We start from the raw sequence: 55,112 nt of genomic DNA on the forward strand, positions 1-55,112 counted from the left end.
GCCGCCGGTCGAGATCGACGGCAAATGGTATTGGGACGGCGGCCTCGTCTCGAACACGCCGCTCACGCATGTGCTCGATCATCAGGAAGCACCGACACTGGTGTTCCAGGTCGATCTGTTTTCGGCCACCGCCGATCGCCCGCGCACGCTGATGGACGTGATGAGCCGCGAGAAGGAAATCCGCTATTCGAGCCGGACGCGGCAGGTATCGCGCGAGCGGCTGCGGCTGCGGCAGGAGCGCGAGGCGATACGCCGCGTGCTCGCCAAGCTGCCGCCCGATCTGGCCGACGATCCCGACGTGCTGGCGCTGAAGGGGCAGGCCGCCGAGCTGCCCGTCAGCCTCGTCCACCTCATCCACCGCGCCAATGCGTGGGAAGGCGGCAGCCGCGACTTCGAATTCTCCGAACGTACGATGCGCGACCATTGGGCCGCCGGGCGCGAGGCCATCGCCGAGACGATGGCACAGTCGCAGGTGCTGGCGCAGAATATCGCCGACGGGCGCACCGCCGCCTTCGACCTGACACGCCGCGCGCAGCCGCGCCGCTGACACGAAAGGATATCGCATGTTCCTGAAAGGCAAGTCCGCGCTCGTCACCGGTTCCACCTCGGGTATCGGCCTCGCCTATGCGCGCGTGCTTGCCGGCGCGGGTGCGCATATGATGCTCAACGGCTTCGGCGATGCCGACGCGATCGAGACGATCCGCGCCGAGCTGGCCGAGGCGAGCGGCGGCGAGGCGCTGTACGACGCCGTCGACATGAGCAAGCCCGACCAGATCGCCGCGATGGTCGCGCGCGCGCATGCGGCGTGGGGCGGCCCCGACATCGTCATCAACAATGCCGGCATCCAGCATGTTTGCCCGATCGAGGAGTTCCCGCCCGAGAAGTGGGACGCGATCATCGCGATCAACCTCAGTTCGGCGTTCCACGTGATGCGGGCGGCGGTGCCGCACATGAAGGCGCGCGGCTGGGGGCGCATCATCTCGACCGCGTCGGCGCACAGCCTCGTCGCCAGCCCCAACAAATCGGCCTATGTCGCGGCCAAGCACGGCATTGCCGGGCTGACCAAGACCGTGGCGCTCGAGACGGCGACGCACGGCATCACCGTCAACGCCATCTCGCCCGGCTATGTATGGACGCCGCTGGTCGAGAACCAGATTCCCGACACGATGAAGGCGCGCAACCTGACGCGCGAGCAGGTGATCGAGGATGTGCTGCTGCACGCGCAGCCCACCAAGGAATTCGTGACGCCCGAGCAGGTCGCGGCGCTGGCCTTGTTCCTGTGCCGCGACGAGGCGGCGTCGATCACCGGCGCGAACCTGTCGATGGACGGCGGCTGGACGGCCTGAGCGCCCGCTCGCACGAAAGGCGATCGTAGCGCTTCCCTTCGCGCGCCGAGGCGCTAGGCTCGCGCGATGGGTCGTATCAACAGGTTGCGGGGCACGATCCCGCTGATGTCGTTTCTGATGCTCGGTAGCGCGGTTGCAGGGTGCTCGGGCACGCGCACGGCCGCGCCCGATGCGAGCCCGGCGCCCGCCGCGCTCGACTGGCGGCGCGTCGCGACGGTGGCCGATCGCGATCGGCTGCGGCGCTGGCGCGACGCCTGGACGACGACGCTGCCGGCCGCGCGCGCGGCCGATCCGGCCGGCGTCGCCGCGGCAGGCGATCTGCTCGCGATCGATCGCGCGCTGCCCGGCGCCACGCCGCCGCCCGGCCGCTATCGCTGCCGCGTGCTCAAGCTCGGTGCCGCCGGCACCGGCGCGCGCGCGTTCACCGCCTATCCCTGGTTCGACTGCCATATCGACGATCAGGGCGAAGTGCTGGGCTTCTACAAGGATACCGGATCGCAGCGCCCGGTGGGGCTGATCTTCCGCGACGCGCCCTCGCGCGCGATATTCCTCGGCACGCTGGTGCTGGGCGACGAAGGCGCGCCGCTGCAATATGGGCAGGACGGCGACCGCGACATGGTGGGCGTGGTCGAGCGCGTCGGCGAGCGGCGCTGGCGGCTGGTGCTGCCCTGGCCGCGCTTCGAATCGCAGCTCGACGTGATCGAGCTGGTGCCCGCCTGATGAAGGAGACGAAGATGCTGCGCCTGTTGCTGCTCGCCGGTGCCGCGCTGGCCACCACCCCCGCCGCCGCGCAGGACGACGCCGTGCGCACCGCCACCGCGCGCGCGATGCCGCAGCTGATGACGCTCTATCGCGACCTGCACGCCAGCCCCGAGCTAAGCACCCGCGAGGTACAGACCGCCGCCAAGCTGGCGAAGCTGGCGCGCGCCGAGGGCTTCGCCGTCACCGAGAAGGTGGGCGGCACCGGCGTGGTCGCGGTGCTCGAAAACGGCCCCGGCCCCGTGCTGCTGCTGCGCGCCGACATGGACGGCCTGCCCGTCACCGAAGCGACGGGCCTGCCCTTCGCCTCGAAGGTACGCGCGACGACCGACGAGGGGCGCGAGAGCGGCGTGATGCACGCCTGCGGGCACGATACGCACATGGCCGCCTGGGTGGGCACGATGCGCAACCTGAAGGCGATGCGCGGCCAATGGTCGGGCACGCTGGTGATGATCGCGCAGCCCGCCGAGGAAAAGGGGCTGGGTGCCAAGGCGATGCTCGACGACGGGCTCTACACGCGCTTCCCCAAGCCGCAGCATGTGCTCGCGTTCCACGACAGCGCCAGCCTGAAGGCGGGGCAACTCGGCGTGCGGCGCGGATACACGATGGCCAATGTCGACAGCGTCGACGTGCTGGTGAAGGGCGTGGGCGGGCATGGCGCGGCGCCCGCCTCGACCAAGGACCCGATCGTGCTCGGCGCGCGCATCGTCGGCGCGCTGCAGACGCTGCTGAGCCGCGAGATCGATCCGCAGAACCCTGCGGTGGTGACGGTGGGCAGCTTTGCCGGCGGCACCTCGCACAACGTCATCGGCGACGAGGCGACGCTGCTCATCACCGTGCGCAGCTATGCGCCCGAGGTCCGCAAGCACCTGCTCGACGGCATCGCGCGGATCGCGCGCGGCGAGGCGATCGCCGCCGGGATGCCCGAGGACCGGATGCCCGTGGTGACGATCCGCGACGGCTTCACGCCCGCCGTCTTCAACACCGATGCGATGGCCGACCGCGTCGAGCGCGTGTTCACCAGCCGGTTCGGCAAGGATCGTGTCGAAGCCGTGCCGCCGGGCATGGTGGGCGAGGATTTCTCGCGCTTCTGGCTCGCCGACGAGACGATCGAGAGCGCGTTGTTCTGGGTGGGCGGCGTGCCGGCGGCGAAATGGGATGCGGCGAAGGCGGGCGGTGCCGCCCTCCCCTCGCTCCACAGTGCGACCTGGGCGCCTGATGCCGAGGCAGTGGTATCGACCGCGACCGAGGCGATGACGGCGGCGGCGCTCGACGTGCTGAAGAAGGGCTGATCGCCCCTATATGGCGGCGCCCCGGCTCGTCATCTTCGATTTCGACGGCACGCTTGCGGACAGCGGGCGCTGGTTCCTCGGCATCGTCGATCATCTGGCCGAACGCTACGCGTTCCGGCCCGTCGAGCCGCACGAGGTCGAGGCGCTGCGCGACCGCACGACGCGCGAGGTGATCCGCCATCTGGGCATTCCGGCGTGGAAGCTGCCCTTCATCGCACGCTATGTGCGCAGCCTGTTCGCGCTGCACACGCACGAGGTGTCGCTGTTCGACGGCGTGGGCGCGATGCTCGAGGCGATCGAAGCGGCGGGGGTGCCGATCGCGCTGGTGACGTCGAACGCCGAGATCAACGCGCGGCGTATCCTTGGCGAGCACGCGGCGCGCATCGCGGTGTGGGAATGCGCGGTCTCGCTTTACGGCAAGGCGCCGCGGCTCAGGCGCGTGCTGCGCCGCACGGGCATCGCCGCTGCCGACACGCTCGCGATCGGCGACGAGACGCGCGACATCGAGGCGGCGCGCAAGGTGGGGATGCAGGCCGCCGGCGTGCTGTGGGGCTATGCGAGCGAAGCGTCGCTCATGCGCTGCGGACCCGACCGGCTGTTCGGGTCGCCGGAGGAGGTGGCGGGGCTGTTTGGGGAGAAGGTGGCGGCGAACTAGCTCCCCTCCCTGGAAGGGAGGGGCCGGGGGTGGGTGGAAGCCCGCGTAACGGCATCGTCGATCACCGCCATTACGCCTGGCAGGTTGTAAAATACCTTGCTGTTCCAGAAGCGCAGGACCGTCCAGCCATGGCTTGCGAGATACGCAGTGCGCGCATTGTCGGCGACCGACTGCGATCCATGATGCCCTCCATCCAGTTCGATCGCGATGCGGGCCGATCGGCACGCCAGATCGAGGATGAAATGACCGAATACGAGTTGGCGCGTGAAACGCGGCCGATGCCCGCGCAGCACGTTCCACAGCGCGCGTTCGGCCGGCGTGGCGGCGTTGCGAAGCGCACGGGCATTGTTCGTTAGTTCGGGCGGGATGCGCTGCACGGCTTCGCAGGATAGCGAAGGCCGTGCGGGCGTCCACCCACCCCCGGCCCCTCCCTTCCAGGGAGGGGAGCATCTGGGCTATTGCCGCGCGAACTCGACCATGTTCTTGGCGACCTCGTTGTCGCGCAGGACGAGCTTTTCGCCCGACCAGTCGCGCACGAAGGCGGTTTCGTGTTCGAAGTCGGGGACGGTCCAGGCGCGGTTGGCTTCGATCGCGAGGCCGCCCGAGCGGTTTTCCGCACCTTCGGGCGCGACCGTTATCATCGAGGTCCAGTTGTCCTTGCCCGTCCCCTGCACAAAGCTGTTGAGCGCGATGCGGCCGGTAGCGCCGTTCGACAGGTCGATCATGTAGTTGGTCGCCTGCCCCTTGCTGTCATCGAAGCTGTTGTCGACGATCTCGACGCGGGGGGCGCGGTTCTTAATGTAATGGCCGCCGGTGCCCTGCTCGAAGCGCGAGCGCGTGACCTTGAGGCTGCCATATTCGCCGATGTAGAGCGCGTGCGCGCCCGATCCGTCGGGATGCTTGCCCAGCCGCGCGAAGGTCGACTTGTCGATGGCGATGCTGGCGTTCGGATCGGCGGCTGAGAGAATGCCGCACTGGCCATCGACGAACATCGAGTTGCTGACGGTGAGGTCACCCTGCTCGATGCGGATACCGGCGCCATTGCCGTCGGGCACGAAAGTGCGCGTGAACACGATGCCGTCGACCGCCGCGGCGCGTCCGCGCAACACGAAGGTGGCCTTGTCCTCGCAGATCGCGCCATCGAACACCACCGCGCCCGGCGTTTCGGACACGTAGCTGATCGCGCCGGCTTCCTGCACCACGCATTCGCGGTAGCGGCCGGGCGCTATGCGGATGGTGGCGGTGCTGTTGCCGATCGCCTGCACGGCATCATAGAGGCTGGCGAACACCTGCCCGCTTTCGACGATGGTGAACGGCCCGCCCGATTGCGGGAGCGCGGGGCTTGCGAGCAGGCCGGCGGCAGCGAGGGCGAGAATGGGGCGCATGGCGGGCCTCATGTAAACCGGGCGAGCCGGGGGGAAGGACGGTGCTTCGACAGGCTCAGCACGAACGGAGAAGGATCGGCGCATGATGCGCTTCGCCGCGTTACCATCCGGTTGACGTGGCGCGTCGCACGGCGGCGACCTACATCGCACAGGATGCGTATCCGTAGCTTTGCCGCCCTGCCCGCGCTAGCGCTCGTCGCCTGCGCGCCCGCCAGCTCCGAACCCGAGCGCGAGGCCGCTTCAAGCGTAGAGCCGGCGCGTACCACGGGCCTTGATCGGGCGCTGATGGCGCAGACGGTGGCGGCGGCGCAGCGGCTGCCGCGCCTGCGGTCGCTGCTGGTGCTGCGCGACGGCCAGACGCTCGCCGAGCATCGCTTCAACGGCGGGCCGCCGCTCGACCGGCCGGTGAACATCAAGTCGGCGTCGAAGACGATCCTCGCGACGCTGGCGGGCATCGCGATCGACAAGCGCGTGCTGACGGGCGCCGACCAGCGCGTGGCGCCGCTGCTCGCCGCCGATGCGCCGACCAATCCCGATCCGCGCCTCGCGCGACTGACGGTCGATCATCTCCTGTCGATGCGCGCGGGACTCGAGCGCACCTCGGGCGGCAATTACGGCGCCTGGGTCGCGAGCCCCAACTGGGTGCGCTACGCACTGTCGCGCCCCTTCGTCGAGGAGCCGGGCGGCGCGATGCTCTATTCGACGGGCAGTTCGCACCTGATGTCGGCAGTGCTGACGCGCGCCTCGGGTCGCTCGACGCATGCGCTGGCGAACGAATGGCTTGCCGAGCCGCTGGGCATCCGCATTCCCGAATGGCCGCGCGACCCCCAGGGCATCTATTTCGGCGGCAACGACATGCTGATGTCGCCCAAGGCGCTGGCGCGGTTCGGCGAGATGATTCGCGGCGGCGGGACGATCAACGGGCGGCGCGTGGTGTCGAAGCAGTGGATCGACGCGTCGTGGCAGGCGCGCGCGCGCAGTCCGTGGAGCGGCAACGGCTATGGCTATGGCTGGTTTGTCGAGGATGTGCGCGGCCACCCCTTGCGCTTCGCCTGGGGCTATGGCGGGCAGATGCTCTATCTCGTCCCCGATCTCGGGCTGACGGTGGTGATGACGAGCGACCCCAGCCCGCATCCGCGCAGCGAGAGCCATATCGCCGATCTGCACCGGCTGCTCGCCGACGGCATCGTGCCGGCGGCCGAGCGCGGGGGGTGATGCGCGCCGATTCGGGAAAGGCGCGCGCCCTTTTCCCGTTCGCACTGAGCTTGTCGAAGTGCCGTTTTTCGACAAGAAAAGAAAAGCGGTGCTTCGACAGGCTCAGCACGAACGGTGGTTGGTGACTGTATCTATCAGCCGGGCAATGCCCTACCCTGCGAAGCGCAGGCTGAAGCAGGTGCCGCTGGGCGGCGTGTCGCTGCCGAAGGTGCCGCGCAGGCTGCGTGCCATCGCCTGCACCACGCGCATGCCGAGACCCGTGCCCTCGCTCGCGCCGTCGGGGGGAAGGCCGCAGCCCTCGTCGGACACGCGAACGAGGATGCCGCCATCGGCCTCGCGCGCGAGGCTGACGCAAACCGGCCCCGGATCGCGCTCGCGATAGGCGTATTTAACGGCATTACTGACGAGTTCGGTGACGATGATGCCGATCGACACCGCGCGATCGGCGGCGACGGTCACGGGTTCGGCATCGAGCGTCACGCCGGTCACGCGGCGTTCGGCACCATAGCTCTGCCCGAGCCCCTCGACGAGCGTCGCCAGATAGCCGTCGAGCGCCACGCTGTCGGCACTGTCGGCGGTGTAGAGCGCGCGATGGACCGCGGCGACCGCCTCGATGCGGTGCTGGGTGTCGGCGAGCGCGCGGCGCGCGCCTTCGTCGGCCGTGGCCATCGCCTGCATGTTGACGAAGGCCGAGACGAGTTGGAGGCTGTTGGCGACGCGGTGATCGACCTCGCGCAACAGCGTCTCGAGCCGGGCATTGGCCTCGCGAAGTTCGCGCTCGATCGCGGCGTTGGCGGCGGCGAGGCGGACTTTCTCGAGCGCGGCGTCGAAGCTCTGCGCGAGCAGGTCGAAGAAATCATCGCCCACCGCCTTCACGACATAATCGACAGCGCCCGATTTGAGCGCGGCGATGGCGACGGGCGCCTCGTCGGACCCGGTGACATATACCACGGGCGGCGGATCGGGCAGCGCCTGCACCTGTGCCAGCGTCTCGAGACCGTCCAAGCCAGGCATGTAGTGGTCGATCGCGATCAGGTCGAACCGCCGCTCGCGCGCCATCGCTACGCCCGAGGCGCCGTCACCCGCGGTCGCGACCTCGTAGCCGCGGCGCGCCATCGCGCGCGCGACCAGGCGACGAAGCCCCTCGTCGTCGTCGATATAGAGGATATGGACGGCGCTGCCGCTCAATCGCCGTCACCCGCCTCGGGCACCTGCATCACCGACAGGAACAGCCCCAGTTGCCGGATCGCGTCGGCGAAGCTTTCATAATTCACCGGCTTGGTGATGTAGACGTTGCAGCCAAGATCGTAGCAGCGCTGGATCTCGACCTTGTCGTCGGTGGTGGTCAGCACGACGACGGGCGTGCGCTTCAACCGCTCATGCCCCTTGATGCGGCCGAGAATGTCGATGCCGCTCATGTCGGGCAGGTTGAGATCGAGCAACACCAGCGCCGGACCGTTGATCGCCGGTCCCTCGGGCGCGTGGAACAGATAGTCGAGCGCGGTGGTGCCGTCGGTGAAGTGCCTGATGGTGTTCGAGATGCCCGCGCGGCGGATGTTCTTCTCGATCAGCCGGGCATGGCCCTCGTCGTCCTCGACCATCACGATATTGACGGGCTGCTGGTTGGTCATCGCGATCATTCCGTCTGCGTAAGTGTGTGGGGAAGCGAAAGCCTGAAGGTCGAGCCCTCGTCAAGTGTCGACGTTACCTCGATAAGTCCGCCAAGCCGGTAGGCGAGCGCGCGCACATGCGCTAGGCCGATCCCCTCGCCCGGCCGGTCCTGGGCACCCGATCGGCGAAACAGCTCGAAGATGCGTTCGTGATCGCGCGGCTCGATCCCGCGGCCATTGTCGATGACGTCATAGGCGATGCGCGTGCCGATGCGCCGCCCCTCGACGCGAACGATGGTGGGGCGGCCGGGCTTGCCGTACTTGATCGCGTTCTCGACGAGGTTCGATAGAATCTGCTCGATCGCCACGCGGTCGCTGACGATATCGGGCATGTCGCCCACCTCGATCGTGGCGCCGGCATCGGCGGCGCGCTGGTGCAGCGTGGCGGCAATGTCCCCAACCAGCGCGCGCATCGCCAGCGGCTCGGGCGTCAGGCGCCGCCGCCCCTCGCGCGACAGCCGCAGGATGGCGTTGATGAGCCGGTCCATCTTCTGCGTCGAAGTGCGGATGAAGCCGATCGCCTCGGGCAGATCCTCCTCGACCGCGAGCATCACCTCGGGCGAGCGACTGTCGGGATCGCGCTCGAACTCTTTGGCGAGATGATCGGCGATGGTCTTGCGCGCGGCATCGAGCTCGGCGGTGAAGCCCATGACGTTGACGAGCGGCGAACGCAGATCGTGGCTGACGATATAGGCGAAACGCTGGATCTCGGCATTGGCGCGCTGAAGCTCGGCAGTGCGCTCGCTCACCACGCCTTCGAGATCGCTGTTGAGCCGCGCGAGCTGGCGCCCCGTCGCGGAGAGCGCGCGCGTGTAGCGCAGCAGGATCATCGCGACGCCGGCGACGACGGCGAGCAGCAGCACGGCGACCAGCGCGAACACCGCGTTGAGCACCCACAGGCTGCGCTGCTGCTCGGCATTGCGCGCGGCGAGCAGGCGGCGCTCCTCGGCGAGCATTTCGGCGGCGATCGCGCGTGTGCGGAAAGTGGCGTCGGTCGCCGGATCGCTGGCGAAACCCGTCATCGCCACGGCGCGCTGGCCGCTGCGGACCAGCGCCACGGTACGCACGAGATCGGCAGTGCGCACATCGTCGAGCTGTCGCAGCGCTGCGACACGGCGACGCTGCGCCGGATTGTCGCGCGTCAGCGTCTCGAGCCGTGCGAGCGCGGCGGGCAGCACCGTGGCCGATCGATCGAATACCGCCAGGAAGCGCGGCTCGGCGCTCAGCAGATAGCCGCGCCGCGCGGTCTCGACGCGCTCGCTGTAGGTGGCGACGCGCTGGATCAGCTCCTGCACCGCGAGCGTATGCTCGACGCGCGCGCCGTTCTGCGCGGCACGCTGCTGCGCCCAGATCGCCACGCCGACGGCACTTGCGAGTGCGAGCAGCCCGAGCGCGAGCAGCCCGACCAGGATATGCATGCGCAGGCCCGTCGCGGGGCGTGCGGTGTCGGTCGGCTCGCTAGTCATGCAGCGCGCTCGCCACGATGCGCGAGCGCGGTCAAGCGGTTATTTGCCGAACTCGCCGCGGCGATACAAAAGGGTGATCGCGACACGGCGGTTGCGCGGATCGGCGGGGTTGTCGGCGATCATCGGCTCACGATCGGCGACCCCCTCGATCCGCTCGAACCGCGCCTCGGCGACGCCGCCGGCGGCCAGCCGCCGCCGCGTCGCTTCCGAGCGGCCCGACGAGAGCATCCAGTTGTTCATGTCGAGCGGGTTGCCATAGCCGAGCGCATCGGTGTGGCCGCGGATCATGATCGGATTTTCCATGTCGCGGATCGAAGTCGCAATCAGACCGATCAGGTCGTCGGCGTCGGATACGAGCGCGGTGGTGCCGAGGTCGAACATCGAATATTTGGCGTCGTCGACAAGGTCGATGCGCATGCCGTCGCGCGTCTGGACGAAGCGGACGTGGCGCGCGAGCTTGGCGAGCTTGCCGTCGCTCTGCATCTTGGCCTGCAAGGTGGCGCGCATGCGGCTGAAATTCTTGCGGTCCTCGGCGGCCAGCGCCGCCTTGTTCTTGAGCGATCCCTTCTCGCCGGTGCCCACCGACTTGCCGCCCTCGGCGCCCGCCGGCACGGTGAGCGAGCGCGTGCCCGTCTGGCCGGCACGATGGGGGTAATTGTCGGGGTCGGTAAGGCTCGATCCGCCGAACAGGCCGTTCGAGCCGGCGCTGTTCTGCTTGAACTCGACGAGGGTGGGCGCGAAATAATCGGCAAGCGCTTTGCGCTGCTTCTCGTTGGTCGCGCCCAGCAGCCACATCAGCAGGAAGAATGCCATCATCGCGGTGACGAAATCGGCGTACGCGACTTTCCACGCGCCGCCGTGATGGCCGCCATGCCCTTCGACATAGACCTTCTTGACGATGATCTTCGGTGGCTGGTTGTTGCCGTGCGGCGCGCGTGCGGGACCGGGCATCTATCGGGCGCCTCCGGCGCAGCGGCACCGGCCCGCTCCCCCACCCGGCCACCCACAAGAGTAGCCTGGCTGGGTGGCCGGGCGGGGGAGCGGGCCGGCGCCGATTTCAAAGGACTCAGCCACTTACCTTCCCCGCAATCCGTCGAACACCTCGGCGAAGCCGGGCTGGTTGTGGTGGGCGATGCCCGAGCGTGCGGCCTCGATCACCAGCGGCTGCGGATGGCCGTGGAGCGAGGCGATGATGATCTGCTTGATCGTGTGATAGATCGCGGCGTCGGCGTCGATCACCTGTTGCAGTCGCGTCGCGAGCGGGCCGACGATGCCATAGGCGAGCAGCACGCCGAGGAACGTGCCGACCAGCGCCGAGCCGATCATGCCGCCGAGGATCGCGGGCGGTTTGTCGATCGACCCCATCGTCTTGACCACGCCGAGCACCGCGGCGACGATGCCGAGCGCGGGCAGCGCATCGGCGAGGCCCTGGAGTGTCGTCTGCGGCCCCTGCACTTCGTGGTGGTGCGTCTTGATGGCGTTGTCCATCACCTCCTCGACCGCGTGCACGTCGAGCGTGCCCGACGACACCACGACAAGGCGCAGCGTATCAGCGATGAGGTTGGTGAGCGAGTGGTCGGCGAGCAGGCGCGGGAACTCGGCGAAAATCTCCGACGATTTGGGATCCTCGACATGCGGTTCGAGCGCGATCGGCCCTTCGACGCGCAGCATCTTCATCAGCTTCGAGACGAGGAAGATCGCGTCGAGATAATCCTGCTTCTTGTATTTGGGGCCTTTGACGGCCTTCATGAAGCCGCCGCCCAGCGCCTTCAGCTCGAGCATCGAATTGCCGATGATGAGCGCGCCCACCGCGGCACCGCCGATGATGAGCATCTCGTGCGGAAGCGCGTGCATGACTGGGCCGAGCGCACCGCCGGTGATGGCGAAGCCGCCGAACACCATCGCGATCAGCACGACGAATCCGATCAGGACGAACATGGACCCCCCAACATCGACACTGCGATCCTCCCGAAAGGTTGAACGACCGCCAACCACGATCCTTGACGGCGATGGGTCGAGAAATGGTTACCGGGGTGCAGAAAAATGCCGGATCGTCGCCCCAGCGATAGCTGGGGCCTCATGCCGAAAGTGCGCCCGACCGCACGAGCCCCCAGCCTTCGCTGGGGCGACGCAAGTGAAGATCAGCGCGCGTCAGCGCAGCTGGTCGAACAGCGACAGGCTGGAAAGGCGGGTGAAGGTGGACTGGGTGGCCTGCAGGATGGTGAGCGTCTTCTGCAGCTCGGTGATCGCGGCGCTGATGTCGACATCCTCGAGGCTCGATCGCGCTTCCTCGCGCGCGAGCCCGACATCGCCCAGCCGCTCCATCTCCATGTCGAGACGGAAGGCGCGCGCGCCCACGCTGCTGCGCGTCGTCGAGACCTGATCGAGTGCTGCGTCGATGCCGCCGATCGCATCGGCCATCGCATCCTTGACGTTGCCGCCTTCGTGCAGCGCCGCCGCCATCGCCTGAAGCGTAGAGAACATGGCGCCGAGCGTGGCGTCGCCGGCTTCGGACACCTGCATCGCGGTGCCGTCGCCGATGGGGATGGTCGCTCCCGCCGCGCCGCCTACATAGGCGATCGCGCCATCGGCGCCGCGCGCGAAGGCGGCATCGGCGCCGCCGCCGAAGATCGGCTGGCCGCGCAGGTCGCGCGTGTTGGCGAGCGCCATCAGATCGGCGAGCATCCCGTCGATCGCGCCGGCGATGCCCGCGCGGTCGCCGTCGTTGAGCGTGTCGCTGCCGGCCTGGATCGCGAGCTCGCTCGCACGCTGCAAATGCTGCTCGATCGCGGCGAGCGTGGTGTCGGTTTGGCCGAGAATACCCTGCGCCAGCGTGATGTTGGTCTTGGCGGCGGCATCGTCGGCGGTGCCGCGCGCGAGCGTCGCCAGCCGCTGGTGCGCGCCGGCATCGTCCGATGGCCGCTCGATGCGCTTGCCCGTGGCGATCTGCGTCTGGAGCGTGTCGGCACTGCCCGAGAGCTGCGCCATCTGGAGCGTCGATCGGGCGAAAAACTGGTTGGTCGAAACGCGCATCGGATGCCCCTTCAGCGGATGTCGAGGATCGACTGGATCGCTTCGCTGGCGATCTGGATCACGCGGCTCGATGCCTGATAGGCCTGCTGGAAGCGCATCAGATCGACGGCTTCCTCATCGAGATTGACGCCGCTCAGCGCGCCGCGCGCGGCAAGGGCCGAGGTGCGGATCGCATCCTGCGCCTGCGCGACCACGCGCCGCCCGTCGATCGCGGCGGCGTTGACGCCGACCTGCTCGACCAGCCGGTCTTCAAAGCCTCCGCTATCGCGCAATGCGGCGAGCGCGGCTATGTTGCCATTGTCGCGCGCGCCGGCCCCCGCGCTCGCGGCGGCGATGCCGCGTGGATCGCCGAGCACCATCTGCATCTGCGAGGCGCGCTCGCCGGCGAACCAATCGCCGCCCGGTGCGCCGGCCATGTCCTCGCCGCCCGCCTGCACGGCGTTGACCGAAACGACGAAATCGGCGGCCAGCGTATCGACCGCGGCGAGCGCATCGACGACGCGCGCGACGCCATCGACGAGGCCGGCAAGCTTGCCGCCATTGGCCGGCGCCACGGCGGTCTGTCCCGCACGCTGTACCGAGATGCTTGCCGCCCCCTCGGCATTGCGCGCAAAGGTCACGTTTCCGGCCTGGTCGCCCGCGACGAGCAGCGGCCCGCCGGCGCTGCCGGCACGGACGCTGGCGCGGCCGGCGGTGTCGTACTGCACGTCGAGGTCGATGAGCGCGCTCATCTCGCCGAGCAGCCGGTCGCGCTCGTCGAGCAAAGATGCCTGGCCGGCGCTCCCCGCGCTCGTGCGGCTGAGCCCGGCATTGACGCGCGCGATGCCGGCCGCGAGCGAAGTAAGCGACTGCGCCGCAAGCCCCGCTTCGGCATCGAGATCGGCAAGCGCCGCCTCGAGCGACGAGCCCGTCGAGCGGAAGCTCGCGGCAAGCGCGGAGGCCTGTTCGAGCATCACCGCACGCGGCGCGGTGGCCGAAGGATCGGCAGCGACGGCCTGGCCGGCGTTGAAGAAGGCCGCGAGCCGATCGTCGAGCGCGCTCATCGTTAGCGCACCCTCGATCCGGTCGAGCCAGACGAGGCCGGTGTCGGTGCGCGCGGCATCGGCCTCGGCGGTGCGCACCGCGGCTTCGCGGAACATGTCGGCCGCGCGCGCGACGCCGGTGATGGCGACGCCGCTGCCGGCGATCGCATTGCCCGTGAGCAGCCCCGCGCCCGCGCCGGTTACTTCGCGCTGCTGCGCGGTCCGGCGGACATAGCCGGCAGTGCCGGCGTTGACGATATTCTCCGACGTGGTGGTGAGCGCGCCCTGATAGGCACGCACGCCGCTCGCGCCGATCGCCAGCATGTTGCTCATGGCGCGGCGCCTTCGGCGAGCGGGCTGGCGGGATCGGCCAGCGTCGGCTGGTTGCGCGACAGGAACTCGGTCATCGCCTTGCCGATGCCGATGGGGGCATGGACCGCCATCGCCTTGGAAAGCTGCTGGTCCTGCATGTCGCGGAATTGATCGATCGCATTTGAACTGAATAACGGCTCGGCGAGCGAAGCCTTGCGCATCGATTGCAGCATCATGCCGATGAACAGGCTTTCGAACTGCGCTCCCGCCTGATCCAGGTTCTCGCGCGTCGCCAGCCGCGCGGTATCGGTCGATACCGTCGGCTGGTGGACTGCGGGGAGCGTGGGGATCGTCACAGGATGACGAGCTCGGCCTTGAGCGCGCCGGCTTCCTTGAGCGCTTCGAGGATGGCGACGAGGTCGGCGGGCGACGCGCCGATGGCGTTCACCGCCTTCACCACATCGGCGAGCCTGGGGCCGGGATCGAGCAGGAACATCGGCTTCACTTCCTCCTCGATACCGACCGAACTTTGCTGCTCGATCACCGTCTGCCCGTCGCTGAACGGGGCGGGCTGGCTCACGCGCTGCGCTTCATCAATACGAACGGTAAGTTTACCATGCGTTACCGCAGCCGGGCTGACGCGCACCGCCGAGTTGATGACCACGGTACCGGTGCGCGCGTTGACGATGACGCGCGCGGCGGCTTCGGCCGCGTCGACGGTCAGGTTCTCGATCTCGCCCATCAGCCGCGTGCGCAGCTCGGCACCGGCGGGGGCTGCGACCGTCACCGACACTGCATCGACCGCCTGTGCGACGCCGCCGCCGTAGCGCGCGTTGATCGCGGTCGCCACGCGCTGCGCGGTGGTGAAGTCGGCGCGTGCGAGGTTCCACGTCAGATAGGGGCTGCTGGCGAAGCCGGTATCGACCGCGCGCTCGACGGTGGCACCATCGGGGATGCGGCCGGAGGAAGGCACGTTTACGACGATCTTCGAGCCATCGGCGCCCTCGGCCCCCAGCCCGCCGACCGCGAGGTTGCCCTGCGCCATCGCATAGATCTGACCATCGGCGCCGATCAGCGGCGTGAGCACCAGCGATCCGCCGCGCAGCGACTTGGCGCGCCCCATCGAGGCGACGACGATATCGATCCGCTGGCCGGGCTTGGCGAAGGCAGGCAGCTCGGCGGTAATCATCACCACCGCCGAGTTCTTGAGCGCGGGATTGATGTTGGGCGGCAGCTGGAAGCCGAAGCGGCTGGTGACGCCCTTCATCGACTGGATGGTATATTCGAGATTGTCATCGCCGGTGCCCGGCAGGCCGACGACGATGCCGTAGCCGGTGAGCTGGTTCGAGCGGATGCCCTGGAAGCGGCCGAGATCCTTGACGCGCTCGGCCAGGGCGGGCGTAGCGGTGAGGAAGGCAAAAGCCACGATCAGTGCGAGCGAATACAGCCGAAACATGATGGGGCTCCACATCGAGAATATTAAAGGCCGTTCGCCCTGAGGTTGTCGAAGGGCGGCCTGCACGTCTCCCGCACGCCACCGTCGGGCGAACGTGGGCCGCCCTTCGACAGGCTCAGGGCGAACGGGAACGGGCTGGACGCAAACCATCAGAACGGGCTGATGACCTGGAAGAAGCGGCTGAGCCACCCCTGGCGCGCGGCGCGGGCGACGTCGCCCTTGCCGGTATAGCTGATGCGGGCATCGGCCACGCGCGTGGAGGCGATGCGGTTGAAGGCATCGACGTCGATCGGGCGGACGATCCCGCGAATCTGGACGAACTCGTCGCCGCGGTTGAGCGTGAGCTGCTTCTGCCCCTGCACCACCATGTTGCCGTTGGGCAGCACCTCGGCGATCGTCACGCTGACTTCGCCCGACAGCGCATTGGCCTGGTCGGCGACGCCGGTGCCTTGGAAGCCGCGATTGCCGCTGGCGCGCGCGTCGGTAGGCGCGAACAGCGAAAGCGGGCCGGTCGACGGGCCAACAAGGCCGAAGCCGCCCTTGCTGTCGAGATTGGTGCCCGCCGATTTCGACGCGGCGGTGCGCTCGACGAGCACGATCGTCACCAGATCGCCGACGCGGCGCGCGCGCTGGCCTTCGTGCAGCGCGGCATAGCCATCGGCGACCTGGAAGATCGATCCGTTGGCGGGCGGCGGCGCGGCGACGGGCTGCGCGATGGTGGGCGCATAGACGATCTCGGGCTTCTTGCGCCCGAAGATCTGCGCGTTGGCGGGCGCGGCACCGAGCGCGATCAGCGCCAGCGCGGCGCTGCCCATCGCGAGGCCGGCGGCGAACTCGATCATGCCCGAGCGGCTGGGGCGCACGACGCGGATCACGCGCGCGTCAGAGGTTCTGGTTGACATATTTCAGCATCTCGTCGGTGGCCGAGATCATCTTGGAATTGACCTCATAGGCGCGTTGCGTCTCGATCATGTCGACGAGTTCCTCGACGACGTTGACGTTCGATCCCTCGAGCATCCCCTGCCGCACCTGGCCGCGGCCATCGAGGCCGGCGATGCCGATGTTGACGGGGCCGCTGGCGGCGGTCTCGGTGAGATAATTGTCGCCGGTGGCCTGCAAGCCCGCCGGGTTGGCGAAGGTCGCGACCTGGAGCTGGCCGATCTGCGCGGCTTCGGCCTGTCCCGCGACCGTCGCCGATACGGTGCCGTCGGCGCCCACGGTGATCGCGGTCGCGCCTTGCGGAATGGTGATGCCGGGCATCACCTGATAGCCCTCACTCGTCACCAGCAGCCCTTCGGGCGAGCGCGCGAAATTGCCTGCGCGCGTATAGCCGAGCACGCCGCCGGGTAGCTGCACCTGGAAATATCCGTCGCCGTCCAGCGCCATGTCGAGCGAATTGCCCGTCGTCTGTAGCGCGCCCTGCGTCTCGATGCGCGCGGTGCCCTGCACGCGGACGCCGGTGCCGAGGTTGAGGCCGGTGGCATAGCGCGTCTCGGCGGTGCTCGCGGCACCGGCGGCGGTGACCACCTGATAGGCGAGCGTCTCGAACGCCGCGCGATCGCGCTTGAAGCCCGTGGTGTTCACGTTGGCGAGGTTGTTCGAGATAACGCGCATGCGCGTATCCTGGGCGTCGAGCCCGGTACGCGCGATGTGCATGGCGGAACTGCCCATGATCTAATTCCTTATCCCTGGACGCGCATCAGGCTGGCCGAGCTTTCGTCCATGCGCTTGGCTTCCTTCAGAAGATTGGCCTGCACTTCGTAGCCGCGCTGGTTCTCGATCATGTCGACCAGCGCCTGCGTGAGGTCGACGTTCGACTGTTCGAGCGCGCCGCTCGCGAGCTTCGCGTCCAGATTGCCCGGAAGCACGCCGCCGCCGCGGACATGCAGCAGATTGTCGAGGCCCTTCACCGTGTCCGAACCTTCGGTGCTGGCAAGCTTGATGCGGTCGATCACCTGCGGCTCGGTGCCCGGCGCCGATCCGCGCGGCACGATCGAGATGCTGCCGTCGTCGGCGATCGTCAGGCGATCGTGCGGGGGGATGGTGATGGGGCCCCCCGACCCCATCACCGGGAAACCGTCACCGGTTTCCAGCACCCCGCTGGCGGCGACGCTGAGGTCGCCGCGCCGCGTATAGGCCTCGCTGCCGTCGGTCGCCTGCACAGCGATCCACGCATCGCCGGTCGCGGCGATATCGAGCGCGCGGCCGGTCTGCTGGAGCGCGCCCGAGCGGCGATCGGCGTCGCGCACCTCCTCGGCCGAGGGCGTGCGCGAGGTGAAGCTGCCATCGGCCGCCAGCACCAGCCGCTCGAAGCTGACGCGGTCCTGGCGAAAGCCGATGGTCGAGGCATTGGCGATGTTGTTGGCGATCGCCGCCTGCGCCGACATCTGGCTCTTGAGGCCCGACATCGCGGTATAGACGAGACGATCCATCGCTCAGCCCCCCTGCCCGTGCATCAGCTGCGGATGTTGAAGATGGTCTGCGAAATCTGGCTCGACGTATCGAGCGCCTTCGCATTCGCCTGGAAGTTGCGCTGCGCCGCGATCAGCGCCACCAGCTCCTCGGTGATGTCGACGTTCGATCCTTCGATGATGCCCGACATGAGTCCGCCCATGCCGCTCTTGTTGGCCTCGCCCAGCACGACGTCGCCCGAAAGGCCCGTCGACGCCCAATAGCCGTTGCCCTGCTGGCGAAGGCCGGTGGGGTTGGCGAAATTGGCGAGCGCGACCTTGCCGAGCGCCAGCGAATCGCCGTTCGAGAAGCTGGCGCGCACGATGCCCTGCTCGTCGACCGCGACCGATTCGAGCTGGCCGACGGCGGCGCCGTCCTGGCTGCGGCTGTTGACGACGAAGGGCGTCGCCTTCTGCGTGGTGGCGGCGCCGAAATCGAGCGCGATCGTCTGTTCGGCGGTAGCACCGTTGGGCGTCACCGGATCGAACGTGGTCGCGGTGGTGGGCGAGGTGAGCGCGCCCGCGCCGTCGAAGGTGAGCGTGACCGCATCGGCACCGCCCGTCTGGAGCGGCTGGTCGCTCACGAAGCTGTAGACCTGCCACTCGCTCGTCGGCTCGGCGGCGCTCGGTAGCGAGGTGCGCACGAAATAGCTCGTCATCGTCTGCGGATTGCCGCCGGCATCATAGACGGTGGTCTGCGTCGACTGGTTGTAGCTCGTCGGATCGAAGCGATCGAAAGTGGCGGTGGCGGGGATCGCTGCGGTCGAATTGAGGTTGAGCGACAGCGCGACATTGCCCGTCGGCGTCGGCACGCCTGAAGTCTGCGGCAGGCGCAGGCTGACGAGGCTGTCGACGCCCGAGGCGACGACCGCGCCCGAGCCATCGACCGGGAACACCTGGAGATGGCCGCCCTGCCCGTCGACGACATAGCGCTCGGGATCGACGAGGAAGCCGCCGTTGCGCGTGAAGTTCATCTTGGCGCCATCGGCATCGGGCTTGGTAGCGAAGAAGCCGTCGCCCGAGATGGCGAGATCGAGCGTCGAGCCCGTCTGGATCAGGTTGCCTTGGCCGAACTGCTGGCGGATCGCCTTGGTGACGACGCCCGAGCCGACGAGGCTGGTGGGGTTGGACGACACGCTCGAGGCGATGACGTCGGCAAACTCGGTGCGGCTCTTCTTGAAGCCGTCGGTCGCGACGTTGGCCAGGTTGTGCGAGATGGTCGACATCTCCTTCTGGCTGGCCTGAAGGCCGCTCAGCGCAGTGTAGAACGACATTGGTTTCTCCTACGAACGATGGGTTCAGCCGACCGAGCGGACGGCGCTGGACTTGACCTGCCCGATGCCGGGCAGCGTGAGCACGGGTTCGCCGCCTTCGAGCGCGACGGCAGTGACCGGCGCCCAGACGAGTGGGCGCGCGGCGACCGCCTCGCCGGCGTTGCGGGCGGTGACGGCGACGCGGAACGGGCCGTTGCCCGCCGCCTCGCCGGCATCGGTGGTGCCGTCCCAGTCGAAACTGGCGGTGCCCGCGGTCTGCGGGCCGAGCGCGATGGTCTTGAGCACGGCGCCCTCGGCACTGGTGATCGTGACCGACACGTCGGTAGCGGCGGCATCGAGCACGACGCCGCCCTCGATGCCGCCCGAAGCGCGTGCGAAGGCGACGTCGCCCTCGGTCAGCACGGTGCGGCCGACCCAGCCGAGCGCCTGGTTCATATCGGGCGCGCCTAGCCGGTCGGCGATCGCCTTCAGCGTCGACGACATCTCGGTGATGCCCGCGAGCGACGAGAACTGCGCCATCTGCGCGACCATCTGCGTGTTGTCGACGGGCTCGAACGGATCCTGGTTCTTGAGCTGCGCGGTCATCAGCTGGAGGAAATCGGTCTGGTTGAGCGTCTGCTGCGCGGCGCGGGTCGTCATCTCCGCGGTGTTCGTCGCGGTGCGATTGACGCCCAGATTGGCGAGCGTGGTGTCGAAGCTGCTGGCCATCGTCAGCGACCCAGCCGCAGCGTTTCGGTGATGAGCGACTTGGCGGTCTGCATCACCTCGACATTGTTCTGGTAGGTGCGCGCGGCCTCCATCATGTCGACCAGCTCACGCGTCTCCTCGACGGCGCTTTCATAGACATTGCCCTCGGCATCGGCGAGCGGGTTGCCCGGATCGTAGCGCTTGGTGGGCGCCTCGCCCGCCTGCATCACGCGCTCGACGTCGACGGTCGCCATGCCGCTCGCCGCATCGAAATGCGTGCGGAACACGGGCTTCATCGTGCGGTACGCCGCCTCGGCCGACGAAGCGACGGCGCCGGCGTTGGCGAGGTTCGACGCGGTGGTGTTCATGCGCACGAGCTGCGCCGACATCGCGCGGCCCGAGACCTGGAAGATGTTGAGGGGATTGCCCATCGTCATTCGCCCTTCAGCGCGCGGGTGAGCGTGCCGATGCGCCCGTTGAGGAAGGCGAGCGTCGTCTGATAGGCGACGGCGTTCTCGGCGAAGGCGGTCTGCTCGGTCGCCAGCTCGACGGTGTTCCCGTCCATCGAGGGCTGGAGCGGCACGCGATAGAGCGTGGCATCGGCGACGGCGCGATCGGTCGGCCCGCCGACGCTCGACGCGCGCAGCGCCGCCTGGAAATCGATGTCGCGCGCCTTGAAGCCCGGCGTCGAGGCATTGGCGATGTTCGACGCGAGCACGCCCATGCGCTGCGAACGCAGTGCCAGCGCGGTGCCGTGTATGCCGAAGATGCTTTCGTTCGCCATGTCGTTTCGCGCCTCCTTCGCTGCGCGGCAGTTCGTGCGGACGATACTCAGCAAGGGGCGTGCCAGTTTTGCTTAAAGCGGCGTCGAAGGCAGAGCAGGCGGATCGACCGGCAACCGATTGCCGCCCGGCCGGCAAACGGCAACCGGCGAGCAAACGGCACGCTCCTTGCTGTTCACAGGGCATGGACGTTGCGCCCTTTCTCGATCTCCCCGCGCTCGCACTGGTGGGCGGCGGTACGCTGACCGCCGCGGTGCTGCGGCATCCGGCAAGCGCGCTCGCGCGTGCGGTCGCCGCGCTCGGCACGCTCGGCCGCCGTCCGCACGATGCGGGCGCACAGTTGCAGCAGATCGCCGCGCTTTCGCGTATCGCCCGCAAGCATGGCGCGATGGCGCTCGACCGATCGGTGATCGACGATCCCGACGTGGCGCTCGCCGTCCGCGCGATCGTCGACGGCGAGGCGGCCGATGCAGTGCGTGCCGCCGTCGTGCACGCGCGGGAAGCGCGGATCGAGCGGCATCTTGCGGCAATCGAGGTCTGGTCGGGCGCGGCCGAGGCGGCACCCGCCTTCGGCATGGTCGGCACGCTCATCGGCCTCGTCGCGATGTTCGCGGCGATGGACGATCCCGCGACGATCGGCCCGGCAATGGCGATGGCGCTGCTCGCCACGCTATATGGCGCGCTGTTCGCCAATCTGGTCGCGCTGCCCGTCGCCGGGCGCCTTCGCCGGCTGTCGCGCTGCGAGGCGTTCGAGCGCGCACGGCTCGAGGCGCCGCTCGCCGCGCTCGCGGCACGCGAGGCGCCGCGCCGGCAGGGACTTGCCGCATGAGCCTGGCACGCTTCGACGATGCCGCGCCGGCGCGCGCGCCTTGGCTCATCACGCTTGCCGATCTGTCGCTGCTGCTCGTGGGCTTCTTCGTGTTCCTCCATGCCAGCCGGATCGACGATGCGGCGCTCGCGCAGGCGATCCGCGCGGGGTTCGACGCACCATCAGCGGAGCCCGCCGCTGCTGCGCCGATCGCGCTTGATCGCGCCATCGTGCGCGGTTTCGCCGCCGGATCGGCCGACACGCCTTCGTTGGCGGCGGCAATACGCTGGGCGCGCGGCGCCGGCGATCCGCGCACGCGCATTACCATTGCCGGCCATGTCGACGGTACCGCGACCGACGTCGATCCGCTGACCGGCAGCGCCGCGCTGCTCGCCAGCGATCGCGCCCGTGCCGTCGCCGCCGCACTGGTGGCGAGCGGTGCGGTGGCGCGCGATCGCATCGTGCTCTCCGCCGATCCGGCACCCGCCGGTCGCCATGTCACGCTGTCGATCGGCTTTGCCGGAAACCGGCAGGATGCTGCCGGCCACCGGCCACCCCTTGCCCTTTCCAACCCACGGAGCCTGCCATGATCCGCCCCGCCCTGCTGCTCGCCGCGCTGCTCGCCGGCCCCGCCGCCGCGCAGGACGCGCGCTTCCAGAGCACCGCGCTGCTCGACACCGCGGTCAGCCAGTTCACCGGCCATGCGCAGGGCGAGGAAGGCGGCGCGGTCGCGCCCGTCGACAGGCGGCTGAAGCTGGCGGCGTGCGCGCTGCCGCAGCTCGAATGGCGCACGTCCGCGCAGGACGCGGTGGTGGTGCGCTGCATGGCGCCGGTGTGGCGCATCTTCGTGCCCGTGAAGGCCGCTCCGCGCGCCATCGCAGCGCCCGCGGCGGTGGCGATGCCGGGCCGCGCGGCGCCCGCGCCCAAACCCGAAATCGTCGTCAAGCGCGGCGATCCGGTGATGGTCGAGGCGGGATCGAACGGCTTTTCGATCACGCGCGACGGCATCGCGATGGGCGATGCGGCGGCCGGCGCGCGGCTGATGGTGCGCGTCGATCCGGCCAAGCCGCCGATCCAGGCGATCGCCATGGAAGCCGGTCGCGTCACCCTGCCCGGCTGGCAGTGATGTTTTTTTCGCTAAACCCGGCGAGCGCCCGGTCGTTTCCTCATCTGTCGGCAACGAACAGGATGTGGCGACATGGTGGACCCGATCGGCTCGAAGCCCCTTATGCCAGCGCGCGCGGCGAGCGTGTCGGTGGACCCGGTTGCACGCGCACGCTTGGTGGAGACCGGGGCCGAGCGCGCCGCGACGGGGGCCGCGGCGGGATCGTTGCAGGCGGTGGCACACGACATGGCGGCCTCGCCGCCGGTCGATGCCGATCGCGTGGCGCGCATCCGCAAGGCGATCAAGGACGGCACCTTCCCCATCCTCCCCGCGACGATCGCCGACCATCTGCTGGCGATGAAATATCACTGGGACGGCAATGACGCGGCGTGACGCACTGGTGCAGGTGATCGAGTGCCTGCATGCCGAGATCGCGGCATTGAAGGCAAATGACGCCGTCGGCCTTGAACGCGCGACCGCCGCCAAGCTCGTGCATATCGAGGCGCTGCATGCCGGTGGCGACGATGGTGTGGCGGCGCCCGACCTCAAGGCGCTCGCGGCCGAGGCGCACCGGCTGAACGAGACGGCGCGCATCTATGTCAACCTGATGGCGGCAAATGTCCGCCGCCGGCTGCAGACGCTTGCCGGCAACCAGGCCGCTCCCTACCGCGCGATGGGCTATGCCTGACGCGCCGCAGCGCTGACGGCTGACTGGCACGCTCCTTGCTGAATGCTTCCCGACCACGGGAGCCGAAGCCGGGAATGATGCGCGCGATACCCACGACCAACGCCGCCGCGACGCGGACCGAACCGCAGGCCGCGATCGCGCGCGCCAGTGCGCGGACCGGCGTGGACTTCAACTATCTCATCGGCCAGGCGCAGATCGAAAGCGGGATGCGCACCAATGCGCGCGCACGCACCTCGAGCGCCACGGGCCTGTATCAGTTCATCGAGCAGAGCTGGCTGGGCGTGGTGAAGGCGCATGGCGCCGAGCATGGCCTCGGCTGGGCTGCCGACAGCATCCGCCAGACCGGATCGGGGCGCTATTATGTCGCCGACGCGGGCACGCGGGCTGCGATCCTCAACCTGCGTACCGATGCCAATGCCGCATCGCTGATGGCCGCCGAGCACGCCGCCGACAACAAGGCCGCGCTCGAAGGCGCGCTCGGCCGCGAGGCAACGGGCACCGACCTCTACATGGCGCATTTCCTCGGGCTGGGCGGCGCGCGCAAGTTCCTCTCGGCGATGCAGGCCGCGCCCGACCGCGCCGCCGCGCCGATGTTCCCCGCCGCCGCGCGCGCCAACCGCTCGATCTTCTACGCCCCCGGCGGCCAGCCGCGCTCGCTTGCCGACATCTACCAGCGCTTCGCCGGCAAGCTCGATCGCGGCGCCAACGCTGCCGGCGCCGCCGGATCGGCCTCGGGCATGCTCGCCGCCGAACCCGCGGTGCACCGCACGATCGACGGCATGGACGTGATCCTCGGCAATGACGCGCAGGGCGGCGACGACGCCTGGTTGCAGACGACGCTCGCCAATCTCAACGTCGTGCAGGACGTGCGCGGCTGGCAGCGCCGCACCGCCGCCGACGGATCGCCGCTCGACGCCGGCCGCATCAACGCGCTGCGCCCGACGCCCGAGACCGCGCGCCTCGCCTATCTGATGCTCGCCAATCTGGGTGCCGCGTGATGGGCGGCTTCTCGATGGCCAATATGGGGGCGTTCGGCCGCTCCTCGGCATTGCCGGCGGCAATCCTGCTGCTCGTGGTGTTGATGGTCGTGCCGATCCCCGCGGTGCTGCTCGACGTTTTCTTCGTCATCAACATCATGCTCAGCCTCGCGGTGCTGATGGTGGCCTTGAACGCGCAGAAGCCGCTCGACTTCTCGTCCTTCCCCACCGTTTTGCTGTTCGTCACGCTGTTCCGCCTCGGCCTCAACGTCGCCTCGACGCGCGTCGTGCTGGTGCACGGGCACGAGGGTGAGGCAGCGGCGGGCCATGTGATCGAGGCGTTCGGCAGCTTCCTGATCGGCGGCGACTATGTCGTCGGCATCCTCGTCTTCTCGATCCTGATGATCATCAACATGATCGTGGTGACGAAGGGCGCGGGGCGCGTGTCCGAAGTGTCGGCGCGCTTCACGCTCGATGCCTTGCCCGGTAAACAGATGGCGATCGACGCCGATCTCAACGCCGGCCTGCTGACGCCCGACGAAGCGCGCGCACGCCGTGTCGAGGTGTCGACCGAAGCCGATTTCTACGGTTCGATGGACGGTTCGTCGAAGTTCGTAAAGGGCGACGCGATCGCGGGCCTGCTGATCCTTGCGATCAACATCGTCGGCGGCCTGATCCTCGGCACCGTCAGCCACGGGCTTAGCCTCGGCGAAGCGGCGCAGACCTATATCCTGCTCGCGATCGGCGATGCGCTGGTGGCGCAGGTGCCCGCGCTCATGCTGTCGATCGCCGCCGCCGCGATCGTCACGCGCGTCACCTCTGCGCATGATCTTTCGGGCCAGATCGGCAGCCAGTTCGCCTCGCACCGCACCTGGACGCCGGTTGCCGGCATCCTCGGGCTCCTCGGACTGCTGCCGGGAATGCCGAGCCTCGTCATCCTGCCCGCCGCGGCGGCCGCCGGCTATGCAGCCTATCGCCTGCGGCAGGCAGCCAATCGCCCGCCGCCCGCCGAGCCCGCCGCGATCGAGGCGCCCAAGGATCTGTCGAAGATCGGCTGGGACGAAGTGACCGAGAATCTCCAGGTGATGCTCGACATCGGCTACGGCCTCGTGCCGCTGGTCGACGAGCGCAAGGGCGCGCCCCTGATGAGCCGGATCACCGGCGTGCGGCGGCAGCTTTCGAAGGATCTGGGCTTCGTCGTGCCGCAGGTGCGCGTGCGCGACGACATCAATCTGGCGCCCTACACCTACCGCATCGTCATCAACGGCGTGACGATGGGCGAGGACCATTGCTCGCCCGACGAGATGCTGGCGCTCAACACCGGCCAGGGCGTGGGCAAGCTGCGCGGCAAGGCAGCCAAGGACCCGACCTTCGGCCTCGACGCCACCTGGATCGCCGCGGGCGATGCCGATGCGGCGACGGGCATGGGCTATCTGGTCGTCGATCCCGGCACCGTCATCGCCACGCACCTCAACCAGATGCTGATCCAGAACGCATCCGACCTGCTGGGGCCGGACGAGGTGCAGTCGCTGCTCGACGGCCTGAAGGACCGCGCGGGCGCGCTGGTGGCGGCGCTCTGCCCGCAGCCGCTCTCGCTCACCACGCTCACGCAGGTGCTGCGCGGGCTGCTCGCCGAGAATATTCCGCTCAAGGAGTTCCGCCGCATCGCCGCCGCGATCGCGGTCGCCGCGCAGCGCACGCTCGACGCCGACGAGCTGATCGAGGCGATCCGCCCCGAACTGGGCGGGCTCATCATCCAGAAGCTGTGCGGCGTGCGCGAGCCGCTGCGCGTGATGACGCTCGAAGGCCAGCTCGAGGCGCTCTTGGGCCAGGCGGTGCGCTCGGATGCCTCGCGCCGCCATGCGATCGAACCCGATCTCGGCCGCCGCATCGTCGATGCGCTGCAACGCGCCGCGCAGCCGCTGGTCAACGAGGCCAAGCCTTTCGCGCTCGTCGTCCAGCCATCGATCCGCGTCGCCATCCGCAAGCTGGTGCGCGGCTGCCTGCCCGATACGCCCGTGATGAGCTTTTTCGAGGTGCCCGAGGACAAGGCCGTCGAGGTCGTGGCCGTGATCGGGGCGCCGGAGGCCCTTGCCGCATGAACATGATGTCCCCCATCCATCTCTACACCGCCGCGACGCCGGCGCGTGACGTCGAGGCGCTGGTGCGCGAGCATCTGCCGCTGGTGCGCCGCATCGCGTGGCACGTGCACGGCAGTATGTCGGCGATCGTCGAGGTGGAGGATCTGGTGCAGATCGGCATGGTCGCGCTGGTCGAGGCGGCCAACGCCTTCGAGGATCGCGGTGCCGTCACCTTCCGCCAATATGCCATCACGCGCGTGCGCGGCAGCATGATCGACGAGCTGCGCCGCCAGGCGACGCTGACGCGCGGCGCGATGAAGCGCAGGCGTGCCTATACCGAGACTGTGGCGGCGTTGCAGGCCGAACTGGGGCGGCGCCCCGAGGACGCCGATGTCGCCGCGCGACTGGGCGTGAGCGTTGAGAAGCTGCGGCTCGACTATGCCACCGCCGAGGCGCTGCGCTTCGATCCGATCGACGACGTCTATACCGACGAGGGGCCGTGGTTCATGGACGACAGCCCCGACGCGTTCCAGCAGCTTGCCGACAGCGACCTGCGCGACGCGCTGGTAGCCGCGATCGCCGCGCTGCCCGAGCGCGAGGCGCTGGTGATCCAGCTATATTATGTCGAGGAACTCAATCTCGAGGAGATCGGCCAGGTGCTGGGCGTGGGCGGCGCGCGCGTGTGCCAGATCAAGGCGAGCGCGCACGCCCGGCTGAAGAAGGCGCTCGCCGGCGCGGTCGAATAGGCGCTACCGGGCGGCGCGGCGGAACAGCCATACCGATGCCAGCCACGTCGCCGTCAGCGCCAGCGTGAATGGCCAGACGCCGTGCCCGGCGAACTGCATCGCCAGACCGAGCGCGAGTTGCGCGCCTGCCGCGAACAGCATCGCGTACGCCATCGGCGCCGCGCGCAAGCGCGCGACGGCGGCGGCCAGCAATGCCAGCGCGGGCACGAGGTTGAACGCCATGTTGATGTCGTTCTCCTCGCTGCCGACGATACCCACCGCGGCATTGGCCCAGAGCGTGAGCAGCGCCGCCGCGAGCGCGACCGCAGCGCCCGCACGATAGGCAGCGCGATCGCTGCGGCGGACGACCAGCTCGAAGGCGAGGCCGACGCCGCCGAGCAGCACGATTGCGAAGCCGAAATCCTCCGGCCCCCAATGCACTTCGCTGGTGAAGCGCATCGCCACCGCGGGCGCAGCGATCATCGCGGCGATGGTGCCCCATCCGAGCGGGCGCCAGAGATTGCGTGCGCGAAGATCGGCGGGTGCGGGCATGGCTTGTCTCCGGATGATTGGCGCTCCATCACTGCCTGCCAGATCCATGAGCGGCATGAGGCGCAGGTGAGCAATTGCTGAAATGAGCGGTTCGGCGCTTTGCTTCGACGAGTTCCGGCTCGATCCCGAAGACCGGCGGCTCACGCGGCGGGGGGCGGCGGTCGAGCTCAATGCACGCTATCTCGACGTGCTGATCCTGCTGGTCGAGGCACGCGGCGAACTGGTGACCAAGCAGCGCTTCATGGACGAGGTGTGGCGCGGCGTGCCCGTGACCGACGAGGCGCTGACGCAGGCGATCCGCACGCTGCGCCGCGCGCTGGACGACGATGCCGCCGCACCGCGCTTCATCGCGACGGTGCCAAAGCATGGCTATCGCTTCGTCGCGCCCGTATCCGCCCAACCGATGCAGGCAGGGCCGCCGGGGGAGAGTCGCGACCCTGCGCCCCCGCGCCCGTCACTTGCCCGCGCTGTGATCGCCGGAAGCGCCGGCGCGGCGCTGGCCGGCGCGGTGGTGGGTGCGGCCTATGGTCTGATCGGCGCGGCGAGCGCGCGCGGCGGCGGCGGCGCGATTTCGGGCGTGCTGGTGCTCGCACTGGTGGCGACCCTCTCGGCAGCGGTGGCGGGCGGCGGCATCGCAGCGGGCATCGGCCTCGGCCGGCGTTTCGGCCCACGATCGCGGCTTGCCGCGTCGATCGACGGAGAACTTGGCGGACTGGCGACGGGGCTCGTCGCGCATCTGGTGGGCAAGGACGCCTTCGGGCTGCTGTTAGGCCGCGATATCGGCGGATTCGCGGGCGCTATCGAAGGCGTGATTGTCGGCGGCGCGGTTGGGCTGGCATTGACCGAGGCGCGGCGCTGGCTGCTGCGCGCGGCGATGCTGGGCGCGCTGGCGGGGCTTTCGATCGGCCTGATCGACGGACGGTTGATGGCGGGGAGCCTGGAAAGCCTGGTGCTTGCCTTTCCCGGCTCGCGCTTCGGCTTCGATGCACTGGGCGCGCTGTTCGGCGAGGACGGGCTCGGCCCGGTATCGCGGATCGTGACCGCCACGGTCGAGGGCGCGTTGTTCGTAGCGGCGATGGCATGGGGATGGCGGCGATTGGCCGAGCCCGGCTATTCCCCGGCCACGCCCTCGCGTCGGCGCAGTTCGGCCTTGATGTCGAGTCCGTAGGCATAGCCGCCGAGCGACCCGTCGCTGCGCGCGACGCGGTGGCAGGGGATGGCGACGGCAACGTGATTGGCGCCACATGCCGAACTCGCCGCGCGCACCGCGCCGGGCTTGCCGACGCGCGCGGCGAGTTCGGCATAGCTGATCGAGCTGCCCGGCGGGATCGCGCGGAGCGCCTGCCATATCGCTTCCTGGAACGCGGTCCCCTGCACGTCGAGCGGCAGGTCGCGGTCGCGCCCCGGCGCTTCGACTTCGGCCACTACGCGCGCGGCCAGCGCTGCCAGCGCCTCGTCGCCGGGGCGGATCTCGGCGTGGGGGAAGCGCACGGCGAGCGCGGCCGCGTCCTCGCCGAACGCCACGCGGCACAGCCCCCGCTCGGTCGCCGCGATCAGCAGCGGGCCGAGGCTGGTCTCGGCGATCGTCCAGCCGATCGTCACTCCCCTGCCCCCCGCCTTCCACGCCGAGGGCGTCATGCCGAGCCGCGCGCCCGTCTCGGCATAGAAGCGGCTGGGGGCCGAATAGCCCGCGGCATAGATGGCATCGCTCACGGCATTCTCCTCGTGCAGCAGCGCGGCGGCGCGCGCGGTGCGGTGCGCGCGGGCATAGGCGGCGGGCGTCACGCCGGTCGCGCGCTTGAACAGGCGGTGGAAATGGTGCGGCGCATAGCCGACACGCGCCGCCAGCCCTTCGAGCGACGGCGGCGCATCGGGCGCGGCCGAATCGAGGATGGCAAGCGCGGCATCGACGGCGGCACGATCGCGCGCGACGGCGTCGGGCAGACAGCGCATGCAGGCACGAAAGCCCGCATCGCGCGCGGCGGCGGCATCGGGATAGAAACGCATATGCTCGCGCAGCGGCCGCCGCGCGGGGCAGCTGGGCCGGCAATAGATGCCGGTGGTGACGACGGCGCCGACGAACCGCCCGTCGAACGCACGGTCGCGGCGTTCGAAGGCGGCCCAGGCAGCGGCGTCGGAGATGGCGGCGGACGACATGCCACGGCAATAGCGCGCATCCCGCCCCGCCGCATCCCGCGGCTTGCGTTCAAAGCGGCGCGATCATCCCTGCTGCTCGCGCAGCGCGGCGTCGGCGCGTGCGGCCATGGTGTTCTGCACGCGCGCGATCGCCTCGCGCACATCGCCCGCGCGCGGCTCGATCGCCTGCATCGCCACATACAGGTCGCGCGCCGCCTCCAGATCGTCGGCGGCCTCAGCGCACAGCGCGCGGTTGAACACGACCGAGGGATGGTTGGGCAGCGCCTGGTCGATCGCGTCGAACTCGGCGCACGATGCCGCCAGATCGCGCTGCGTCAGACGGATATTGGCCTTGAACCGGTCGCCGATCGCCTTGTCCATGCCCTTGCGGCCTTCGCGGAAGCGGATGCTCACGCGCTCGGCGCTGGGTGTCAGATCGTCGCGCACGACATTGGCGATCGTGCCGATGAGCGCGCGCACGCGGTCTTCCTCGCCCGGCATCTGCGCGGCGTCGCCGGGGCAGTGATCGGCCTGTTCGCGCTGCGGCATCGCCTCGGACCAGAGCACGCGGCCGTCGTCGCCGCCCGCCACGCGCAGTTCGGCGCGAAGCGCGATGATACGGCGGCGACAGTCGAGCTCGACATTGCCGCGCTTCTTGCAGTCGCTCTCGGTGCCCTCGATGCAGCGGTTGCGCTGGAGCTTGACGCGGGTCGTCTGCACGTCGGAGCTGATAAAGCCCTCGAGCGTCGCGTCGGCGGCCTCGCCGCCGCGGCGCCCCGCCATCACGTCGAAATGCGGGCGGCCATCGGCACCGGGCCGCGCCAGCGCGCGCTCGATCGCCATCGACAGCTGCATGCCGTCCTGCCCGCCGATGCGGCCGATCGCGAGCGAGCGCAGCATCGCCACGTCGCGCGCGGGTGCCGGCGCCTCGGCAACGAACGACACGGCTTCGGCCAGCACGGGCGCGGCCACGCACAGCGCCATCGCGGCGCACGATGCGGTGATGAATCGCATGATGGATATCTCCCCCTTTTGTCCCCGGCGCTTGTCTATCGCGGGCGCGCGGAGACGTGCAACCCGGACCGCGCCCGTGCCAGCACCCGGCTTGCGAAACCGCCGAGCCGATGCTAGCAGCCCGCCAACCCATCCGGGCCGCAGGCTTTGCGGCCCTCTTTGCGTATGGGGCCAACCCTAGTTTCCTACGAGGATCGCGCGTGGAGAATTCCGGCGGTATTCAGGCCAGCCTAAGCGGACGATACGCTACCGCGCTGTTCGATCTTGCGCGCGAGCAGCAGTCGATCGCGGCGGTCGAGTCGAGCCTCGGCACGGTGCGCCAGGCGCTGCGCGAGTCGGACGATTTTCGCGCGCTGACGACAAGCCCCTTGCTGGCGCGCGGCGCCGCGGCGAAGGCGGTGGCGGCGGTGGCGGAAACGCTCGGCCTTGACCCGCTGACGACGCGCTTTCTCGGCGTGCTCGCCGACAATCGCCGTCTGTCGCAGCTGCCCAAGGTCATCGCGGTATTCCGCACGCTCGCCGCGCAGCATCGCGGCGAGACCAGCGCCGAGGTCGTCTCGGCGCATCCGCTCACCGATGCGCAGGTCGATGCGCTGCGCCAGCAGCTGCGCGCGCGCGTCGGCCGCGACGTCAATATCGATCTGTCGGTCGATCCCGCGCTGCTGGGCGGGATGGTCGTGCGGATCGGCAGCCAGATGATCGATTCCTCGATCCGCACCCGCCTCAACTCCCTCGCACATGCCATGAAGGGCTGAAAATGGACATCCGCGCCGCAGAAATCTCGAAGGTCATCAAGGACCAGATCGCCAATTTCGGCACCGAGGCACAGGTCTCGGAAACCGGCCAGGTGCTGTCGGTCGGTGACGGCATCGCGCGCATCCACGGCCTCGACAACGTCCAGGCGGGCGAGATGGTCGAGTTCGCCAACGGCGTACAGGGCATGGCGCTCAACCTCGAGGCCGACAATGTCGGCGTCGTGATCTTCGGCTCGGACGCCGAGATCAAGGAAGGCGACACCGTCAAGCGCACGGGCACCATCGTCGACGTGCCGGTGGGCAAGGGCCTGCTCGGCCGCGTGGTCGACGGCCTGGGCAACCCGATCGACGGCAAGGGGCCGATCGTTTCGGACCAGCGCAGCCGCGTCGAGGTGAAGGCGCCCGGCATCATCCCGCGCAAGTCGGTGCACGAGCCGATGCAGACCGGCCTCAAGGCGCTCGACGCGCTGGTGCCGGTGGGCCGCGGCCAGCGCGAGCTCATCATCGGCGACCGCCAGACGGGCAAGACCGCCGTCGCGATCGACACCTTCATCAACCAGAAGGCCGCGAACGCCGGCGACGACGAGGGCAAGAAGCTCTACTGCATCTATGTCGCGGTTGGGCAGAAGCGTTCGACGGTGGCGCAGATCGTGCGCCAGCTCGAGGAATCGGGCGCGATGGAATATACCATCGTCGTCGCCGCCACGGCTTCGGAGCCTGCCCCCTTGCAGTTCCTTGCGCCCTATACCGGCTGCGCAATGGGCGAGTATTTCCGCGACAACGGCATGCATGCCGTGATCGTCTATGACGATTTGTCGAAGCAGGCCGTCGCCTATCGCCAGATGAGCCTTTTGCTTCGCCGCCCGCCGGGCCGCGAAGCCTATCCGGGCGACGTGTTCTACCTGCACAGTCGCCTGCTCGAGCGTGCGGCGAAGATGAACGACGCCGAGGGCGCCGGCAGCCTCACCGCGCTGCCGATCATCGAAACGCAGGCGGGCGACGTTTCGGCGTACATCCCGACCAACGTGATCTCGATCACCGACGGGCAGATCTTCCTCGAGACCGACCTGTTCTTCGCGGGCATCCGCCCGGCGATCAACGTCGGCCTGTCGGTGAGCCGCGTCGGCTCGGCCGCACAGACCAAGGCGATGAAGAAGGTCGCGGGTTCGATCAAATTGGAGCTTGCCCAGTATCGCGAGATGGCGGCGTTCGCGCAGTTCGGCTCGGACCTCGACGCCTCGACGCAGAAGCTCTTGAACCGCGGCGCGCGGCTGACCGAGCTGCTCAAGCAGGCACAGTTCCAGCCGATGCCCTTCGAAGAGCAGGTCGTCTCGATCTTCGCCGGCACCAACGGCTATCTCGACGCCGTCGCGACGACCGACGTGGTGCGCTACGAGCAGGCGATGCTGACCGAGATGCGCGCCAAGCACGCCGACGTGCTCGCCGCGATCCGCGACAGCAAGGACCTGAGCGACGACACCAAGGGCAAGCTCAAGGCGGCACTCGACGGCTTCGCCAAGACCTTCGCCTGACGAACAATTACCGTTCGCCCTGAGCCTGTCGAAGGGCTGCCTTTCTTCCGCGGAAGAAGAACAGGGCTTCGACAAGCTCAGCCCGAACGGGGATAGTGGAACCAACATGGCCTCTCTCAAGGCGCTCAAACTGCGGATCGGGTCGGTCAAGTCGACCCAGAAGATCACCAAGGCGATGAAGATGGTCGCCGCCGCCAAGCTGCGCCGCGCGCAGGAAGCGGCCGAGGCCGGCCGCCCCTATGCCGAGCGCCTTGAGGCGGTGGTGTCGAGCCTCGCCGCCAAGGTGGGCGGTGCCGACAATGCGCCGCTGCTGTTGAAGGGCACGGGCAAATCCGACGTACACCTGTTCGTCGTCGCCACCAGCGACAAGGGGCTGGCGGGCGCGTTCAACACCAACATCGCGCGGCTCGCGCGCCGGCGTGCCGACGAGCTCATCAAGCAGGGCAAGACCGTCCATTTCTACACGATCGGCAAGAAGGGCCGCGGCGTGCTCGCGCGGCTCTATCGCGACCGCATCGTCCATTCGGTCGAGCCGGGCGATCTGGGCAAGCTCAAGTTCGACGACGCACGCGGCTATGCCGAGGATCTGGTCGCGCGCTTCGAGGCGGGCGAGTTCGACGTCGCGCACCTGTTCTACGCCACGTTCAAGACCGTGCTGACGCAGGAGCCGACCGAGGTGCAGCTGCTGCCCGTGCCGGTGCCGCCTGCGGCCGCCGCCGATGCCGGTGGCGCGGTAGTGGAATATGAGCCCGACGAGGAATCGATCCTCGCCGATCTGCTGCCGCGCGCCATCGCCATCCAGCTCTACCGGGCGATGCGCGAGAATGCCGCATCGGAGCAGGGCAGCAAAATGACCGCGATGGACAATGCCACGCGCAACGCCGGCGACCTCATCAAGCGCCTGTCGATCGAATATAACCGCGCGCGTCAGGCCGCGATCACGACCGAGCTGGTCGAGATCATCTCGGGCGCCGAGGCGCTCTGATGCGCGCTGCGCTCCTTCTTGGCGTGGCGCTTGCGCTCGCGGGATGCGAGCGCACGCCGCCCGAGCCGACGGTGCTCGAGAACGAGGCCGCGCAGGCGGCGACCGCGGCGACGATGCGCGGCTGGGACCGTGCGTTCAACATGCCGGCCGAAGCAGTCGCCTTCGCCAACCAGTTCGGCTTCCGCGCCCCTACGTATGCCGCCGATGGCGATGGATCGTTCCTGTCGCAGGGCAACCCCATCACGCTGTCGCAGTCGGATGCCGAGAACCCCAATACCGGCGCGTTCGAGGTGGCGGGCAGCCGCGCCGACGTGGCCGAACGCTTCGTGTTCACGCTCGCGATCACCGATCCCGCCAACGCCGCGACCGCCAAACAGCGCTTTGCCGACGTCATCACTGGCTTCCTCTCGCAATACGAGATCGAGGACGATGGCGCGCTTGGCGCCGTGACGAACGAGCAGGATGCCGACGGCATGCTTGCCGGCACGCCGATGTCGGTCGCCGTGGCACCCGGCGACGACGATAGCCGAACCATCACCGTGACTTTCTCCCGCCCGGCGACTACGACGCCGGACATTCAGCCAGCCCAAGGACAGTGAGATGGCAACCGCGCCTGAAATGACCCGCCCGACCCAGGGCGCCACCAACAATGTCGGCCGTATCGCGCAAGTGATCGGCGCCGTCGTCGATGTGCAGTTCGACACGACGCTGCCCGCGATCCTCTCGGCGCTGGAGACCGACAACAACGGCAACCGCCTCGTGCTCGAAGTGGCGCAGCATCTGGGCGAAAACACCGTGCGCACGATCGCGATGGACGCGACCGAGGGCCTGACGCGCGGCCAGACGGTGACCGACACGGGCAACCAGATCCGCGTCCCCGTCGGCCCCAAGACGCTCGGCCGGATCATGAACGTCATCGGCGAGCCGATCGACGAGCGCGGCCCCGTCGGCCACACCGATACCGCCCCGATCCACGCCAAGGCCCCCGACTTCATCGACCAGTCGACCGAGGCCGCGATCCTCGTGACGGGCATCAAGGTGATCGACCTGCTCGCCCCCTATGCGCGCGGCGGCAAGATCGGCCTGTTCGGCGGCGCGGGCGTCGGCAAGACGGTGCTCATCCAGGAGCTCATCAACAACATCGCCAAGGGCCATGGCGGCGTTTCGGTATTCGCGGGCGTGGGTGAGCGCACGCGCGAGGGCAACGACCTGTACCACGAGTTCCTCGATGCCGGCGTCATCGCCAAGGACGAGGCGGGCAACGCAGTCTCCGAAGGATCGAAGGTGGCGCTGGTCTATGGCCAGATGAACGAGCCGCCGGGCGCCCGCGCGCGCGTGGCGCTTTCGGGCCTGACGATGGCGGAATATTTCCGCGACGTCGAAGGCCAGGACGTGCTGTTCTTCGTCGACAACATCTTCCGCTTTACCCAGGCGGGTTCGGAAGTGTCGGCGCTGCTCGGCCGCATTCCTTCGGCAGTGGGCTACCAGCCGACGCTTTCGACCGACATGGGCGCGTTGCAGGAGCGCATCACCTCGACCAACAAGGGCTCGATCACCTCGGTGCAGGCGATCTATGTGCCCGCCGACGACCTTACCGATCCGGCGCCGGCGACGTCGTTCGCGCACCTCGACGCGACGACCAACCTCAACCGTGCGATCTCGGAGCTCGGCATCTATCCCGCGGTCGACCCGCTCGATTCGGTCAGCCGCGTGCTCGAGCCGCGCATCGTCGGTCAGGAGCATTACGACACCGCGCGCGCCGTCCAGCAGACGCTCCAGAAGTACAAGAGCCTGCAGGACATCATCGCCATTCTCGGGATGGACGAGCTGTCGGAAGAGGACAAGCTGACGGTCAGCCGTGCGCGCAAGATCCAGCGCTTCCTCAGCCAGCCCTTCCACGTTGCCGAGGTGTTCACTGGTATCCCCGGCAAGTTCGTGCAGATTGAGGACACGATCAAGTCGTTCAAGGCGGTGGTGAACGGCGAGTATGACCACCTGCCCGAATCGGCCTTCTACATGGTCGGCGGCATCGACGAGGCCGTCGCCAAGGCACAGAAGATGGCGGCCGAGGCCTAAGGTTCGCGGTTCTCCTTCCCCTACCCTCTCCCCTGAAATGGGGAGAGGGCATTCAGGTCTGTCAGATGCTCCATTTCGAACTCGTCACGCCCGAAAAGCTGGTCCGCTCGGAGGACGTCCACATGGTGGTCGTCCCCGGCACCGAGGGTGATTTCGGCGTGCTCGAGGGCCATGCGCCGTTCATGTCGACGATCCGCGACGGCGAGTTGCAGGTGCACCGCAGCGCCGGCGGCGCGGTGGAAACGATCCGCATCGAAGGCGGCTTCGCCGAGGTAAACGCGCGCGGGCTGACGGTGCTGGCCGAAAAGGCCGAGTGAGGTACCGCTCCTTCCCGTTCGTCCCGAGCGCAGTCGAGGGGCTTTGTCGAGCGTAGCCGAGACTTGCTTCCTACGACCCTTGCCTGTGCCCGGCAAGGTGTCTCGACTTCGCTCGACACGAACGGGTTAGGTACGGTGTCCCCTACCTCGCCGCGTCGAGCACTTTCGCGATCGCACAGTAATCCCCCACCGACAGCGTTTCGGCACGCTGCGTAGCGTCGATCCCCAGTTCCTCGAGCGTGGCGAGTGCCCCGGGCATCCCCCTGAGGCTCGCGCGCAGCATCTTGCGGCGCTGGCCGAACGCTGCTGCGGTCAGCCGCTCGAGCGTCGCTAGGCGCACGCCCTCGGGCGGCTCAGCGGGTACGACATGCACCACCGCCGACATCACCTTGGGCGGCGGCGTGAACGCCGAGCGGTGCACGGGCATCGCGATGCGCGGCACGCTTCGCCACTGCGCGAGCACCGCCAGCCGACCATAGGCATCGCTGTCGGGCGCGGCGACGATGCGATCGGCCACTTCGCGCTGGAACATCAGCGTCAGGCTCTGCCACCAGGGCTGCCATTCGGCCGAGAGCCAGCTGACGAACAGCTGCGTGCCGACATTATAGGGTAGGTTCGCCACGACATGCGGGCGCCCCTCGAACAGCGCGGCATGATCGATCGCCAGCGCATCGCCTTCGATGACGCGCAGCGCCCCCGGCCATGCTTCTCCCAGCTCGGCGAGGGCGGGAATGCAGCGGCGGTCGCGTTCGATCGCGGTGACGCGCGCGCCCTCGGCAAGTAGCGCACGTGTTAGGCCGCCCGGGCCGGGGCCGATCTCGAGCACCTCGGAACCCGCCAGATCGCCGGGCACGCGCGCAATGCGGCCAAGCAGCTGCTGGTCGAACAGAAAATTCTGCCCCAGCGCCTTGCTCGCCGTCAGCCCGTGCGTGCGGATGACGTCACGCAGCGGCGGCAGCGGCGTCGCCGGCGGAAACGTCACTGCGCCCCCTGCTCGCGCGCATACGCCTGTCGCTGCTCGGCGGCGCTCGCGGCCATGCGGATCGCCGCGATCATCGCGCCCGGCTCGGCAATGTCGCGTCCCGCGATGCCGAAGGCGGTGCCGTGATCGGGCGAAGTACGCACGATCGGCAGCCCCAGCGTCATGTTGACGCCCTCGTCGAAATGCAGCGTCTTGATGGGGATGAGCGCCTGATCGTGATAGCAGCACAAAGCCGCATCATAGGTGGCGCGAGCGCGCGGATGGAACATCGTGTCGGCGGCAAGCGGCCCGACGGCGTCGATCCCCTCGTCGCACAGCTGCGCAATCGCGGGGACGAGGATATCGAGCTCCTCGCGACCGATCGCACCGTCCTCGCCGGCATGCGGATTGACGCCGGCGAAGGCGAGACGCGGTCGCTCGATGCCGAAATTGCGCGTCAGCCCGCGCGCGGTGACGCGCGCCTTGGCGAGCACAAGGTCGACCGAGAGCAGCCCGCTGACGGCGGCGAGCGGTACGTGCGTGGTGATCGGCACGACGCGCAGCGTGGGTCCGGCGAGCATCATCACCGCATTGTCGGGCGCGATGCCGCAGCGCTCGGCGATGAACTCGGTCTGGCCGGGATGGCGAAAACCGATGCGATAGAGCTCGACCTTCGAGACGGGCGCCGTCACCAGCGCGCGCGCCGCGCCCGATCGCGTCAGCCCTACCGCGAGCTCGAGCGCGTCGTGCGCGGCGCGGGCGCTTTCGCCATCGGGATGGCCAGGCTCGATCGCGCGGGCACCGCTGCCGCCGAATACGGGCAAGGCCTCGTCGAAGGCGGCGGCGGCGCGGGCGGGATCGTCGATCGGCGCGATCGGCCCCGACCACACGCGCGCGATGGCGCGGGCGTCGCCCACCGCGAAGAACGGCGCGAGCGCGTGCTGCTGCCGCGCGCTCCACGCCTTTGCCACGATTTCAGGACCGATACCCGCCGGATCGCCCAGTGCGACTGCCAGCGGGCGGATCATCGCCGCCTTGCTCCCGCGACGCTCACCGATAGTCCACGATCGCGTCGCGCCGCAGATCGCGCAGCATGCGCTGCGCGCGCAGGTTGACTCGCTCGCGCTCGAGCCCCGCCTGGATCTGGTCGGCCGAAGGCAGTGCGGCGCCTGCTGCGTCGTCGCGCCCGCACAGCACCAGCGCGCGGATGCCATCTTCGGGCGTACCGAAAGGCGGCGTCGACTGGCCGATCCGGAGATTGAGCATGATCTCCTGCAACTGCGGCGGCAAATCGCGCACGCGGATCGCGTCGTTGTCGACGACTTCGGCGCCGATCGACTGCGCGACCTTGTTGACGTCGCCGCAGCCCTGGATCGTCTGCGTGACGGCGGCGAACTGCTGCGCGCGCTCCTGCAGCTGCGTCTGGCTCAGTCCGCCGGGGAACTTCACCGAGATCTGGCGCAAGGCAAGCTGCGAGTCGCGCGGATCGGCGGTCAGCACCTGCCGGCGATCGACCATGTAGAGGATCGAGTAACCGCCCGGCACTTCGATCGGACCGGCGATCTGGCCGACCTGCATCTGCTGCGCGGCCTCGGCGAGCGGCGCCGGCAGCACCGCCGGGCGCACCCAGTCGAGATCGCCGTCGACCGCGCGCGTCGATGCTTCGGAAAAGGTACGCGCGAAATATTCGAAGGGCGCGCCGCCGCGCATCTGCTCGATCATCTTGGCGGCGTTGCCCGCCACCACCTGCGCGCGATCGGGCGTGGCAGAGAGGTAGATTTCCTTGAGGTGATATTCCTCGGTGCCCTTGGCCTGTTCAAGCCGCGCGATGATGGCGTTCACTTCCTCGTCGCCAACGCTGATGAACGGCTCGACGCGCCGGCGCAGCAGCCGCGTCCAGGCAAGCTCGCCCTCGATCTGGCGGCGCAGCGTGCGCTCGGACGAGCCGATCGAATCGAGAAAGGCGCTCATCTCGGCGGGCGAGCGCTGGAAGTTGCGCGCGACGCGCGCATAGCTCTGATCGATCTCGCCGGGCGTGACCTTGATGTCGTTGTTGGCGGCTTCCTGGATCTGGAGCGTCTCGTCGATGATCTGGCGGAGGATCTGCAGGCGCAACTGCTCGCGCTGCTCGGGCGGTACGGCGACGCCGCGTAGCCCGGTAACCATCTGGATACGGTGATCGATGTCGGTGCCGGTGATGACGGCATCGTTGACGATCGCGGTGGCGGTGCGGATGTTGGGATCGACCTTGCCGAGCACCTGCACATTCTCGGGCAGATCGAGGCCGGCGCCGGCGGGGGCGCCCTGCTGCGCCGCATCGGGCACGGTCTGCGCGGTCGCAAGGCCGGTGAACCCGGCCGCCATGCACGCGGCGATCGCCGCCCAGGGCAAACGCTTGTCCATCATCTTCAAATCCGAAACCCTCATATCGTGCACGCGCCGGCGATCGGCCGACGGGGTGCGCATAGAAACCGGTTGCTGAACCTCGCCTTAGCGCCCCAGATTGGTGAGCGCCAGCGTGAGCAGGAAGCTGTTGCCGCGCCGCGCATCGCCCGTGTCCTGATAATCGCGCCGCCACGTCACGCCAAGGCGAAGGCAATCATCCTCATATTGCACGCCCAGCCGGTGGCGGATCGGCTCAAACCCGTCGGACAGGCTGAGCGGGTCCTCGGCGGCATCGGTGAGGTCGACGATCGCCGAGCCGTGCAGCGACCAGAAATTGGCGAAGGCCACGCGCCCTCCGATGCGCGCCTCCTCGCGGTCGCGCAGATCCTCAAGCTCGGGGCCGATGTTGCGGTTGAGGCGCAGATAGCCGAGCGTCAGATAGCTGCGCCGCGATCCGATAGTGGCGTCCACCTCGTTGCGGCGCACGGCGAAACTGTCCTTGTCGAGCCGGTAGCGATGCGTGAAGCTCACGAGCTGGCGGAAGCGCACCTCGGTCCGGCCGACGAAGTCGGACCAGCGGTCGGTGAGGCCGGTGCCGTCGGGGAAGATCGAGGCGCGCTCGATCAGGCGATAGCTCTGACCGATATTGGCGCTGATCGCGATGCCCGGCAGATCGAGCGCGTAATCGAGGCCGTAGGTGAAGCGCGTCGAATCCTCGAACCGGTCGTAGCCGGGGAAGCGGTTGAGCGCGAACAGGTTCGAGTCTTCCAGATCGACGGCGCGCGCGTCTTCGTTGGGGATGTCGAGATTGCGGATGCGCGGGGCGGCCACCACCTGCACGCGCGGCGTGAAGCGCTGCGTGCCGCCGAACGCGGTGCCGATGAACGGCCATTTGACGTCGACCGCGACAGCGCCGATCGCGCGCGACGAGAAGCCCTCGCTGCCGCGATAGAGCGGCACCGTCGTCGCCAGCGTGTCCGACGTGTTGTAGATGTCGCCACGGCCGAAAGCGCTGAAGGTGACTTCCTGCCCCAGCGTGGTGATGCGGCGCAGCTCCCACAATGCCGAGGCGAAGGCGCGCTGCGTATCCTGCCCGCCGTCGCGCGCGATGCCGAGGCTGTTGAGTTGCAGCGTCACGCGTCCGCCGAGCAGCGGATCGTCGATCCGGCGGCGATAGTCGATCTCGGGCAACGCGACCGGCTGGACCTGCCCGGTATCGTCGAGCCGCAGCGACTGCACCGCCCAGCCGTTGATCGCGAAATAGCTGTCGCGGTCGATCCGCATCACCCCGACATTGCTGCGCAGCCGGTCGTCGCGGCTGATGTCGTAGCGCCTGAGGAAGGTGCGATCGGTGGTGAGCCGCACCGATGCGTGCGCCGACCATTCGGGGCTGAACTGCGCGCGTCCCGACGCATCGAGATAGCCGCGAAACGCATTCTCGCTCGACGGCACCAGCGTGGGATCGGTGAGCAGGTCGTCGCTGCGGCGGCTGTACGCGCCGTAGGCAGTTACGCGATACGCGCCCACGCTCTCCAGTGCGGCATAATCGACCTGGAGCATCGGCAGCGCATTGGTGAACAGGCGCGGCGTAATCGTGAGATCGCGGTTGGTGCCGAGATTGAAATGATAGGGCAGCGCGAACTCGAAGCCGTTGACGCGATCGATGCGGAACTCGGGCGCAAGCACGCCGGCGGCGCTGCGATCGCCCACCACATGGCTGAATACCGGCAGCGGCAGCGAAATGCCGAGGATGGTGACGCGCGCGCCGCGATAGCGGATGCGCTCGCGCGCCGGATCGTAGGTCACCTCGTCGGCGGTGATCTTCCAGCTCGGCTCCTTGGGGCAGCCCGCCGAATTGACGACCGAGCAGGGCGTGTAGGCGGCGCGCGTCACGCGGATGACGCCGCCCTCCTCGCGCACGCCGCGCTCGGCGGCCAGCCGCCCGCCCTGCTCGAGCACCACCAGCATGTTGCTGACGACGCCGTCGCGCAGGCTGTCGGTCAGCTCGATACGGTCGCCATAGGCTACATCGCCCTCGGGATTGGTGACGGCGATATTGCCCTCGGCGACGACCTGGCCGGTCCCCCGGTTCCACGTCACGCGATCGGCGCGCAGCCGCTGGCCCTGCCGCACGAGCCGCACGTCGCCGGTCGCCTCGACGGTCTCGCTATTGGTGTCGTATTCGAGCACGTCGGCGGAGAAGTCGATCGTGTCGGGATCGGCGGCCGGCGGCTGGCCCGGCGCCACGACCGGCGGCGGCAGCGGCGTCGCGCGGTCCTGCAGCTCCTGCGCGGCGGCCGCGCTGGCGAACGGCAGCATCAAAGGCAGCGCGGCGATACGCAACAGGGCCAGGCGCTTCACGGTTCGTACTTCCCCTTCAGCCGCGGCGCGCGCCGGCGGGCCGAACCCTATCGCACCGGGCGCGCCGGTGCGCAATCGCCGCAAGGCGTTGCCCCGCCCGGGTACGCCACCTAGATGGAGGCGGTCGCAGCGCACCCGCCGGGCGCGCCCAACCGGAGACCCTTGCCAGCATGAAGATCGCTTTCGCCGCGTCGCCCCCCGCCGATCCCGAATCGCGCGCCATCGCGGTGCCCAAGGGCGGCGCCCCGACGCTCGACGCGCTCGATGCAGGCACGCAGGCGCTGGTGCGCGGCGCAGCGGCGAGCGCGCGGTTCGAGGGCGAAGCCGGCAGCATCGCCGAGATTTTTGTGCCGCGCGAAGGCGGCGCGGGCCGCGTGCTGCTGCTGGGCACGGGCAGCGGCGACGAGAGCGACATGGAAAAGGCCGGGGGCGCACTCGCCGCTCGCTATCTGACCGCCGGCATCGCCGACATCGTGCTCGACGTGGCGCCCGCCGAGGCGACCGCCAAGGCGGTGGCACGGCTGGCGGGTGCCGCCGCGCAGCGCGCATGGCGCTTCGACGTCTATCGCACGACGCTGCCCGAGCGGCAGAAGCCGACGCTCGAGACGCTGACGATCACCGGTGCCCCCGATGGCACCGATGCTGCGTGGACCGATGCCGACGCGCTGACCGGGGGCCTCGAACTAACGCGCACGCTCGTCTCCGAGCCACCCAACATCCTCTACCCCGAAAGCTTCGTCGAGCGCTGTCGCGAGCTCGAGGCGATGGGCGTTACGCTCACCATCCTCGACGAAGCGGCGATGGCCGAGCTGGGCATGGGTGCGCTGCTGGGGGTCAGCCGGGGATCGGTGCGCGAGGCGCGCATCCTCGCGATGCACTGGAACGGCAAAGGGGGCGACGCCAAGCCCGATCTGGCGCTGGTCGGCAAGGGCGTGACCTTCGATACGGGCGGCATCTCGCTCAAGCCCGGCGCAGGCATGGAAGACATGAAGTGGGACATGGGCGGCGCCGGCGCGGTGGCGGGCGCGATGAAGGCGATCGCCGGGCGCAAGGCCAAGGCCAACGTCGTCGGCGTCGTCGGGCTGGTCGAGAACATGCCCGACGGCAACGCGCAGCGGCCGGGCGACGTCGTAACCTCGATGTCGGGCAAGACGATCGAGGTCATCAATACCGATGCCGAAGGGCGGCTGGTGCTGTGCGACGTCATCACGTGGGTGCAGCAGACCTACAGCCCCGGCACGATCGTCGACCTCGCGACGCTGACGGGGGCGATGATTATCGCGCTCGGCAACGAGCATGGCGGGCTGTTCGCCAATGACGACACGCTCGCCGACGAGCTGCTTGCCGCCTCGCGCGCCACGGGCGACGGGCTGTGGCGCTTCCCGCTCTCGCCCGCCTACGACAAGCTCATCGATTCGCCGATCGCCGACATGAAGAATGTCGGGCCGCGCGGCGCAGGCTCGATCACCGCGGCGCAGTTCATCCAGCGCTTCGTCGACGAGGGCGTGCGCTGGGCGCATCTCGACATCGCGGGCATGGTCTGGGCCGACAAGCCGGGCACCTGCTACAACAAGGGTGCGACGGGCTTCGGCGTGCGCCTGCTCGACCGGCTGGTGCGCGACCGCTTCGAGGGGTAGGCGCGCGAGCGGAGGGGCGAGCCATGCAGGTCGATTTCTACCAGTTGACGCTGCGCCCGCTCGAACGCGCTCTGCCGCAGATCGCCGAGAAGGTGCTGGCAGGCGGCACCCGGCTGCTGGTGGTCGCTGCCGATGCACGCCAGCGCGCCGCACTCGACCGAATGCTGTGGACCTATGCACCCGAGAGCTTCCTGCCGCACGGCCAGGCGGGCGGCGGCGACGAGGCGGCGCAGCCGGTGCTGATCGCCGAGCATCCCGTCGCCGCCAATGGCGCGACGATGATCGCGCTCGTCGACGGCGAGTGGCGCGACGCCGCACTCGGCTTCGACCGCGCCTTTCATTTCTTCGACGACGGCTCGATCGCGGCGGCGCGCGATGCGTGGAAGGCGCTGGCCGAACGCGAAGGCGTCGAGCGGCGCTACTGGAAGCAGACCGAGCGCGGCTGGGAACAGGCGGCGTAGGAGCGGAGCCGGCCCGGTCCCCCGCGCGGCTTGCATCGCCGCGCGCGCGAGACTAGGGGAGCGCCACTTTTCCAAGCCACCGCAAACCTGAAGGAGCCGCGACCGCCATGGCCGCCAACCGTACCTTTTCGATCATCAAGCCCGATGCCACGCGCCGCAACCTGACGGGCGCCGTCACCAAGATGCTCGAGGAAGCCGGCCTGCGCGTCGTCGCTTCGAAGCGCATTCAGATGACGCGCGAGCAGGCCGAGGGCTTTTACGGCGTCCACCGCGAGCGCCCCTTCTTCAACGACCTGGTCGAGTTCATGATCTCGGGCCCGGTGGTGGTGCAGGTGCTCGAAGGCGAGAACGCCGTGCAGCGCAACCGCGACATCATGGGCGCCACCAACCCCGCCAATGCCGAGCCGGGCACGATCCGCAAGGAACTGGCCGAATCGATCGAGGCCAATTCGGTGCACGGATCGGATTCGGACGAGAACGCCGCGATCGAGATCGCGTATTTCTTCAACGACGACGAAATCGTCGGCTGAATGCCAAGCGTCGCCCCAGCGAAAGCTGGGGTGACGAGTGAGGGTAAGTCTCCCCTCCCTGCAAGGGAGGGGTCGGGGGTGGGTCGGGTCCGGGTGGCACGGCGACCGCCGCGCACGACTGCGCAGTATCGCGAGCACGCCACCCACCCCCAGCCCCTCCCTTGCAGGGAGGGGAGTCTCTACCGCCCGCCGGCTTCAAGCAGCCGGCGCGGCGCGGCGAGTTCCCAGCTTCGCGCGATGCGATTCTCGACATGCGTCCAGTCGGTATCGTCCGCGCCGATCGCCATCGCGATCCAGCCCGACGGGCCGATATAGGCGGGCCACGAATAGAGCTCGGGCGCCTGCTCGATCAGCAGATCCTGCTCGTCGCGCCCACCCGTCTTCACGCACAGCACGGTCTGTCCGTCGCCATGATGATCGTGGCGGAAATAGGCGAACATCTTCCCCGCGACATGGAAGGCGGGGATGCCGTGCGAGACCTTCTCGCCCGTCTCGGGCAGCGCCAGCGCGGCCGCCCGGACGCGTGCCAGCGCACCGTCCGGCTCGACCGCGAGCGGCATCAGCGCGTCAGCCAGTGCGCGAGCGCCTGCGGATAGAGCTCGTGCTCGGCCTCGAGCACGCGCGCGGCGAGCGTCTCGGGCGTGTCGCCGGCTTCCACCGGCACTTCGGCGGTGCCGATGATGGGGCCGTCATCGACCTTGTCGGTCACGACGTGCACCGTGGCGCCTGCCACCTCGTCACCCGCCGCAATCGCCCTGGCGTGGGTGTCGAGCCCCGGATATTTGGGCAGCAGCGACGGGTGGATGTTGACGATCCGCCCCTGCCAGCGCGCGACGAACTCGGGCGACAGGATGCGCATGAAGCCCGCGAGCGCGATCGCTTCGACCTTCATGCCTTCGAGGGCTGCATGGATGCGATGCTCGAAGCCCTCGCGCCCGTCGTCGGCGCTGGTGGCGAAGGTGGGGATGCCGTTCTCGGTCGCCCAGTCGAGGCCGGGGGCGGCGGCATTGTCGCTCACCACCATGACGATGCTGTACGGGCTGTCCTCGGCCTGCGAGGCTGCGTGAAGGGCCTTGAGATTCGAACCGCGGCCCGAAATCATCACGCCGACGCGGCGCTTAACCATGATGTACGCTCTCCCAGGATTGGCGTGCCGACCAGGTGCCGGCACTGCCCGTGACACTACAGCCGCGTTCGCCGCCAGTGATGGCGCCGATGCGGAAGATGGTTTCGCCGGCGGCTTCGAGCTCGGCGGCGACGGCATCGGCATCGCCGGCGGCTACGATCGCCACCATGCCGATACCGCAGTTGAAGGTGCGCGCCATCTCCTCGGGCTCGATCGCGCCCTGCGCCTGCAGGAACGCCATCAGCCGGGGCTGCGGCCACGCATCGGCGCCGATATGGGCATGGCAGCCTTCGGGCAGCACGCGCGGGATATTCTCGAGCAGCCCGCCGCCGGTGATATGCGCCAAGCCACGGATGCGTCCCGCGCGCAGCAGCGGCAGCAGCGCGGCCACATAGATGCGCGTCGGCGCCATCAGCGCGTCGACCAGCAGCGTGTCGGCATCGAACAATGCCGGGCGATCGAGCTTCCAGCCCTTGTCGGCGGCAAGCCGGCGGACGAGCGAGAAGCCGTTCGAATGCACGCCCGACGAGGCGAGCCCAAGCACCACGTCGCTCGGCGCGATGGCCGCGCCGGTGAGCAGCCGGTCGCGCTCGACCGCGCCGACGCAGAAGCCGGCAAGGTCGTAATCGCCATCGGCATACATGCCAGGCATCTCGGCCGTCTCGCCGCCGATCAGCGCGCAGCCCGCCTGGCGGCACCCCTCAGCGATTCCCGCGATCACCCGCTCGGCGACGGCGTTGTCGAGTTTGCCGCTGGCATAATAGTCGAGGAAGAACAGTGGCTCGGCGCCCTGCACGATCAGGTCGTTGGCGCACATCGCCACCAGATCGATGCCCACGCCGTCATGCGCGTCATGCTCGATAGCGAGCTTGAGCTTGGTGCCGACGCCGTCATTGGCGGCGACCAGCAGCGGATCGGCGAAGCCGGCGGCCTTGAGGTCGAACACGCCGCCGAAGCCGCCCAGATCGGCATCGGCGCCCGGCCGCCGCGTCGCGCGGGCAAGCGGCGCGATGGCGCGCACCAGCGCATTGCCCGCCGCGATCGATACGCCTGCCTGCGCATAGGTGTAGGAGGCCGGAGCCTCGGCTTTGTCGTTCATTGGTGCGCCCTAGCCATATCCTCCTTGGATTTCCACGCCTGCTTCGCCAAAAGGGCGCGATCATGGCCCGTCCCCTTCGAACCCTGTTGATGCCCGCCGGGCTTGCGCTCGCCAGCCTTGCCGTGGCCGGCCTTGCGCTCGCGCAGGTCGATGGCAGCCGCGGCGCCGCGCCGATCGACAGTTCGGGCAGTTTCGAGGTGTCGGGCGTGTTCGTCGACGTAGCGGCCGGCAGCGCCGATGCCGCGCGGCAGGGCGGCTGGCGGCTGGCGCAGCGCAAGGGCTGGTCGATGCTGTCGCAGCGGTTGACGGGGCGACCGGGCAGCCTTTCCGATTCGGCGCTCGATTCGATCGTCACGGGCATCGTCGTCGAGAACGAGCAGATCGGCCCCAAACGCTATGTCGCGCGGCTGGGCGTCTTGTTCGATCGCGGGCGCGCGGGCGAGATACTGGGCGTGGCCGGCACGATGACGCGATCGCCGCCTCTCCTGACGGTGCCTATCGAATGGTCGGGCGGCGTGGGCGCGGCGTTCGAGGTGGCGACGCCGTGGCAGGCGGCATGGGCGCGCTTCCGCACGGGCAATTCGACCGTCGACTATGTCCGTCTCGCGGGCAGCGGCCCCGATTCGCTGCTGCTCAACGCCGCGCAGCAGGGCCGGCCGGGGCGCGGCTGGTGGCGCACGATCCTACAGCAATATGGCGCCGATGATGTCGTCTTCCCCGAAGTGCGGCTGTACCGCGAATGGCCCGGCGGCCCGGTGATCGGCGCGTTCCGCGCAGGCTATGGCCCCGACAATCGCGAGATCACGCGCTTCTCGCTGCGCGTCGAGAACAGCGACGGGCTGCCCGCGCTGCTCGATGCCGGCGTCGCGCGGATGGACGAGGCGTTCAGCCAGGCGCTGCGCAGCGGCATCTTGCGGCCCGACCGCCTGCTGAGCTTCGAGCCGCCGAGCGCCACGCCCGAAGCCGACACCCCGGCCGAAGGCGAGACCGAACTGCTCGACATCGAGGCGCTGGCGCCCACCGCGACGACGGGCAGCGTGAGCATCGACATCCAGTTCGATACGCCTTCGGTGGCGGCGGTTGCTTCGTCCGAATCGTCGGTGCGCGGCGTGCCCGGCGTGCGATCGGCGATCACCAGCAGCCTTGCGCTGGGCGGCGTATCGGTGATGCGCGTGACCTATGAGGGGAATGCGGCGGGGCTTGCCGCCGCGCTCGCGGCGCGCGGCTGGCAGGTGCAGGAAGGCGGCGGCACGCTGCGCATCCGGCGCGCGGGCGCGCCCACGCCGCCGCCCGCCGAAGCGGAGCCCGCGGAGGACGAATGAGCCAGCTTCGCCTGCCGCTCCAGCGCCGCGAGGGAGCACGCAGGGTCGAGTTCATCGTGGGCGATGCCAATCTGCGCGTCGTCCACGCGCTCGAACATTGGGGGACGTGGCCGGTGATGGCCGCGCTGCTGGTGGGGCCGCGCAAGTCGGGCCGCACGCTCTTGGCGCGGCTGTTCCGCAAGCAGACCGGCGGCGAAATCATCGACGATGCCGAGCGCGCGAGCGAAACCGCCATCTTCCACGCCTGGAACCTCGCCCAGGCCGATCGCCGGCCGCTGCTGATCGTCGCCGACGTGCCGCCGCCCGACTGGCGCGTGGCGCTGCCCGACCTGCGATCGCGGCTGGCGGCGACGCCGGTGCTGCGCATCGACGAGCCCGACGACGCGCTGTTCGCCGCGATCCTCGCCGACCAGTTCGATCGCCGCGAGCTCGACGCCCGCGCCGACGTGCTGGCATGGATCGCCCGACGGTCCGAACGAAACTATCTGACGCTCCAGCGCATTGTCGATGCGATCGAGGCGCAGGCTTATGAACGCGATACGCGCCGCATCTCGATCCCGCTGGCGCGCGCGGCCTTGCAAGCCGCGGGGCTGATGGTCCAGATGCCGCCCGAACCCGGCCGAGAGGAAGCATGACCCGCCCCGTCCGACCCAATTTCGACGCGATCGACGACGAGGCCGACGCGCACGTCGCGCCCGGCCGCTATTTCAATCGCGAGCTTTCGTGGCTGGCGTTCAACCGGCGCGTGATGGAGGAGGCGTGCAACGCCGCGCACCCGCTGCTCGAGCGGTTGCGCTTCCTGTCGATCTCGGGATCGAACCTCGACGAGTTCTTCATGGTCCGCGTTGCGGGGCTGAAGGGCCAGCAGATGCAGGATGTCGAGCGCCGCTCGATCGACGGGCTGACGCCGGGCCAGCAGCTCGCCGCGATCGTCGCCGACGCCGGCGACCTTGCCGACGCGCAACAGGCGGTGTGGCAGGACATCCGCCGCGATCTGGCTGCCGCGGGCATCCTGGTGTTCGACGAGACGACGATCGAGGACGACGCCGCCCAGGGCCTCGAACGGCATTTTCGCGAGCAGATCTTCCCCATCCTCACGCCCCAGGCGCTCGACCCCGCGCACCCCTTCCCGTTCATTCCCAACAAGGGATCGAGCGTGATCTTCGATCTGGTGCGGCTGGCCGACGGGCAGGCGGTGCGCGAGCTCGTGCTGCTGCCGCCGACGCTGCAACGCTTCGTGCGCGTGCCCGGCGAGCGCGCGCGCTACGTTACGCTCGAGGCGATGCTCAAGCGCTTCGCGCCGCTGATGTTCCCCGGCTACGCGATCAAGGCGGCGGCGGCGTTCCGCGTGCTGCGCGACAGCGACATCGAGCTCGAGGAGGAAGCCGAGGATCTGGTCCTCTACTTCCGCTCGGCGATCAAGCGGCGGCGGCGCGGGCGCGTCATCCGGCTCGAGATGGAGACGGGCATCGGCGCCGAGCTCGAAGCCGTGCTCAAGGAGGAGCTGGGCGGCAGCGACGCGATCCTCACCGAAACGGGCGGTTTCCTCGGCGTCGGCGATCTGTCGCAGCTGGTCGACGAGGACCGGCCCGACCTCAAGTTCCCGCCCTTCAGCCCGCGCTTTCCAGAGCGCATCCGCGAATATGGCGGCGACTGTTTCGCCGCGATCCGCGCCAAGGACATCGTCGTCCATCACCCGTATGAATCGTTCGACGTCGTGCTCGCTTTCCTGAAGCAGGCCGCCGCCGATCCCGATGTCGTGGCGATCAAGCAGACGCTCTACCGCGCGGGCAAGCAGTCGGCGGTTATCAACGCGCTGGTCGCCGCCGCCGAAGCGGGCAAGTCGGTGACGGCGGTGGTCGAGCTCAAGGCACGCTTCGACGAGGAGCAGAACCTGCTTTGGGCGTCGGCGCTCGAACGCGCGGGCGTGCAGGTGGTCTACGGCTTCATCGACTGGAAGACGCACGCCAAGATATCGATGGTGGTGCGCCGCGAGGCGGGCGAGTTTCGCACCTATTGCCACTTCGGCACGGGCAATTACCACCCGATCACCGCGCGCATCTATACCGATCTCAGCTTCTTCACCGCCGATCCCAAGCTTGGGCGCGATGCAGCACAGATCTTCAATTACATTACCGGCTATGTCGAGCCGGCGGCGCTCGAGCGGCTCTCGATCTCGCCGCGCTATCTGCGCGAGCGGCTGTGCGAGCTGGTCGATGCCGAGATCGCGCATGCGCGCGGGGGCAAGCCCGCATCGATCTGGGCGAAGATGAACAGCCTCGTCGACCCCGCGATCATCGAGAAGCTGTACGAGGCGAGCAACGCCGGGGTCGAGATCGACCTCGTCATCCGCGGCATCTGCTGCCTGAAGCCGGGCGTGGCGGGCATGTCCGATCATATCCGCGTGAAATCAGTGGTGGGGCGCTTCCTCGAGCACAGCCGCATCTGGGCGTTCGGCAACGGCAAGGCGCTGCCCAATGACGGCGCCAAACTCTACATTTCGTCGGCCGACTGGATGCCGCGCAACTTCGACCGACGCGTCGAATATATGCTGCCGATCCTCAACCCCACGGTGCACGACCAGGTTCTCGACCAGGTGATGGTCGCCAACCTGCTCGACACCGAACAGAGCTGGGATCTGCAGCCCGACGGCAGCTATGAGCGCGACGAACCGGGCACGCGGCCGTTCAACCTGCACCGCTATTTCATGACCAATCCGTCGCTGTCGGGGCGTGGAGCAGCGCTCACCACGCGCGATGCGGTGCCCAAATTGTCGCTCCGCCGGCGGCGCGTGGCCGCCCCTGCCCCCTCGAACGACCGCGACGGCGCGTGAGCGGGCGCGCGCGGCATCCGCGCTCGGCGATCATCGACATCGGCTCGAACTCGATCCGCCTCGTCGTGTATCAGGGGCCCGAACGGCTGCCCGCCACATTGTTCAACGAGAAGGTGATGGCGGGGCTCGGCCGCGGGCTGGCCGAGACGGGCGCGATCGAGGAGGCTGCTCTCGCCTCGGCATCGGTAGCGCTGGCGCGCTTCGCCGCCGTTGCCCGCGCGCTCGAGGTCGACCGGCTGCGCACCGTCGCCACCGCCGCGGTGCGCGACGCCTCGAACGGCCACGAGCTGATTGCACGGGCCGCCGATCTCGGCCTCACCGTCGAGCTCCTGTCGGGCGAGGACGAGGCGATGGCGGCGGGCATGGGCGTGCTCTCGGCGATCCCCGATGCCGACGGCATCGTCGGCGATCTGGGCGGCGGCAGCCTCGAGCTGGTGCGCGTGCGGCACGGCGCGGTCGAGGCGCGCGCGTCCTTCCCCTTCGGCGTGTTGCGTGTCGCGGCGATCCGTAGCGGAGGCAAGGGCGCGCTCGACCGGGCGATCGCGCGGGCGCTGCGCGAGGCCGGCTGGGAGGGCGCGGGCGCGGGCCTGCCATTGTATCTCGTCGGCGGATCGTGGCGCGCGCTGGCGCGGCTCGACATGTACCAGAACAGCTATCCGCTGCCCGTGCTGCAAGGCTATCCGATGTCGGGCGAGACGATCGCGCGGCTGATGCGCACCGTCGCGCAGATGGGCAAGAGCAAGCTGCGCGCGATCCCCAATCTGGGCGGCGGCCGCATCGCGACGCTGGCCGATGCCGGCGCGGTGCTCGCCTCGCTGCTGCGGCATCTGGGCAGCGAGACGACAATCGTCTCGGCCTTCGGGCTGCGCGAGGGGCTGTTGTACCAGGCACTCGACGACGAGACGCGCGCGCAGGACCCGCTGATCGTCGCCGCGCGCGACGAGGGCCGGCGGCTCGGCCGTTTCGCCGAGCATGGCGATCTGCTCGATCGCTGGATCGCGCCGCTGTTCGCGAGCGAGCCGCCCGCGCTGGCACGTCTGCGCCATGCCGCCTGCCTGCTCGCCGATGTCGGCTGGCTCGCCAATCCCGAGTTCCGCGCCGAACGCGGCATCGAAGTGGCGCTGCACGGCAACTGGGTCGCGATCGATGCGTTCGGCCGCGCGATGCTGGCGCAGGCGCTGTTCACCAGCCTGGGCGGCGGCGGCGCATCGCCCGATCCGCTGGCGCGGCTGGCCGATCCAGCCGCGTTGGAGGCAGCGATCAACTGGGGATATGCGATCCGGCTGGGCCAGCGGCTGAGCGGCGGCGTGGCCGGACCGCTCGACCGCAGCCGGCTGCGCCGCGACGGCGACCGGCTGGTGCTCGACATCGACCCGCCGGTGGCGGCACTCTATGGCGAGGCAGTCGAGCGGCGGCACAAGGCGCTTGCGGGCGCGCTGGGGCTGAGCGCGGCAACCTGAACACGGCGGAGAGCGGCCCATGCTGCGCGAGATCAATTTCGACGGGATCATCGGCCCGAGCCACAATTATGCCGGGCTGAGCCACGGCAATCTCGCCGCGACGCGCAGCGCTGGCGCCCCCTCGCACCCGCGCGCGGCGGCGTTGCAGGGGGTGGCGAAGATGCGCGCCAATCTGGCGCTGGGGCTCACGCAGGGCATCCTGCTGCCGCACCCGCGCCCCGACCATCGCTGGCTGGCGAGCCTCGCCACCGATCTCGCGCACGCGCCGCGTTACCTTCAGGCGCAGGCGCTGTCGGCATCGGCGATGTGGGCGGCCAATGCCGCCACCGTCTCGCCCGCGCCCGATACCGGCGACGGGCGCTGCCACCTGACCGTCGCCAACCTCGTGACGATGCCGCATCGCAGCCACGAATGGCCCGCGACGCTCGCGCAGTTGCGGCTCGCCTTCGCCGATGCGGCATTCGCGGTGCACCCGCCCGTCCCCGCCCCGTTCGGCGACGAAGGCGCGGCCAACCACATGCGACTGTGCCCCGCGCATGGCGAGGCAGGCGTCGAGATATTCGTCTATGGCGTGTCGGGCGGCGGGTTTCCCGCGCGCCAGCACCGCGACGCGAGCCTCGCGGTGGCGCGGCGCCACGGCCTCGATCCCGCGCGCACCTTGTTCGTCGAGCAGGCCGAAGCGGCGATCGCTGCGGGGGCGTTCCACAACGATGTCGTGGCGGTCGCCAACGAGCAGGTGCTGTTCGCGCACGAACAGGCATTCGCCGATCGCGACGGCCTGTATTCCGATCTGCGGCGGCTGCTACCCGCGGTCGAGATCGTCGAGGTGCCCGCCGCACGCGTAGGCCTGGGCGACGCGATCGCCTCCTATCTGTTCAACGCACAGCTCGTGACGCTACCCGATGGGGGCGGCATGGCGCTTATCCTGCCCGGCGAGGCGCGCGCGACGCCGGCGGTATGGGAATGGCTTCAGGAAATGGCGGCAGGCAACGGCCCCATCCGCCGGCTCGACGTGGTCGATGTGCGCGAATCGATGGCGAATGGCGGCGGCCCCGCCTGCCTGCGGCTGCGCGTGGTCGCCGACCCCGCCACCATCGATCCGCGCTTCCTCGTCGATGCCGCGCGGCTCGATGCCATCGAGGCGGTGGTCGAGGCACACTGGCCCGAGGCGATCGCGCATGACGCGATCGGCGAACCGGCGCTGGTGGCAACGGTCGAGGCGGCACGGCGTGCGCTGCTGGAGGCGCTCGGGCTTGTCGAATTAATTGACAGTTAACCCTGCCGATGCGGCCGGATGGCACGCAAATCCGCCGCTGGCACGCGATTTGCTGCCGTTTCGGACATGTTGTCGCGTATCGCTCCGCTGTTCCGCATCAAGACCAAGTTTGAGGCCTATCTGGTGATCTATGGCCTCGGCCTTGGCGCGACCGATCGCGGCGTGCATTATCTCGAGCAATATCCGGGCGTCGGCGGCTGGCTGCTCTTCGCCGCCTGCCCGATCGCGGTGTTCATGGCCGGCGGCAGCATTCTCGAAGCCGTCGAGCGTGCACGCGACGAATAGCGCCGCGCCCCCTCAGGCCTCGCGCTCGCTCTCGATCTGGCGCAGCCGCAGCGCGCGATAGGGTGCCAGCGCCAGCAGCAGCAGCACGCACATGATGGGCGCGGCGCACCCCACGACGATCGACAGCGAATAGCGGATGTCGGTGGGCGCGGTGAACACATGGTCGGTCATGAACCCGATCACCACCGGGCCGATGCCGATGCCCACCAGCGAGATCACCATGATGTAGAGCGCCGTCACCTGCGCGCGCGCGCGATTGGGCAGGATCAGCTGGAGCGCGGTGCCCGCGCACGGCACGGGCATGCAGCCAAGGAACATGGCAGGGGCGATCAGCGCCATCGCCAGCCGCCCGTCGGGCATCAGCGGCGCCAGCGCGCCGAACGCGCCCGCTGCAAGGAACCCGAACGCGGCGACGCGCAGCTGCGCATCGACATGGCCCGCGCGCGTCAGCCGGTCGCTCAGCCAGCCGGCGAAATAGGTGCCGCCGGTGCCGAAGATCATCATGATGAGGCCGAAGCCCAGCCCCACCTCGGCCGGGTTCCAGCCATAGACGCGCGCGAACAGCGCGGGTGTCCACACGTTGAACGCGAAGTTGAACACCGTCACCATCGAGAAGCCCGCGAACATCAGGCTGAGCGCATGGCCACGCTCGCGCACGATCCGCACGACGGCGCCGATCGAGAGTGGCTGCTTGCCGCCCGGCCCGCGCCGCTCGGGCTCGCGCATCATCAGCAGCACGGGCGCCAGCAACAGCCCCGGCGCGCCGACGATCAGGAACGCCGCCTGCCACGGCTGGAGCGCGAACGGCAGGCCACCGCCCG

Annotated in this window: 59 protein-coding genes (2 of these 59 running past the window's edge); 30 read left to right on the forward strand and 29 right to left on the reverse strand. The window is 69.1% G+C overall.

Annotated features, from left to right (window positions below; translation table 11 throughout):
- The 5 genes from FBR43_RS10505 to FBR43_RS10525 form a co-directional block, all read left to right on the forward strand.
- Positions 1–547 carry the end of a patatin-like phospholipase family protein gene (locus FBR43_RS10505; protein WP_136943089.1) on the forward strand. It extends 611 nt beyond the left edge of the window, so 547 of the gene's 1,158 nt are visible here — the last part of the coding sequence; its start codon lies beyond the left edge, outside the window; its stop codon occupies positions 545–547.
- A gap of 16 nt (positions 548–563) precedes the next feature.
- Entirely contained in the window at positions 564–1,346 is a 783-nt protein-coding gene (locus tag FBR43_RS10510) for a 3-hydroxybutyrate dehydrogenase (RefSeq protein WP_136943090.1), read from the forward strand.
- A 105-nt stretch (positions 1,347–1,451) separates the two neighbouring features.
- Complete coding sequence (locus FBR43_RS10515; RefSeq protein WP_136943091.1) at positions 1,452–2,066, forward strand: DUF4893 domain-containing protein; 615 nt, start codon at positions 1,452–1,454, stop codon at positions 2,064–2,066.
- The gene (locus tag FBR43_RS10520; protein ID WP_249276541.1) at positions 2,066–3,397 is read left to right on the forward strand and encodes an amidohydrolase; all 1,332 of its coding nucleotides are present in this window, start codon (positions 2,066–2,068) and stop codon (positions 3,395–3,397) included. Before FBR43_RS10515 ends, FBR43_RS10520 begins: the two co-directional genes overlap by 1 nt.
- 10 nt (positions 3,398–3,407) lie before the next feature.
- Complete coding sequence (locus tag FBR43_RS10525; protein ID WP_136943092.1) at positions 3,408–4,052, forward strand: HAD hydrolase-like protein; 645 nt, start codon at positions 3,408–3,410, stop codon at positions 4,050–4,052.
- Here the strand turns inward: FBR43_RS10525 and FBR43_RS10530 are convergent.
- Positions 4,049–4,429, reverse strand: a complete 381-nt coding sequence (locus FBR43_RS10530; RefSeq protein WP_136943093.1) for an endonuclease domain-containing protein — start codon at positions 4,427–4,429, stop codon at positions 4,049–4,051. The two genes, FBR43_RS10525 and FBR43_RS10530, sit on opposite strands and share 4 nt — an antisense overlap.
- 78 nt (positions 4,430–4,507) lie before the next feature.
- A complete protein-coding gene (locus FBR43_RS10535; protein WP_136943094.1) occupies positions 4,508–5,449 on the reverse strand; it encodes a right-handed parallel beta-helix repeat-containing protein in 942 nt (313 codons plus the stop codon).
- 141 nt (positions 5,450–5,590) lie between these two features.
- Here FBR43_RS10535 and FBR43_RS10540 point away from each other — a divergent pair, with 141 nt between their 5' ends.
- On the forward strand, positions 5,591–6,652 hold the full coding sequence (locus FBR43_RS10540) for a serine hydrolase domain-containing protein (RefSeq protein ID WP_136943095.1): 1,062 nt from the start codon (positions 5,591–5,593) through the stop codon (positions 6,650–6,652).
- Between the two features lie 150 nt (positions 6,653–6,802).
- On the opposite strand, the gene FBR43_RS10545 is transcribed toward FBR43_RS10540, so the two are convergent.
- The 16 genes from FBR43_RS10545 to FBR43_RS10620 all read right to left on the reverse strand — a co-directional run bounded on the left by FBR43_RS10545 (position 6,803) and on the right by FBR43_RS10620 (position 20,806).
- Positions 6,803–7,840, reverse strand: a complete 1,038-nt coding sequence (locus FBR43_RS10545; RefSeq protein WP_249276542.1) for a sensor histidine kinase — start codon at positions 7,838–7,840, stop codon at positions 6,803–6,805.
- On the reverse strand, positions 7,837–8,283 hold the full coding sequence (locus FBR43_RS10550) for a response regulator (protein WP_136943096.1): 447 nt from the start codon (positions 8,281–8,283) through the stop codon (positions 7,837–7,839). The genes FBR43_RS10545 and FBR43_RS10550 overlap by 4 nt, the downstream gene beginning before the upstream one ends.
- A 5-nt stretch (positions 8,284–8,288) precedes the next feature.
- Entirely contained in the window at positions 8,289–9,788 is a 1,500-nt protein-coding gene (locus tag FBR43_RS10555; RefSeq protein ID WP_136943097.1) for a sensor histidine kinase, read from the reverse strand.
- 39 nt (positions 9,789–9,827) lie between these two features.
- Positions 9,828–10,739: a flagellar motor protein MotB gene (locus FBR43_RS10560; RefSeq protein ID WP_136943098.1), complete on the reverse strand. Its 912-nt coding sequence runs from the start codon at positions 10,737–10,739 to the stop codon at positions 9,828–9,830.
- 123 nt (positions 10,740–10,862) lie between these two features.
- Positions 10,863–11,726, reverse strand: coding sequence for a flagellar motor stator protein MotA (motA, locus tag FBR43_RS10565; RefSeq protein ID WP_136943099.1), 864 nt, complete (start codon positions 11,724–11,726; stop codon positions 10,863–10,865).
- A 213-nt stretch (positions 11,727–11,939) separates the two neighbouring features.
- On the reverse strand, positions 11,940–12,821 hold the full coding sequence (locus FBR43_RS10570) for a flagellin N-terminal helical domain-containing protein (RefSeq protein ID WP_136943100.1): 882 nt from the start codon (positions 12,819–12,821) through the stop codon (positions 11,940–11,942).
- An 11-nt stretch (positions 12,822–12,832) separates the two neighbouring features.
- A complete protein-coding gene (flgK, locus tag FBR43_RS10575) occupies positions 12,833–14,176 on the reverse strand; it encodes a flagellar hook-associated protein FlgK (protein WP_136943101.1) in 1,344 nt (447 codons plus the stop codon).
- Positions 14,173–14,511, reverse strand: coding sequence for a rod-binding protein (locus FBR43_RS16480; protein ID WP_249276543.1), 339 nt, complete (start codon positions 14,509–14,511; stop codon positions 14,173–14,175). Before FBR43_RS16480 ends, flgK begins: the two co-directional genes overlap by 4 nt.
- Entirely contained in the window at positions 14,508–15,611 is a 1,104-nt protein-coding gene (locus tag FBR43_RS10585) for a flagellar basal body P-ring protein FlgI (protein ID WP_136943102.1), read from the reverse strand. The genes FBR43_RS16480 and FBR43_RS10585 overlap by 4 nt, the downstream gene beginning before the upstream one ends.
- 149 nt (positions 15,612–15,760) lie before the next feature.
- Positions 15,761–16,453, reverse strand: coding sequence for a flagellar basal body L-ring protein FlgH (locus tag FBR43_RS10590; RefSeq protein WP_136944156.1), 693 nt, complete (start codon positions 16,451–16,453; stop codon positions 15,761–15,763).
- Between the two features lie 40 nt (positions 16,454–16,493).
- Positions 16,494–17,282 (reverse strand): flagellar basal-body rod protein FlgG, encoded by a 789-nt coding sequence (gene flgG, locus FBR43_RS10595; RefSeq protein ID WP_136943103.1) that lies wholly within the window; start codon positions 17,280–17,282, stop codon positions 16,494–16,496.
- An 11-nt stretch (positions 17,283–17,293) separates the two neighbouring features.
- Positions 17,294–18,043 carry a flagellar basal body rod protein FlgF gene (locus FBR43_RS10600; RefSeq protein WP_136943104.1) on the reverse strand — a complete coding sequence of 250 codons (750 nt, stop codon included), beginning with the start codon at positions 18,041–18,043 and terminating at the stop codon, positions 17,294–17,296.
- 23 nt (positions 18,044–18,066) lie between these two features.
- The gene (locus FBR43_RS10605; protein ID WP_136943105.1) at positions 18,067–19,335 is read right to left on the reverse strand and encodes a flagellar hook protein FlgE; all 1,269 of its coding nucleotides are present in this window, start codon (positions 19,333–19,335) and stop codon (positions 18,067–18,069) included.
- Between the two features lie 24 nt (positions 19,336–19,359).
- Positions 19,360–20,043: a flagellar hook assembly protein FlgD gene (locus FBR43_RS10610; protein WP_136943106.1), complete on the reverse strand. Its 684-nt coding sequence runs from the start codon at positions 20,041–20,043 to the stop codon at positions 19,360–19,362.
- 2 nt (positions 20,044–20,045) lie between these two features.
- Positions 20,046–20,459 (reverse strand): flagellar basal body rod protein FlgC, encoded by a 414-nt coding sequence (gene flgC, locus FBR43_RS10615; protein WP_394344026.1) that lies wholly within the window; start codon positions 20,457–20,459, stop codon positions 20,046–20,048.
- On the reverse strand, positions 20,456–20,806 hold the full coding sequence (locus FBR43_RS10620) for a flagellar basal body rod protein FlgB (protein ID WP_136943108.1): 351 nt from the start codon (positions 20,804–20,806) through the stop codon (positions 20,456–20,458). The genes flgC and FBR43_RS10620 overlap by 4 nt, the downstream gene beginning before the upstream one ends.
- A 182-nt stretch (positions 20,807–20,988) precedes the next feature.
- On the opposite strand from FBR43_RS10620, the gene FBR43_RS10625 reads away from it, so the two are divergent.
- The 8 genes from FBR43_RS10625 to FBR43_RS10660 all read left to right on the forward strand — a co-directional run bounded on the left by FBR43_RS10625 (position 20,989) and on the right by FBR43_RS10660 (position 27,209).
- Positions 20,989–21,633, forward strand: coding sequence for a motility protein A (locus FBR43_RS10625; RefSeq protein ID WP_136943109.1), 645 nt, complete (start codon positions 20,989–20,991; stop codon positions 21,631–21,633).
- Positions 21,630–22,202 carry a flagellar motor protein MotB gene (locus tag FBR43_RS10630; protein ID WP_136943110.1) on the forward strand — a complete coding sequence of 191 codons (573 nt, stop codon included), beginning with the start codon at positions 21,630–21,632 and terminating at the stop codon, positions 22,200–22,202. The genes FBR43_RS10625 and FBR43_RS10630 overlap by 4 nt, the downstream gene beginning before the upstream one ends.
- Entirely contained in the window at positions 22,199–22,738 is a 540-nt protein-coding gene (locus FBR43_RS10635) for a flagella basal body P-ring formation protein FlgA (RefSeq protein WP_136943111.1), read from the forward strand. Before FBR43_RS10630 ends, FBR43_RS10635 begins: the two co-directional genes overlap by 4 nt.
- A 156-nt stretch (positions 22,739–22,894) precedes the next feature.
- Complete coding sequence (gene flgM, locus FBR43_RS10640) at positions 22,895–23,110, forward strand: flagellar biosynthesis anti-sigma factor FlgM (RefSeq protein ID WP_249276544.1); 216 nt, start codon at positions 22,895–22,897, stop codon at positions 23,108–23,110.
- The gene (locus tag FBR43_RS10645) at positions 23,097–23,405 is read left to right on the forward strand and encodes a flagellar protein FlgN (protein WP_136943113.1); all 309 of its coding nucleotides are present in this window, start codon (positions 23,097–23,099) and stop codon (positions 23,403–23,405) included. Before flgM ends, FBR43_RS10645 begins: the two co-directional genes overlap by 14 nt.
- A 77-nt stretch (positions 23,406–23,482) precedes the next feature.
- Positions 23,483–24,403: a lytic transglycosylase domain-containing protein gene (locus tag FBR43_RS10650; RefSeq protein WP_136943114.1), complete on the forward strand. Its 921-nt coding sequence runs from the start codon at positions 23,483–23,485 to the stop codon at positions 24,401–24,403.
- Positions 24,403–26,484, forward strand: coding sequence for a flagellar biosynthesis protein FlhA (flhA, locus tag FBR43_RS10655; RefSeq protein WP_249276545.1), 2,082 nt, complete (start codon positions 24,403–24,405; stop codon positions 26,482–26,484). Before FBR43_RS10650 ends, flhA begins: the two co-directional genes overlap by 1 nt.
- A gap of 2 nt (positions 26,485–26,486) precedes the next feature.
- Complete coding sequence (locus FBR43_RS10660; protein WP_394344027.1) at positions 26,487–27,209, forward strand: sigma-70 family RNA polymerase sigma factor; 723 nt, start codon at positions 26,487–26,489, stop codon at positions 27,207–27,209.
- A 3-nt stretch (positions 27,210–27,212) separates the two neighbouring features.
- Here the strand turns inward: FBR43_RS10660 and FBR43_RS10665 are convergent, their stop codons facing one another.
- Complete coding sequence (locus tag FBR43_RS10665) at positions 27,213–27,740, reverse strand: hypothetical protein (RefSeq protein WP_136943116.1); 528 nt, start codon at positions 27,738–27,740, stop codon at positions 27,213–27,215.
- An 82-nt stretch (positions 27,741–27,822) separates the two neighbouring features.
- On the opposite strand from FBR43_RS10665, the gene FBR43_RS10670 reads away from it, so the two are divergent.
- Entirely contained in the window at positions 27,823–28,908 is a 1,086-nt protein-coding gene (locus tag FBR43_RS10670) for a winged helix-turn-helix domain-containing protein (RefSeq protein WP_136943117.1), read from the forward strand.
- Here the strand turns inward: FBR43_RS10670 and ada are convergent.
- Complete coding sequence (gene ada / locus FBR43_RS10675) at positions 28,851–29,897, reverse strand: bifunctional DNA-binding transcriptional regulator/O6-methylguanine-DNA methyltransferase Ada (RefSeq protein ID WP_136943118.1); 1,047 nt, start codon at positions 29,895–29,897, stop codon at positions 28,851–28,853. The two genes, FBR43_RS10670 and ada, sit on opposite strands and share 58 nt — an antisense overlap.
- 63 nt (positions 29,898–29,960) lie before the next feature.
- Positions 29,961–30,890, reverse strand: coding sequence for a hypothetical protein (locus FBR43_RS10680; RefSeq protein WP_136943119.1), 930 nt, complete (start codon positions 30,888–30,890; stop codon positions 29,961–29,963).
- A 200-nt stretch (positions 30,891–31,090) separates the two neighbouring features.
- Here FBR43_RS10680 and FBR43_RS10685 point away from each other — a divergent pair, with 200 nt between their 5' ends.
- From FBR43_RS10685 to FBR43_RS10710, 6 genes are all read left to right on the forward strand, one after another.
- Positions 31,091–31,645, forward strand: coding sequence for a F0F1 ATP synthase subunit delta (locus tag FBR43_RS10685; protein ID WP_136943120.1), 555 nt, complete (start codon positions 31,091–31,093; stop codon positions 31,643–31,645).
- 2 nt (positions 31,646–31,647) lie between these two features.
- Complete coding sequence (atpA, locus tag FBR43_RS10690; protein WP_136943121.1) at positions 31,648–33,177, forward strand: F0F1 ATP synthase subunit alpha; 1,530 nt, start codon at positions 31,648–31,650, stop codon at positions 33,175–33,177.
- 106 nt (positions 33,178–33,283) lie between these two features.
- Positions 33,284–34,162 (forward strand): F0F1 ATP synthase subunit gamma, encoded by an 879-nt coding sequence (locus FBR43_RS10695; protein ID WP_136943122.1) that lies wholly within the window; start codon positions 33,284–33,286, stop codon positions 34,160–34,162.
- Positions 34,162–34,761, forward strand: coding sequence for a hypothetical protein (locus tag FBR43_RS10700; protein WP_136943123.1), 600 nt, complete (start codon positions 34,162–34,164; stop codon positions 34,759–34,761). The genes FBR43_RS10695 and FBR43_RS10700 overlap by 1 nt, the downstream gene beginning before the upstream one ends.
- Positions 34,762–34,780: 19 nt before the next feature.
- Positions 34,781–36,238 (forward strand): F0F1 ATP synthase subunit beta, encoded by a 1,458-nt coding sequence (gene atpD / locus FBR43_RS10705; RefSeq protein WP_169542576.1) that lies wholly within the window; start codon positions 34,781–34,783, stop codon positions 36,236–36,238.
- A gap of 65 nt (positions 36,239–36,303) precedes the next feature.
- A complete protein-coding gene (locus FBR43_RS10710) occupies positions 36,304–36,555 on the forward strand; it encodes an ATP synthase F1 subunit epsilon (protein ID WP_136943125.1) in 252 nt (83 codons plus the stop codon).
- Between the two features lie 142 nt (positions 36,556–36,697).
- Here FBR43_RS10710 and rsmA read toward each other — a convergent pair whose 3' ends face one another.
- From rsmA to FBR43_RS10730, 4 genes are all read right to left on the reverse strand, one after another.
- Positions 36,698–37,537 (reverse strand): 16S rRNA (adenine(1518)-N(6)/adenine(1519)-N(6))-dimethyltransferase RsmA, encoded by an 840-nt coding sequence (gene rsmA, locus FBR43_RS10715; RefSeq protein ID WP_249276546.1) that lies wholly within the window; start codon positions 37,535–37,537, stop codon positions 36,698–36,700.
- Positions 37,534–38,544 (reverse strand): 4-hydroxythreonine-4-phosphate dehydrogenase PdxA, encoded by a 1,011-nt coding sequence (gene pdxA / locus FBR43_RS10720; RefSeq protein ID WP_136943126.1) that lies wholly within the window; start codon positions 38,542–38,544, stop codon positions 37,534–37,536. Before pdxA ends, rsmA begins: the two co-directional genes overlap by 4 nt.
- Positions 38,545–38,566: 22 nt before the next feature.
- Positions 38,567–39,922, reverse strand: coding sequence for a peptidylprolyl isomerase (locus tag FBR43_RS10725; protein ID WP_249276547.1), 1,356 nt, complete (start codon positions 39,920–39,922; stop codon positions 38,567–38,569).
- Positions 39,923–40,006: 84 nt separating this feature from the next.
- Positions 40,007–42,262, reverse strand: a complete 2,256-nt coding sequence (locus FBR43_RS10730) for an LPS-assembly protein LptD (protein ID WP_394344028.1) — start codon at positions 42,260–42,262, stop codon at positions 40,007–40,009.
- Between the two features lie 170 nt (positions 42,263–42,432).
- On the opposite strand from FBR43_RS10730, the gene FBR43_RS10735 reads away from it, so the two are divergent.
- The 3 genes from FBR43_RS10735 to ndk all read left to right on the forward strand — a co-directional run bounded on the left by FBR43_RS10735 (position 42,433) and on the right by ndk (position 44,890).
- Positions 42,433–43,899 carry a leucyl aminopeptidase gene (locus tag FBR43_RS10735; RefSeq protein ID WP_136943127.1) on the forward strand — a complete coding sequence of 489 codons (1,467 nt, stop codon included), beginning with the start codon at positions 42,433–42,435 and terminating at the stop codon, positions 43,897–43,899.
- A gap of 23 nt (positions 43,900–43,922) precedes the next feature.
- Positions 43,923–44,360 (forward strand): DNA polymerase III subunit chi, encoded by a 438-nt coding sequence (locus tag FBR43_RS10740; RefSeq protein WP_136943128.1) that lies wholly within the window; start codon positions 43,923–43,925, stop codon positions 44,358–44,360.
- A 107-nt stretch (positions 44,361–44,467) separates the two neighbouring features.
- Complete coding sequence (ndk, locus tag FBR43_RS10745; protein WP_136943129.1) at positions 44,468–44,890, forward strand: nucleoside-diphosphate kinase; 423 nt, start codon at positions 44,468–44,470, stop codon at positions 44,888–44,890.
- A gap of 179 nt (positions 44,891–45,069) precedes the next feature.
- On the opposite strand, the gene FBR43_RS10750 is transcribed toward ndk, so the two are convergent.
- Genes FBR43_RS10750 through purM form a run of 3 tightly spaced genes read right to left on the reverse strand, consistent with a single transcriptional unit; the run spans position 45,070 to position 47,115 of the window.
- Positions 45,070–45,450 (reverse strand): MmcQ/YjbR family DNA-binding protein, encoded by a 381-nt coding sequence (locus tag FBR43_RS10750; RefSeq protein ID WP_136943130.1) that lies wholly within the window; start codon positions 45,448–45,450, stop codon positions 45,070–45,072.
- A complete protein-coding gene (gene purN / locus FBR43_RS10755) occupies positions 45,450–46,016 on the reverse strand; it encodes a phosphoribosylglycinamide formyltransferase (protein ID WP_136943131.1) in 567 nt (188 codons plus the stop codon). Before purN ends, FBR43_RS10750 begins: the two co-directional genes overlap by 1 nt.
- On the reverse strand, positions 46,009–47,115 hold the full coding sequence (gene purM / locus FBR43_RS10760; protein ID WP_136943132.1) for a phosphoribosylformylglycinamidine cyclo-ligase: 1,107 nt from the start codon (positions 47,113–47,115) through the stop codon (positions 46,009–46,011). The genes purN and purM overlap by 8 nt, the downstream gene beginning before the upstream one ends.
- Before the next feature lie 62 nt (positions 47,116–47,177).
- Here purM and FBR43_RS10765 point away from each other — a divergent pair, with 62 nt between their 5' ends.
- The 6 genes from FBR43_RS10765 to FBR43_RS10790 all read left to right on the forward strand — a co-directional run bounded on the left by FBR43_RS10765 (position 47,178) and on the right by FBR43_RS10790 (position 54,291).
- Positions 47,178–48,437 (forward strand): heavy-metal-associated domain-containing protein, encoded by a 1,260-nt coding sequence (locus FBR43_RS10765; protein WP_249276548.1) that lies wholly within the window; start codon positions 47,178–47,180, stop codon positions 48,435–48,437.
- A complete protein-coding gene (locus tag FBR43_RS10770) occupies positions 48,434–49,072 on the forward strand; it encodes a P-loop NTPase family protein (RefSeq protein WP_136943133.1) in 639 nt (212 codons plus the stop codon). The genes FBR43_RS10765 and FBR43_RS10770 overlap by 4 nt, the downstream gene beginning before the upstream one ends.
- Positions 49,069–51,270 (forward strand): RNA degradosome polyphosphate kinase, encoded by a 2,202-nt coding sequence (locus FBR43_RS10775; protein WP_136943134.1) that lies wholly within the window; start codon positions 49,069–49,071, stop codon positions 51,268–51,270. The genes FBR43_RS10770 and FBR43_RS10775 overlap by 4 nt, the downstream gene beginning before the upstream one ends.
- Entirely contained in the window at positions 51,267–52,730 is a 1,464-nt protein-coding gene (locus tag FBR43_RS10780; RefSeq protein ID WP_136943135.1) for a Ppx/GppA family phosphatase, read from the forward strand. The genes FBR43_RS10775 and FBR43_RS10780 overlap by 4 nt, the downstream gene beginning before the upstream one ends.
- Positions 52,731–52,749: 19 nt before the next feature.
- The gene (locus tag FBR43_RS10785) at positions 52,750–54,006 is read left to right on the forward strand and encodes an N-succinylarginine dihydrolase (RefSeq protein WP_136943136.1); all 1,257 of its coding nucleotides are present in this window, start codon (positions 52,750–52,752) and stop codon (positions 54,004–54,006) included.
- A gap of 66 nt (positions 54,007–54,072) precedes the next feature.
- Entirely contained in the window at positions 54,073–54,291 is a 219-nt protein-coding gene (locus FBR43_RS10790; protein WP_136944162.1) for a hypothetical protein, read from the forward strand.
- Between the two features lie 12 nt (positions 54,292–54,303).
- Here the strand turns inward: FBR43_RS10790 and FBR43_RS10795 are convergent, their stop codons facing one another.
- Positions 54,304–55,112 carry the 3' portion of an MFS transporter gene (locus FBR43_RS10795; protein ID WP_169542577.1) on the reverse strand. The gene runs 559 nt beyond the window's last position, so 809 of the gene's 1,368 nt are visible here — the last part of the coding sequence; its start codon lies off the right edge, out of view; its stop codon occupies positions 54,304–54,306.

The organism is Sphingomonas baiyangensis (genome assembly GCF_005144715.1).
Taxonomy (GTDB): domain Bacteria; phylum Pseudomonadota; class Alphaproteobacteria; order Sphingomonadales; family Sphingomonadaceae; genus Sphingomonas; species Sphingomonas baiyangensis.

Coding starts and splice junctions, on each gene's coding strand:
- atpA (WP_136943121.1), top strand. CDS start 31,648: ATGGACATCCGCGCCGCAGAAATCTCGAAGGTCATCAAGGACCAGATC.
- atpD (WP_169542576.1), top strand. CDS start 34,781: ATGACCCGCCCGACCCAGGGCGCCACCAACAATGTCGGCCGTATCGCG.
- flgG (WP_136943103.1), bottom strand. CDS start 17,282: ATGGGCAGTTCCGCCATGCACATCGCGCGTACCGGGCTCGACGCCCAG.
- FBR43_RS10645 (WP_136943113.1), top strand. CDS start 23,097: ATGACGCGGCGTGACGCACTGGTGCAGGTGATCGAGTGCCTGCATGCC.
- FBR43_RS10630 (WP_136943110.1), top strand. CDS start 21,630: ATGAGCCTGGCACGCTTCGACGATGCCGCGCCGGCGCGCGCGCCTTGG.
- flhA (WP_249276545.1), top strand. CDS start 24,403: ATGGGCGGCTTCTCGATGGCCAATATGGGGGCGTTCGGCCGCTCCTCG.
- ndk (WP_136943129.1), top strand. CDS start 44,468: ATGGCCGCCAACCGTACCTTTTCGATCATCAAGCCCGATGCCACGCGC.
- flgK (WP_136943101.1), bottom strand. CDS start 14,176: ATGAGCAACATGCTGGCGATCGGCGCGAGCGGCGTGCGTGCCTATCAG.
- FBR43_RS10735 (WP_136943127.1), top strand. CDS start 42,433: ATGAAGATCGCTTTCGCCGCGTCGCCCCCCGCCGATCCCGAATCGCGC.
- FBR43_RS10560 (WP_136943098.1), bottom strand. CDS start 10,739: ATGCCCGGTCCCGCACGCGCGCCGCACGGCAACAACCAGCCACCGAAG.
- FBR43_RS10515 (WP_136943091.1), top strand. CDS start 1,452: ATGTCGTTTCTGATGCTCGGTAGCGCGGTTGCAGGGTGCTCGGGCACG.
- FBR43_RS10740 (WP_136943128.1), top strand. CDS start 43,923: ATGCAGGTCGATTTCTACCAGTTGACGCTGCGCCCGCTCGAACGCGCT.
- FBR43_RS10710 (WP_136943125.1), top strand. CDS start 36,304: ATGCTCCATTTCGAACTCGTCACGCCCGAAAAGCTGGTCCGCTCGGAG.
- FBR43_RS10610 (WP_136943106.1), bottom strand. CDS start 20,043: ATGGCCAGCAGCTTCGACACCACGCTCGCCAATCTGGGCGTCAATCGC.
- FBR43_RS10510 (WP_136943090.1), top strand. CDS start 564: ATGTTCCTGAAAGGCAAGTCCGCGCTCGTCACCGGTTCCACCTCGGGT.
- ada (WP_136943118.1), bottom strand. CDS start 29,897: ATGTCGTCCGCCGCCATCTCCGACGCCGCTGCCTGGGCCGCCTTCGAA.
- FBR43_RS10605 (WP_136943105.1), bottom strand. CDS start 19,335: ATGTCGTTCTACACTGCGCTGAGCGGCCTTCAGGCCAGCCAGAAGGAG.
- purM (WP_136943132.1), bottom strand. CDS start 47,115: ATGAACGACAAAGCCGAGGCTCCGGCCTCCTACACCTATGCGCAGGCA.
- FBR43_RS10525 (WP_136943092.1), top strand. CDS start 3,408: ATGGCGGCGCCCCGGCTCGTCATCTTCGATTTCGACGGCACGCTTGCG.
- FBR43_RS10625 (WP_136943109.1), top strand. CDS start 20,989: ATGGACGTTGCGCCCTTTCTCGATCTCCCCGCGCTCGCACTGGTGGGC.
- FBR43_RS10620 (WP_136943108.1), bottom strand. CDS start 20,806: ATGGCGAACGAAAGCATCTTCGGCATACACGGCACCGCGCTGGCACTG.
- FBR43_RS10775 (WP_136943134.1), top strand. CDS start 49,069: ATGACCCGCCCCGTCCGACCCAATTTCGACGCGATCGACGACGAGGCC.
- FBR43_RS10695 (WP_136943122.1), top strand. CDS start 33,284: ATGGCCTCTCTCAAGGCGCTCAAACTGCGGATCGGGTCGGTCAAGTCG.
- FBR43_RS10600 (WP_136943104.1), bottom strand. CDS start 18,043: ATGGATCGTCTCGTCTATACCGCGATGTCGGGCCTCAAGAGCCAGATG.
- FBR43_RS10725 (WP_249276547.1), bottom strand. CDS start 39,922: ATGATGGACAAGCGTTTGCCCTGGGCGGCGATCGCCGCGTGCATGGCG.
- FBR43_RS10590 (WP_136944156.1), bottom strand. CDS start 16,453: ATGATCGAGTTCGCCGCCGGCCTCGCGATGGGCAGCGCCGCGCTGGCG.
- motA (WP_136943099.1), bottom strand. CDS start 11,726: ATGTTCGTCCTGATCGGATTCGTCGTGCTGATCGCGATGGTGTTCGGC.
- FBR43_RS10570 (WP_136943100.1), bottom strand. CDS start 12,821: ATGCGCGTTTCGACCAACCAGTTTTTCGCCCGATCGACGCTCCAGATG.
- FBR43_RS10665 (WP_136943116.1), bottom strand. CDS start 27,740: ATGCCCGCACCCGCCGATCTTCGCGCACGCAATCTCTGGCGCCCGCTC.
- FBR43_RS10765 (WP_249276548.1), top strand. CDS start 47,178: ATGGCCCGTCCCCTTCGAACCCTGTTGATGCCCGCCGGGCTTGCGCTC.
- FBR43_RS10750 (WP_136943130.1), bottom strand. CDS start 45,450: ATGCCGCTCGCGGTCGAGCCGGACGGTGCGCTGGCACGCGTCCGGGCG.
- pdxA (WP_136943126.1), bottom strand. CDS start 38,544: ATGATCCGCCCGCTGGCAGTCGCACTGGGCGATCCGGCGGGTATCGGT.
- FBR43_RS10535 (WP_136943094.1), bottom strand. CDS start 5,449: ATGAGGCCCGCCATGCGCCCCATTCTCGCCCTCGCTGCCGCCGGCCTG.
- FBR43_RS10700 (WP_136943123.1), top strand. CDS start 34,162: ATGCGCGCTGCGCTCCTTCTTGGCGTGGCGCTTGCGCTCGCGGGATGC.
- FBR43_RS10650 (WP_136943114.1), top strand. CDS start 23,483: ATGCGCGCGATACCCACGACCAACGCCGCCGCGACGCGGACCGAACCG.
- FBR43_RS10670 (WP_136943117.1), top strand. CDS start 27,823: ATGAGCGGTTCGGCGCTTTGCTTCGACGAGTTCCGGCTCGATCCCGAA.
- purN (WP_136943131.1), bottom strand. CDS start 46,016: ATGGTTAAGCGCCGCGTCGGCGTGATGATTTCGGGCCGCGGTTCGAAT.
- FBR43_RS10550 (WP_136943096.1), bottom strand. CDS start 8,283: ATGACCAACCAGCAGCCCGTCAATATCGTGATGGTCGAGGACGACGAG.
- FBR43_RS10660 (WP_394344027.1), top strand. CDS start 26,487: ATGATGTCCCCCATCCATCTCTACACCGCCGCGACGCCGGCGCGTGAC.
- FBR43_RS10680 (WP_136943119.1), bottom strand. CDS start 30,890: ATGCGATTCATCACCGCATCGTGCGCCGCGATGGCGCTGTGCGTGGCC.
- flgC (WP_394344026.1), bottom strand. CDS start 20,459: ATGACGATGGGCAATCCCCTCAACATCTTCCAGGTCTCGGGCCGCGCG.
- FBR43_RS10635 (WP_136943111.1), top strand. CDS start 22,199: ATGATCCGCCCCGCCCTGCTGCTCGCCGCGCTGCTCGCCGGCCCCGCC.
- FBR43_RS10520 (WP_249276541.1), top strand. CDS start 2,066: ATGAAGGAGACGAAGATGCTGCGCCTGTTGCTGCTCGCCGGTGCCGCG.
- FBR43_RS10555 (WP_136943097.1), bottom strand. CDS start 9,788: ATGACTAGCGAGCCGACCGACACCGCACGCCCCGCGACGGGCCTGCGC.
- FBR43_RS10785 (WP_136943136.1), top strand. CDS start 52,750: ATGCTGCGCGAGATCAATTTCGACGGGATCATCGGCCCGAGCCACAAT.
- FBR43_RS10770 (WP_136943133.1), top strand. CDS start 48,434: ATGAGCCAGCTTCGCCTGCCGCTCCAGCGCCGCGAGGGAGCACGCAGG.
- FBR43_RS10790 (WP_136944162.1), top strand. CDS start 54,073: ATGTTGTCGCGTATCGCTCCGCTGTTCCGCATCAAGACCAAGTTTGAG.
- FBR43_RS10585 (WP_136943102.1), bottom strand. CDS start 15,611: ATGTTTCGGCTGTATTCGCTCGCACTGATCGTGGCTTTTGCCTTCCTC.
- FBR43_RS10540 (WP_136943095.1), top strand. CDS start 5,591: ATGCGTATCCGTAGCTTTGCCGCCCTGCCCGCGCTAGCGCTCGTCGCC.